At 75.3% G+C, this 57,671-nt stretch carries 40 protein-coding genes (2 of these 40 cut by a window edge); 11 read left to right on the top strand and 29 right to left on the bottom strand.

The features are described 5' to 3' along the window. Positions 1-827, bottom strand: the 5' end (the start) of a protein-coding gene (locus tag ACIBAD_RS27570; RefSeq protein WP_398909173.1) for a BTAD domain-containing putative transcriptional regulator. It extends 2,362 nt beyond the left edge of the window; the window shows 827 of its 3,189 coding nt (coding positions 1-827); it begins with the start codon at positions 825-827; its stop codon lies off the left edge, out of view. Between the two features lie 351 nt (positions 828-1,178). Between ACIBAD_RS27570 and ACIBAD_RS27565 the strand changes: the two genes are divergently transcribed. The 4 genes from ACIBAD_RS27565 (at position 1,179) to ACIBAD_RS27550 (ending at position 5,482) form a co-directional block, all read left to right on the top strand. Then, positions 1,179-1,415 (top strand): MbtH family NRPS accessory protein, encoded by a 237-nt coding sequence (locus tag ACIBAD_RS27565; RefSeq protein ID WP_053694625.1) that lies wholly within the window; start codon positions 1,179-1,181, stop codon positions 1,413-1,415. After that, entirely contained in the window at positions 1,412-4,198 is a 2,787-nt protein-coding gene (locus ACIBAD_RS27560; protein WP_398909171.1) for a LuxR C-terminal-related transcriptional regulator, read from the top strand. Before ACIBAD_RS27565 ends, ACIBAD_RS27560 begins: the two co-directional genes overlap by 4 nt. 61 nt (positions 4,199-4,259) lie before the next feature. After that, the gene (locus ACIBAD_RS27555) at positions 4,260-4,634 is read left to right on the top strand and encodes a VOC family protein (RefSeq protein WP_134076201.1); all 375 of its coding nucleotides are present in this window, start codon (positions 4,260-4,262) and stop codon (positions 4,632-4,634) included. Next, a complete protein-coding gene (locus tag ACIBAD_RS27550; protein WP_398909168.1) occupies positions 4,631-5,482 on the top strand; it encodes a thioesterase II family protein in 852 nt (283 codons plus the stop codon). The genes ACIBAD_RS27555 and ACIBAD_RS27550 overlap by 4 nt, the downstream gene beginning before the upstream one ends. Here ACIBAD_RS27550 and ACIBAD_RS27545 read toward each other — a convergent pair. From ACIBAD_RS27545 to ACIBAD_RS27530, 4 genes are read right to left on the bottom strand one after another with little or no spacing between them, the layout of a single operon-like run. Then, complete coding sequence (locus ACIBAD_RS27545; RefSeq protein WP_398909166.1) at positions 5,463-6,758, bottom strand: sulfate adenylyltransferase subunit 1; 1,296 nt, start codon at positions 6,756-6,758, stop codon at positions 5,463-5,465. The two genes, ACIBAD_RS27550 and ACIBAD_RS27545, sit on opposite strands and share 20 nt — an antisense overlap. 2 nt (positions 6,759-6,760) lie before the next feature. After that, on the bottom strand, positions 6,761-7,696 hold the full coding sequence (cysD, locus tag ACIBAD_RS27540) for a sulfate adenylyltransferase subunit CysD (protein WP_398909164.1): 936 nt from the start codon (positions 7,694-7,696) through the stop codon (positions 6,761-6,763). Continuing rightward, positions 7,693-8,307 carry an adenylyl-sulfate kinase gene (gene cysC, locus ACIBAD_RS27535; RefSeq protein WP_134076187.1) on the bottom strand — a complete coding sequence of 205 codons (615 nt, stop codon included), beginning with the start codon at positions 8,305-8,307 and terminating at the stop codon, positions 7,693-7,695. Before cysC ends, cysD begins: the two co-directional genes overlap by 4 nt. 8 nt (positions 8,308-8,315) lie before the next feature. Further along, positions 8,316-11,021, bottom strand: coding sequence for a penicillin acylase family protein (locus tag ACIBAD_RS27530; RefSeq protein ID WP_398909162.1), 2,706 nt, complete (start codon positions 11,019-11,021; stop codon positions 8,316-8,318). A gap of 259 nt (positions 11,022-11,280) precedes the next feature. On the opposite strand from ACIBAD_RS27530, the gene ACIBAD_RS27525 reads away from it, so the two are divergent. Further along, the gene (locus tag ACIBAD_RS27525; protein ID WP_398909160.1) at positions 11,281-12,012 is read left to right on the top strand and encodes a sulfotransferase family protein; all 732 of its coding nucleotides are present in this window, start codon (positions 11,281-11,283) and stop codon (positions 12,010-12,012) included. 55 nt (positions 12,013-12,067) lie between these two features. On the opposite strand, the gene ACIBAD_RS27520 is transcribed toward ACIBAD_RS27525, so the two are convergent. From ACIBAD_RS27520 to ACIBAD_RS27510, 3 genes are read right to left on the bottom strand one after another with little or no spacing between them, the layout of a single operon-like run. Next, entirely contained in the window at positions 12,068-13,564 is a 1,497-nt protein-coding gene (locus tag ACIBAD_RS27520) for an amino acid adenylation domain-containing protein (RefSeq protein ID WP_134076181.1), read from the bottom strand. After that, positions 13,561-16,857, bottom strand: a complete 3,297-nt coding sequence (locus ACIBAD_RS27515; protein WP_398909158.1) for an amino acid adenylation domain-containing protein — start codon at positions 16,855-16,857, stop codon at positions 13,561-13,563. The genes ACIBAD_RS27520 and ACIBAD_RS27515 overlap by 4 nt, the downstream gene beginning before the upstream one ends. Positions 16,858-16,874: 17 nt before the next feature. Further along, positions 16,875-22,388, bottom strand: coding sequence for an amino acid adenylation domain-containing protein (locus ACIBAD_RS27510; RefSeq protein WP_398909156.1), 5,514 nt, complete (start codon positions 22,386-22,388; stop codon positions 16,875-16,877). Between the two features lie 255 nt (positions 22,389-22,643). On the opposite strand from ACIBAD_RS27510, the gene ACIBAD_RS27505 reads away from it, so the two are divergent. Beyond that, the gene (locus tag ACIBAD_RS27505; protein WP_398909154.1) at positions 22,644-23,960 is read left to right on the top strand and encodes an MFS transporter; all 1,317 of its coding nucleotides are present in this window, start codon (positions 22,644-22,646) and stop codon (positions 23,958-23,960) included. Here ACIBAD_RS27505 and ACIBAD_RS27500 read toward each other — a convergent pair. The 13 genes from ACIBAD_RS27500 to ACIBAD_RS27440 all read right to left on the bottom strand — a co-directional run bounded on the left by ACIBAD_RS27500 (position 23,930) and on the right by ACIBAD_RS27440 (position 42,350). Beyond that, positions 23,930-25,174 (bottom strand): tryptophan 2,3-dioxygenase family protein, encoded by a 1,245-nt coding sequence (locus ACIBAD_RS27500; protein ID WP_398909152.1) that lies wholly within the window; start codon positions 25,172-25,174, stop codon positions 23,930-23,932. The two genes, ACIBAD_RS27505 and ACIBAD_RS27500, sit on opposite strands and share 31 nt — an antisense overlap. After that, on the bottom strand, positions 25,171-25,992 hold the full coding sequence (locus tag ACIBAD_RS27495; protein WP_398909151.1) for a tryptophan 2,3-dioxygenase family protein: 822 nt from the start codon (positions 25,990-25,992) through the stop codon (positions 25,171-25,173). The genes ACIBAD_RS27500 and ACIBAD_RS27495 overlap by 4 nt, the downstream gene beginning before the upstream one ends. A gap of 13 nt (positions 25,993-26,005) precedes the next feature. Next, the gene (locus tag ACIBAD_RS27490; RefSeq protein ID WP_398909149.1) at positions 26,006-27,745 is read right to left on the bottom strand and encodes a condensation domain-containing protein; all 1,740 of its coding nucleotides are present in this window, start codon (positions 27,743-27,745) and stop codon (positions 26,006-26,008) included. Between the two features lie 8 nt (positions 27,746-27,753). Next, the gene (locus ACIBAD_RS27485) at positions 27,754-31,110 is read right to left on the bottom strand and encodes an amino acid adenylation domain-containing protein (protein WP_398909147.1); all 3,357 of its coding nucleotides are present in this window, start codon (positions 31,108-31,110) and stop codon (positions 27,754-27,756) included. A 35-nt stretch (positions 31,111-31,145) separates the two neighbouring features. Further along, on the bottom strand, positions 31,146-32,525 hold the full coding sequence (locus ACIBAD_RS27480; protein WP_398909145.1) for a M20/M25/M40 family metallo-hydrolase: 1,380 nt from the start codon (positions 32,523-32,525) through the stop codon (positions 31,146-31,148). A 16-nt stretch (positions 32,526-32,541) separates the two neighbouring features. Further along, entirely contained in the window at positions 32,542-33,645 is a 1,104-nt protein-coding gene (locus ACIBAD_RS27475; RefSeq protein WP_398909143.1) for an acyl-CoA dehydrogenase family protein, read from the bottom strand. Beyond that, on the bottom strand, positions 33,642-34,808 hold the full coding sequence (locus ACIBAD_RS27470) for an acyl-CoA dehydrogenase family protein (protein ID WP_398909141.1): 1,167 nt from the start codon (positions 34,806-34,808) through the stop codon (positions 33,642-33,644). Before ACIBAD_RS27470 ends, ACIBAD_RS27475 begins: the two co-directional genes overlap by 4 nt. Continuing rightward, positions 34,805-38,245, bottom strand: a complete 3,441-nt coding sequence (locus ACIBAD_RS27465; RefSeq protein ID WP_398909139.1) for an amino acid adenylation domain-containing protein — start codon at positions 38,243-38,245, stop codon at positions 34,805-34,807. Before ACIBAD_RS27465 ends, ACIBAD_RS27470 begins: the two co-directional genes overlap by 4 nt. A 5-nt stretch (positions 38,246-38,250) precedes the next feature. After that, the gene (locus ACIBAD_RS27460) at positions 38,251-39,120 is read right to left on the bottom strand and encodes a [LysW]-aminoadipate kinase (protein WP_134076160.1); all 870 of its coding nucleotides are present in this window, start codon (positions 39,118-39,120) and stop codon (positions 38,251-38,253) included. Between the two features lie 130 nt (positions 39,121-39,250). Beyond that, positions 39,251-40,276, bottom strand: a complete 1,026-nt coding sequence (argC, locus tag ACIBAD_RS27455) for an N-acetyl-gamma-glutamyl-phosphate reductase (RefSeq protein ID WP_398909137.1) — start codon at positions 40,274-40,276, stop codon at positions 39,251-39,253. A 174-nt stretch (positions 40,277-40,450) separates the two neighbouring features. Next, complete coding sequence (locus ACIBAD_RS27450) at positions 40,451-40,621, bottom strand: lysine biosynthesis protein LysW (protein ID WP_229335785.1); 171 nt, start codon at positions 40,619-40,621, stop codon at positions 40,451-40,453. Positions 40,622-40,726: 105 nt separating this feature from the next. After that, positions 40,727-41,779 carry a BtrH N-terminal domain-containing protein gene (locus ACIBAD_RS27445; protein ID WP_398909134.1) on the bottom strand — a complete coding sequence of 351 codons (1,053 nt, stop codon included), beginning with the start codon at positions 41,777-41,779 and terminating at the stop codon, positions 40,727-40,729. Further along, complete coding sequence (locus tag ACIBAD_RS27440; protein WP_134076155.1) at positions 41,769-42,350, bottom strand: hypothetical protein; 582 nt, start codon at positions 42,348-42,350, stop codon at positions 41,769-41,771. Before ACIBAD_RS27440 ends, ACIBAD_RS27445 begins: the two co-directional genes overlap by 11 nt. Before the next feature lie 21 nt (positions 42,351-42,371). On the opposite strand from ACIBAD_RS27440, the gene ACIBAD_RS27435 reads away from it, so the two are divergent. Further along, positions 42,372-43,232, top strand: a complete 861-nt coding sequence (locus ACIBAD_RS27435; RefSeq protein ID WP_398909132.1) for a GNAT family N-acetyltransferase — start codon at positions 42,372-42,374, stop codon at positions 43,230-43,232. Positions 43,233-43,293: 61 nt separating this feature from the next. Here the strand turns inward: ACIBAD_RS27435 and ACIBAD_RS27430 are convergent, their stop codons facing one another. The 7 genes from ACIBAD_RS27430 to ACIBAD_RS27400 are packed head-to-tail and all read right to left on the bottom strand — an operon-like array spanning position 43,294 to position 49,673. Further along, positions 43,294-44,316, bottom strand: a complete 1,023-nt coding sequence (locus ACIBAD_RS27430; RefSeq protein ID WP_398909130.1) for a transketolase family protein — start codon at positions 44,314-44,316, stop codon at positions 43,294-43,296. Further along, on the bottom strand, positions 44,313-45,212 hold the full coding sequence (locus ACIBAD_RS27425) for a transketolase (protein WP_398909128.1): 900 nt from the start codon (positions 45,210-45,212) through the stop codon (positions 44,313-44,315). The genes ACIBAD_RS27430 and ACIBAD_RS27425 overlap by 4 nt, the downstream gene beginning before the upstream one ends. Then, complete coding sequence (locus tag ACIBAD_RS27420) at positions 45,209-46,564, bottom strand: DegT/DnrJ/EryC1/StrS family aminotransferase (RefSeq protein WP_134076151.1); 1,356 nt, start codon at positions 46,562-46,564, stop codon at positions 45,209-45,211. The genes ACIBAD_RS27425 and ACIBAD_RS27420 overlap by 4 nt, the downstream gene beginning before the upstream one ends. Continuing rightward, the gene (locus ACIBAD_RS27415; RefSeq protein WP_398909126.1) at positions 46,561-46,920 is read right to left on the bottom strand and encodes a hypothetical protein; all 360 of its coding nucleotides are present in this window, start codon (positions 46,918-46,920) and stop codon (positions 46,561-46,563) included. The genes ACIBAD_RS27420 and ACIBAD_RS27415 overlap by 4 nt, the downstream gene beginning before the upstream one ends. Then, positions 46,917-47,789 carry a lysine biosynthesis protein LysX gene (gene lysX / locus ACIBAD_RS27410; RefSeq protein WP_398909124.1) on the bottom strand — a complete coding sequence of 291 codons (873 nt, stop codon included), beginning with the start codon at positions 47,787-47,789 and terminating at the stop codon, positions 46,917-46,919. The genes ACIBAD_RS27415 and lysX overlap by 4 nt, the downstream gene beginning before the upstream one ends. Further along, the gene (locus tag ACIBAD_RS27405) at positions 47,786-48,886 is read right to left on the bottom strand and encodes a M20/M25/M40 family metallo-hydrolase (protein WP_398909225.1); all 1,101 of its coding nucleotides are present in this window, start codon (positions 48,884-48,886) and stop codon (positions 47,786-47,788) included. The genes lysX and ACIBAD_RS27405 overlap by 4 nt, the downstream gene beginning before the upstream one ends. A gap of 16 nt (positions 48,887-48,902) precedes the next feature. Then, positions 48,903-49,673, bottom strand: a complete 771-nt coding sequence (locus tag ACIBAD_RS27400) for a 2OG-Fe dioxygenase family protein (RefSeq protein WP_166682206.1) — start codon at positions 49,671-49,673, stop codon at positions 48,903-48,905. Positions 49,674-49,823: 150 nt separating this feature from the next. On the opposite strand from ACIBAD_RS27400, the gene ACIBAD_RS27395 reads away from it, so the two are divergent. Both ACIBAD_RS27395 and ACIBAD_RS27390 read left to right on the top strand, forming a co-directional pair. After that, on the top strand, positions 49,824-55,082 hold the full coding sequence (locus ACIBAD_RS27395) for a MupA/Atu3671 family FMN-dependent luciferase-like monooxygenase (protein ID WP_398909122.1): 5,259 nt from the start codon (positions 49,824-49,826) through the stop codon (positions 55,080-55,082). Further along, entirely contained in the window at positions 55,079-55,600 is a 522-nt protein-coding gene (locus ACIBAD_RS27390; protein ID WP_398909120.1) for a flavin reductase family protein, read from the top strand. The genes ACIBAD_RS27395 and ACIBAD_RS27390 overlap by 4 nt, the downstream gene beginning before the upstream one ends. 96 nt (positions 55,601-55,696) lie before the next feature. Here ACIBAD_RS27390 and ACIBAD_RS27385 read toward each other — a convergent pair whose 3' ends face one another. Continuing rightward, positions 55,697-56,701, bottom strand: coding sequence for a LuxR C-terminal-related transcriptional regulator (locus tag ACIBAD_RS27385; RefSeq protein WP_398909117.1), 1,005 nt, complete (start codon positions 56,699-56,701; stop codon positions 55,697-55,699). A gap of 315 nt (positions 56,702-57,016) precedes the next feature. On the opposite strand from ACIBAD_RS27385, the gene ACIBAD_RS27380 reads away from it, so the two are divergent. Next, positions 57,017-57,226 carry a hypothetical protein gene (locus ACIBAD_RS27380; protein WP_147420151.1) on the top strand — a complete coding sequence of 70 codons (210 nt, stop codon included), beginning with the start codon at positions 57,017-57,019 and terminating at the stop codon, positions 57,224-57,226. 46 nt (positions 57,227-57,272) lie between these two features. Further along, a protein-coding gene (locus ACIBAD_RS27375; RefSeq protein ID WP_134076135.1) for a LysR family transcriptional regulator crosses the window boundary here: on the top strand, positions 57,273-57,671 show its 5' portion. It continues 525 nt past the right edge of the window; 399 of the gene's 924 nt are visible here — the first part of the coding sequence; the start codon lies at positions 57,273-57,275; its stop codon lies off the right edge, out of view.

Below are 57,671 nucleotides of genomic sequence, written 5' to 3'. Positions count from 1 at the left end.
ACGGGGCCTGCGGCCGAAGCCGGTGCGGGCTGCGCCACGGCCCGGCCCCCCGACGGGCCGACCGGGGCGGCCGCGGCCTCGTCGAGGGAGGGGTCCCGGTTCAGGACGGCCGCCTCCAGGTCCTGCAGGGCGCGGCCCGGCTCGATTCCCAGCTCCGCGGAGAACACGGCACGCAGCCTGCGGTACACCTCCAGGGCCTCCGCCTGCCGTCCCGACCGGTACAGCGCCAGCATGAGGCTCGCGTGCAGCCCCTCGCGCAGCGGCTCTGCCGCGGCCAGGGCGAACAGCTCGCCCGTCATCTCGGCGTGCCGGCCCAGTGCCAGGTCCAACCGGGCCAGTTCCTCCAGGGCCGTCAGCCGCTGCTCGTCGAGCAGGGTCGCGCCCCGGCGCACCGGATCGCTGTCCAGGCCCAGCAGGGCAGGGCCCCGCCACAGGGCGAGCGCCTCGCGCTGGTGCCGCGCCGCCTCGGCGGGGTCGCCGGCTGCGGCGTACGAGCGGGCGCGCGCGAGCAGCCGGGCGAACCGGTGCGCGTCCAGTTCCTCGTCCGCCACCCGCAGCCGGTAGCCGGCCGCGGTCGTCTCGATCGCGTCGGGGCGCCCGGCCCGGGCACAGATCTTGCGCAGAGCGGAGACCGCCGACTGGACCTGGGTCCGCGCCGTTTCCGGCGGGGACTCGCCCCAGATGGCGTCGACGAGCAGTTCCTGCGGGGCGACCTGGTTCGCGTGGAGGGCCAGCGCCGCGAGGACGATCTGCTGGCGGGGTCCGCCGAGGGGGCGCGGCACGCCGTCCCGTGTGAGCTCCAGCGGACCCAGTAGGCCGATGTTCATCTGCGAATCCCCCATTCCCGGCAGCCCGTTGGGCAGGGGCGGCCGCGGGCAGGCTACGGGCCGCCGGCCGGCCCCTGCCAGGGGTCGCGGTGCGGGGTTCGCGATGCGTGGGATCGGCCGCGGCGATGGGGTGCGGCCCTCGGCTGCGGCCGGGTCGTGGCCTGGCCTGACCGGTGGTGCGACCGGATGCGGCGATCGGCTGCGCCCGGGGCCCTGACCGGGTGCGATCGGGTTCTCCGATGGGAGGGTTCGCCACCCTCCATCGGCCGTCCGTTGTGGCGTCGGGACCCGCTGAACCAGTCTGGTCGGGCATTTGTCAACGCAATCAGCGCGATCATCGGAGGTTGGGCCGTGTTCCAGGACGACGACGAGGGCCGGTACGACGTCGTGATCAACGACGAGGAGCAGTACTCGATCTGGCCGCAGATCCGCGAGATCCCGGCGGGCTGGCGCGCCACCGGGTTCAGCGGGTCGAAGGAGGCGTGCGTCGCGCACGTGGACGAGGTGTGGACGGACATGCGGCCGCTCAGCCTGCGTCAGGCCATGGCGCAGGACGCCGGCGCCGCCGCCGGAGCGGGGCCTCGGTGACCACAGGCTCGATACGCCCGCTGATCGGCCGTGGGGAGGAGCTCGCGGCCGTCCGCCGGCGGTTCGCCGCCCTCGGCGACGGCCCGGCCCTCGTCGGTATCGCGGGGGATCCGGGCCTGGGCACCACGCGGCTCCTCGCCGAGATCGCCGCGTGGGCCGCCCGCGCGGGCGCCCACGTGTGCAGCACGACCCCGGAGGCCCTCCCACAGGCCCTCGCGGCCCTGCCCTCCCCGGCCGCTCCCACCGCTCCGGCCGCTCGCACCGCCCCGACTGCTCCCTCTGCCCCGACCGCCCCCGTCGTCCTGATCGTCGACGACGTGCACCGGTGCGGGGAGGAGGCGCGGCAGGCGCTGACCGGATTGCTGGAGACACCGCGGGACGGGGTGCTGCTCGTACTCGGCTACCGGCCGCGGCAGTGCCCGCCCGGGCTGCTCGCCGCGCTGACCGCGCCGCACCCCGGCCGGTACGCCGAACACCTCGACCTCGCCCCGCTGGACCGGGCCGGCGCCGAGGAGTTCGCGGGCGCCGGGCCGTGCGCCCGCCACCGGGCCGCCCTGCACCAGGACAGCGGCGGCAACCCCCGCCTGCTCGCCCTGCTCACCGCCTCCTGCGAGGGCCCCGGTGCCTGCCCCGGGGACGCCCCCGGAGCGGGCCCCTTCGCCGCCCGCGCCGCGGCCCCGCTGCTCGCCGAGGTGGCCGCCCTCGGCCCGCACGCCCGCCTGGTCGCGCACGCCGCCGCCGTGCTCGGCGAGCCCGCCGAGCCCGACGCCCTCGCCGAGGTCGCCGAACTCGACCGCGCCGCCGTCCTCGCCGCCGTCGACGAACTCCTCGCCGCGGACGTGCTGCGCACCTGCGCCGCCGTCCCCGGCCACGTCGAGTTCCGCCACCCCCTGCTGGCCCGGCTCGTGCACGGCGCCGTGCCCGGCGGCTGGCGGCTCGGCGCGCACCGCCGCGCCCGTACGCACCACCGGAGCCACGGCCGCCCGGCGGTCCGCCGCGCCCGCCACGCCGAGCAGGCCTGCCGGCCCGGAGACGAGTCAGGTGCGACCGAACTCGTCGCCGCCGCCGAAGAGATGCTCGCCTCGGCCCCCGCCACGGCATGCGCCTGGTACACCGCCGCCGCCCGGCTGCTGCCCGCCACCCCCGCGCACCGGGCCCGCCGCCGGGAGCTGCTCGCCGCCGCGGCCGCCGCCGCCGTCCGCAGCGGCCGCAGCGACCTGGCCCGCGCCGCCCTCGCCACCCGCGAGGAACTCCTCGACGGGCGCGAGCAGGCCCCCGGGGGAGCGGACGCCGCCGAACCGCGCGCCCGGCTCGCAGAACTGGCCGGGGACCTCGCGCAGGCCCGCGCGATCCGCCGCGCCGCGCTCGCCGAGCTCGCCGCGGCCCCCGCCGGCGCCGACCCGCACCGCGCCGCAGCCCTGTGGACCGCCCTCGCGGCCACGGCCGGCGCCGACCGCCCCGCGGAGGCCGAAGCCTGGGCCGACGAGGCCGTACGGGCCGCCGCCGCGCACGGCGCCGACGAGGCGCTCCACGCCCACGCCCTCGCCGCCCGCGGCGCCGTGCACCTGGCCGCCGGGGAGGCCTCCGCCGCCCTGGGCGATGCCCGCGCCGCGGCCCGGATCGCCGACACCCTGACCGACCGCACCCTCGCCCTGCGCCTCGGCGCCCTGGACTGCCTGGCCCGTCTGGAGACCGAACTGGAGCAGTACGGCTCCGCCGTACGGCACTTCACCCGCGGCCTCGACACCGCCCGCTCCACCGGCCAGTGGCCGGCCGCCACCGCGCTCGCCGCCGGCCTGGCCGCCCTGCTGCTGCGCCAGGGCCGCTTTCCGCAGGCCGCCGCCCGCGCCGAAGAGGCCGTACGCTGCTCCGAACTGGCGGGCGGTCAGGAACCGCGCGCGCTGGCGCTGTGCGTGCGCGCCCAGGTAGCCCTGGAGGCCCACACCCCCGAGACGGCCGTCGCGGTGGCCCGGGCCGCCTGCGCCCTGGCCGCCGCCGACGGCGCCTGGTGGCACCGCTCCCGGCTGGTGCTGGCCGCCGCAGAACTGGCCGCCGGGGACGCCCTCGGCAGCCTGGAGACCCTCGCCGGCGCCGAACTGGCCGACCCGCACGCCGCGCCCCTGCCCGCCGCGGAGCGGCTCGCGCTCGCCGAGACCCTGTGTGGGGCCCGGCTCGCGGTGGGCCGCCCCGACGCGGCGAGGGCCGCCGCCGACCAGGCCCGCGAACTCGCCGCGCGGACCGGCCTCGCGGGGCTGCGCGTCCAGGCGCTGCTGCTGGCCGCGGCCGTCGCCGACGGCCCCGCCGAGGCGCTCGCCCCGGCCGAGGAGGCCCTGGCCGCGGCAGCCGCCTGCGGGCACGCCGCCGACGAGGGCTGGGCCCGCGTCGCCCTCGCCCGGGCCCGGACGCGGCTCGGCGAGCCGGAACAGGCCGACCGCCACCTGACCGCCGCCGCGTACACGGCCACCGCCTGCTCGGCGGCCCGGCTCGGCCGGGAGGTCGCCGCCGCCACCGCCGAGGCCGCCGTACCCGCCGCCCCCGCGCAGGAGGCGTACATGCTCAGCCAGCGCGAGTACGAGATCTCCCAGCTGGTCAGCCGGGGCTGCACCAACCGGCAGATCGCCCGCACCCTCGGGGTCAGCCACAAGACGGTGGAGACCCACCTGGGCCGGATCTTCGCGAAGCTGGAGGTCTCCTCACGCGCGGAGATCGCCAACATGATCGGCCGCAACACCGTGGTCGCCCGTCCCCGAGCCCGCGCCAAGTCCCTCGCCGGGGCATCCTGAGATCATCCGGGTGATCGGCCGGCCGGCCGATCCCACCCCCAACTGCCCACGGAGAACCACGATGTACCCGAGCATCCGCACGATCACCTTCGACTGCACCGGCGACCCGTACGACCTCGGCCTGTTCTGGAGCGGCCTGCTGGGCCGCCCCCTGGCCGACGACGACAAGCCGGGCGACCCCGAGGCGGTCATCGAGGACCCGGAGGGCGGCCCCACCCTGCTGTTCGTACGGGTTCCCGAGGGCAAGGCGGCCAAGAACCGCATCCACCTCGACCTCAAGCCGCACGGCCGCACCCGCGCGGACGAGGTGGCCCGGGTGCAGGCCCTCGGCGCCCGCCTGGTCGCCGACCGGACCCGCCCCGACGGCAGCGGCTGGGTCACCCTCGCGGACCCCGAGGGCAACGAGTTCTGCGTGGAGCGCGGGGAACTCGGGTGACGGCGCACGCCACTTCGGCTGGCGGCGCCGACGGATCGCGCTGGCTCAAGCGCCTCACCGTCCCCGGGGCCCCGGCCCCGCAGCCCGCCCGCGCCCGCATCGTCTGCCTGCCGCACGCCGGCGGCGGCGCGAGCACCTACCAGGGCTGGGCCCGCCACCTCCCGGCCGCGGTCGAACTGCTCGCCGTGCAGTACCCCGGCCGCCAGGACCGGCTGGCCGAGCCCTGCAGCGAGACGATGGAGGAGAGCGCGGGCGCCGCCGCCGCGGCCCTCGCCGCGCTGCCCGTACTGCCCACCGTCGTCTTCGGGCACAGCATGGGCGCGCTCGTGGCGTACGAGACCGTGCTCCGGCTCGGCCGGACCGCGCCGCACGCCGCCCCCGTGCACCTGTTCGTCTCGGGGACGGCCGCCCCGCACCGCGACCGCGAGAACCTGCCCGCGCTGGACGACGACTCGCTGGTCGCGTACACCCGCCGGCAGGGCGGCGCCGAGCCCGAGGTGTACGAGATACCCGAGCTGCGGGAGCTGCTCCTGCCGTCGCTGCGCGCCGACTTCCGGCTGCTGACCGACTACCTGCCGGTGCGCGAGCCCGCGCGCACCGGTGTCCCGGTCACCGCGTTCGGCGGCGACCGGGACACAGGCTGCCCGCCCGGGGAGCTGGCGACCTGGGGCGAGCTGACCACGGCGGGGTTCGGCACCCGGGTGTTCCCCGGCGGCCACTTCTACCTCCAGGGGCGCGAGGAGCAGCTGGTCGCCCTGGTGGCCGGCGCCCTTGGCGCAGGGGCAAGCGGGGTCAGCGGGATCGGTGGGATCGGCGGGGCAGGCGGGGTCAGCAGGCCGGCTCCGTAGCCATGCACGCCGTCAGCGTGGTGCCGTCGTCCGGGTCGATCAGCAGGAACGACCCGGTACGGCGGGACCGCGCGTACGCGTCGAGGGCGAGCGGCTCGGCCGCGCGGACCACGACCTGGCCGATGTCGTTGGCCCGCAGCTCCTCGACCGCCGTGCGGCGGGCCGGGTCGTCCAGGGCCAGCCGGGACGGGATCGCCTTCACGACCGCCTTGACCGTACGGGTGGTGTGCTTGACCAGCACCCGGTCGCCGACCCGCAGCGGCCGGTCCGCGACGTGGCAGACGGTGGCCGTGAGGTCGCGGGTGACCGGCGGGGCGCCGTCGGCCGGGGCGATCATGTCCCCCCGGGAGACGTCGATGTCGTCCGCCAGCCGCACCGTGACCGACTGCGGGGCCCACGCCGCCTCGGCGGGGCCGCCGAGCGTGTCGATGGCCTCGATGGTGGTGGTGAGCCGCGACGGCAGGACGGTCACCGGGGCTCCGACGCGCAGCACGCCGGAGGCGATCTGGCCCGCGTAGCCGCGGTAGTCGGGGTGCTCGGCGGTCTGCGGGCGGATCACGTACTGCACCGGGAGCCGGGCCGGCGCTCCCTGCGGGTCGTGGTCCACGGGGACCGTCTCCAGGTGCTCCAGGATGGTGGGGCCGCCGTACCAGTCCATGTGCGGGGAGGGCTCGACCACGTTGTCCCCGGCCAGCGCGGAGACCGGGATGGCGGTGACCTCGGGGACGCCGAGCCCGCGGGCGTAGTCGGCGAACTCCGCGGCGACGGCGGCGAAGACGGACTCGTCGTAGCCGACCAGGTCCATCTTGTTCACCGCGAGCACCAGGTGCGGGACCCGCAGGAGGGCCGCGACCGCCGTGTGCCGGCGGGTCTGCTCGACCACCCCGTTGCGGGCGTCGACGAGCACGACGGCGAGCTCCGCCGTGGACGCCCCGGTGACCATGTTGCGGGTGTACTGCACGTGGCCGGGGGTGTCGGCGAGGATGAACCGGCGCCGGGCGGTGGCGAAGTAGCGGTAGGCGACGTCGATGGTGATGCCCTGCTCGCGCTCGGCGCGCAGGCCGTCGGTGAGCAGCGCCAGGTCGGGGGCGTCCTGGCCGCGGCCGCGCGAGGCCTGCTCGACCGCCTCCAGCTGGTCGGCGAGGACCGACTTGGAGTCGTAGAGCAGCCGCCCGACCAGGGTGGACTTGCCGTCGTCCACGGAGCCCGCGGTCGCGAAGCGCAGCAGCGAGGTGCCGGCGATGCCGCCGAGAGCGGTGTTCGTGGTGGGGGTCATGGCTAGAAGTACCCTTCGCGCTTGCGGTCTTCCATCGCGGCCTCGGACATCTTGTCGTCGGCGCGGGTCGCGCCCCGCTCGGTGAGCCGGGAGGCTGCGATCTCGGTGATGACCTGGTCGATGGTGGCGGCGTCGGAGTCGACGGCGCCGGTGCAGGACATGTCGCCCACGGTGCGGTAGCGGACGAGGCGCCGCCGGGTGCTCTCGCCGTCCTTCGGGCCGCCCCAGTCGCCGGCGGTCAGCCACATGCCGTTGCGCTGGAACACCTCGCGCTCGTGGGCGAAGTAGATCTGCGGCAGTTCGATGTCCTCGCGGGCGATGTACTGCCACACGTCCAGCTCGGTCCAGTTGGAGAGCGGGAAGACGCGGACGTGCTCGCCGGGTGCGTGGCGGCCGTTGTAGAGCTGCCACAGCTCCGGGCGCTGGCGGCGCGGGTCCCACTGGGAGAACTCGTCGCGCAGGGAGAACACGCGCTCCTTGGCGCGGGCCTTCTCCTCGTCGCGGCGCCCGCCGCCGAACACGGCGTCGAACTTCAGCTGCTGGATGGCCTCCGTCAGGGGGACGGTCTGGAGCGGGTTGCGGACCCCGTCCGGGCGCTCGCGCAGCTTGCCGGCGTCGATGTACTCCTGGACGGAGGCGACGTGCAGGCGGAGGTGGTGCTTGGCCACCGCGCGGTCGCGGTAGTCGAGGACCTCGGGGAAGTTGTGCCCGGTGTCGACGTGCAGCAGCGTGAAGGGCACCGGCGCGGGCGCGAAGGCCTTGAGCGCCAGGTGCAGCATGACGATGGAGTCCTTGCCGCCGGAGAAGAGGATCACCGGCTTCTCGAACTCGCCCGCCACCTCGCGGAAGATGTGCACGGCCTCGGATTCGAGGGCGTCGAGATGGCTCAGCGTGAAGAGCGAGCCGGCCGCTTCCGCGGCCCGGACGGTGGCCGTCATGCCAGACCCCTTTCGGTGAGCAGTGCGTGCAGGGCCGAAGCCGACTCCCGGACGGTCTGGGTGTGGGACTCGATGCGCAGGTCCGGGGAGTCCGGAGCCTCGTACGGGTCGTCGACGCCGGTCAGACCGGAGATCTCGCCCGCCGCCTGCTTGGCGTACAGGCCCTTCACGTCGCGTACGGAGCACACCTCGACGGGAGTGGCCACGTGCACCTCCAGGTAGGGCGTCGCGGTCGCGCGGTGCCGGGCCCGGACCGCCTCGCGGCTGTCGGTGAACGGCGCGATCACCGGGACCAGGACGAGCACCCCGTTGCGGGCCAGCACCTCGGCGACCATGCCGATCCGCTGGACGTTGGTGTTGCGGTCGTCCCGGGAGAAACCGAGGTCGGCGGAGAGGAACTTGCGGATCTGGTCCCCGTCGAGGACCTCCACCCGCCGGTGCTCCCGGCGCAGCCGTCCGGCCAGCTCCTCGGCGATCGTCGTCTTGCCGGCGCTCGGCAGTCCGGTGAGCCACACGGTGGCCCCCGGCCAGCAGGTGCACAGCCGGGCCTCGGGTTGCGGCAGGGCGCCGGGTTGCGGCGGGGCCGCGGGGAGGGTCGTCACGAGTGTCATCGGTCTGCTCACGCTCCTTCGGGGCGGAGGGTCAGGCGGTCCTTCGTCGCGGCGGTGACCGCGGACCGGCTGGAGGGCCACGGGAGGGTCTCGCCCCTGCGCCACAGCTCCGTCTGGTCGTCGTAGTGGTCGTTGAAGGCGTGTCCGGAGGCGCCGGTCAGGTTGATCCAGCGCGAGGCGTCGAAGTCGGCGAAGTCCACGACCATCCGCATCGAGGGCACCCAGTTCACCTCGTATCCCTTGGAGGCGTCCCAGCCGGTCGCGTCGACCGTCGCCGAGCCGCCGCCGACCTCCACCGGCTCGTGGTTCAGCAGCCACTGCACCGGGGCGGGCCCGCCGGTGCCCAGGGTGTCGTTGCGCAGGGTCAGGGTGTGCAGGGCGCCCCACCGCCACTTCGCCGGGTCGGCGCCGAGCCGGCCGGACAGCTCCTTCGCGGCGTCGTCCAGGGCTGCCCGCAGCACGTCGTCGCGGGTGCGCAGGCCGCGCGGGTCCTTGGCGCTGCGCCACCAGGGGTCGTCCGGCGAGGACAGCAGCTTGCGGACGACGTCGTACCAGAGGCCGCCGCCGTCGACGTGCAGCTGGGCCTTGTTGCCGTCGAGCTCGTCGTAGAACGTCAGCTTCAGCAGGTTGCTCCACACCGCGTTGAAGTACGCGGCCGGAGCCGAGTCCGCGCCCTGCCCGAAGTCCCAGCCGCGCAGCAGGTCCTGGGCGGCGCGGGCGTCCTTGCCGGGGGTGACCGCCAGCAGGTACGGGGTCAGGGCGGCCGCGTTCTCGTTGTGGTCGTCGAGCTGGATGCGCTGCATGGCGGCGGCGTCCAGCTTGCCCGCCTTCTCGATCAGCTGCGCGATCCGCTCGCTGCGGTAGCCGTCGCCCCAGTTGCGGGTCAGGTCGTACGGGTACTGCGGGCCGGCCGCCGCGTTGTTCGCGGTGACGATGTAGCCCGACGCCGGGTCGAAGGAGCGCGGCAGCGCGTCGAAGGGAACGAAGCCCTGCCAGTCGTACTCCCCGGTCCAGCCGGGCACCGGCCAGCGGCCCTCCCCCTTGCCGCGCACCGGGATCCGGCCGGGCGCCTGGTAGCCGATGTGGCCCTGCCGGTCGGCGTAGACCAGGTTCTGCGCGGGGGAGGAGAACAGCGCCGCCGCGGCCCGGAAGGAGTCCCAGTCCTTGGCGGTGTCCAGCTGGAACACCGCGTCCATGGTCCGGCCCGGGTCCAGGGCGCTCCACCGCATCGCGACCGCGTACTCGGCGCCCCCGCCGCTGTCGCGCTCCACGCCGGGGATGCGGCCCTCGGCGGCGAGCGTCTTCGCCTTGGGGAAGGCGTCGGAGATGACGGGGCCGTGGACGGTGGAGCGGACGGTGATGGTGCGGTCCGGTCCGCCGGCGACCTTCAGCACCTCCTGCCGGGACTCCAGCGGCCGCTGCCCGCCCTTGTAGGCGTACGTGCCGCCGGTGATGCGCTCCACGAACAGGTCGGTGTCGGCGGGGGCCAGGTTGGTCACGCCCCAGCCGATGTCGCCGTTGTGGCCGACGATCACCCCGGGCATCCCGGCGAAGCCGAAGCCGGACACGTCGTACGGGCAGGCCGGGCCGGTCGTGGTGCAGTGCAGGCCGCCCTGGTACCAGACGCCCGGCATGGACGGGGACAGGTGCGGGTCGTTCGCGAGCAGCGGCTTGCCGCTCGTCGTGCGGCTGCCGGCCACCACCCACGAGTTGGAGCCGATGCCCGAACCGCGCGGCCCGAGCACCTTGTCGACTCCGGCGAGGGCGTCGGAGGCACCCGCCATCGGCCCGTACGCGGCCGTCGCGGTGGCCGTCGCCGTCGCGCTGGCGGCCGCGGACGCGGCGGGACCGGCCGGCGCCTCGGGCACGGTGCCCTGGCTGTCGCCGGGGGAGACGATGGGCCGCCAGCGGGAGAAGTCGTACGTGGGGAAGAGGGAGTCGACCTGTGCGTCGGTCAGGGTCGCGGCCAGCAGCGCGTGCCGCACCTGGTCCGAGAGGGTCGCGTTGAGGTTCCAGGCCATGGCCTTGAGCCAGGACACCGAGTCCGCGGGCGTCCAGGGCGCCGGGCTGTAGTCCAGGCCGCCCAGCTTCAGCAGCGGGTACTCCACCCCCAGGTCCGCGCCGCCGTGGCCGGCGAGGTAGGAGTTCACCCCGGCCGCGTACGCGTCGAGGTTGGCCCGCGACTGCGGGTCCAGCAGGGCGACCTCCTGCTCGGCCACCCGCCGCCAGCCCATCGTCCGGATCAGGGAGTCGGTCTCCACCTGGCTCTCGCCGAACAGCTCGGCGAGGCTGCCGGAGGTGATGTGCCGGCGGACGTCCATCTCCCAGAACCGGTCCTGGGCGTGCACGAACCCCTGTGCGAGGAACAGGTCGTGCGGGTCGCCCGCGTAGATCTGGGGGACGCCCGAGGCGTCCCGGGCCACCGTCACCGGCCCGTGCAGGCCCGCCACCGCCAGCTCGCCCGACACCTGCGGGTACGAGGCCCGCACCATCCGGGTCGCCGCGAGGCCGGCCACGCAGGCCACCGTCACCAGCAGCACCGCCAGGCACCACGCGGTCACCCGCAGCCTGCGCCACCAGCGCGAGCCCCGCCGCGGCGCGGCCCGCACCTCCTGCGGCCCGCCGTCCGGCGGCCCGTCCCCCCGAGGGGTGCCACCCGGGTCCTCCCCACCCGGCGCGCCGGGCCGGGTCAGCGGATCCATCACATCGCTCATGTCGTCCGATCCCATGCTCGGCGGAACTCTGCGCTCCCGACGGTGGCAGTCGCACCGCCCGGGCATAAGCCGGGGAATCTCCCGACAGTCGTTCCGCTATTCGTTCGCTATTGGCCGGCCGTCGGCCGGGAGAGCGGCCCGGCAGCGGGCCGATAGCGGGCCGGGAGCGGCCCGCGGTTGAGTGGGGCACCCGGGGACGCCGCAGCGGCGGAACCGGTGCACTTCACCCTTGGTCATTTCCGGACACGAAGGCGGGGACATGCCGGCGACAGCGCTCTGGGCGGCACCACGATCACGTTCGACCGCGTTCTTCCGGTCGATGCTCCAGCACGGCGACATCACCGCCCTGCACGAGCCGTTCTGCAACGTCGCGGACTTCGGGGAGACCGAGATCGAGGGCGCCGTGGTGCGCTCCGAACGGGAGCTGATCAACGCGATCGGCGAACTCGCCCGCCACCGGCCGGTGTTCTTCAAGGACACCACCGACCACCACTACGCCGAGGTCCTCGCGGACACGGAGTTCCTCGCCGGGACCCGGCACACCTTCCTGCTGCGCCGCCCGGAGGAGATCGTCTCCTCCTTCTACGCCCTCCAGCCCGACATGGAGCTCTCGGACGTCGGCATCGAGGGCCTGCACGAGATGTACCTGGCCGTCCTCGGCGCCGGCGGTGAGCCGCCCGTGGTCGTCGACTCCGACGACCTGGTGGAGCGGCCCGCCGCGACGATGGCCGCCTACTGCGCCGCCGTCGGCATCCCCTTCCGGCCCGAGACGCTCAGCTGGGACGCCACCGCCCGCGGCGAATGGCAGCGCACCGACCGCTGGCACGTCGCCGTCAGCAACAGCACCGGCTTCTCCAAGAGCCGCACCGCCTACCGGCACACCCCGGAGAACAACCCGAAGCTCGCGCAGTTCGCCGCGCACCACCGCCCGTTCTACGAGTTTCTCTGGGACGCCCGGCTGAGGGTCGGCCAGGAGGCCCCCGCTCTGTGACCGCCCCGCACCCGAGGGGGCCCGGCCCGCGCACCGCGGGCCGGGCCCCCTCGCGTCAGAGCGCCGCGGCCAGCGCCCGCCGGTCCACCTTGGCGTTGGGGGTCAGCGGGATCTCGTCCAGCACGACCACCCGCCCCGGCAGCATGTACACGGGCAGCACCGTGCGCAGGTGCGCGTGGACCTCCGCGAGCGAAGGGGTGTCCGTACCGGTGACGAAGGCCGTCAGCACGCCCTCGCCGCCTTCCTGCGGCCGCACCAGGTCCACCACCGCGTCCTTGACCCGAGGATGCGTCAGCAGGACCTCCTCGATCTCGCCGGGCTCGATGCGGTGCCCGTGCAGCTTGATCTGGGTGTCGATCCGCCCCGCGAACTCCAGGCCGTCGCCCCCCTCCGTCCAGCGCACCAGGTCGCCCGTCCGGTACAGCCGGGCGCCGTGCCCGCCGAACGGGTCCGGTACGAACTTCAGCGCCGTCAGCCCCGGCCGGTCCAGGTAGCCCCGCGCCAGGCACACGCCGCCGATCAGTAGCTCGCCGAACCCGCCCGGCGGCTGCTCCGACCCGTCCGGGCCCACCACGTGCGCCTCCAGGTTCGGCATCGCCTCGCCGATCAGCGGCTTGGGCCGGCCCAGCCGCGGATCGTGCCGCTGCTCGGTGCAGGCCACGGTCGCCTCGGTGGGCCCGTACTGGTTGTTGACGATCCGCGTCGCCGAGGACCACCGGTCCGCCTGGAAGCGGCTCAGCTGCTCCCCGCCCACGTTGACCACCCGCAGCTCGGGCAGCTGCTCCGGGTCCAGCAGCGGCAGGATCGCCGTGGTGAACACCCCGATCGTGACGCCCTCGTCGCGCATCAGGGCGCCCAGCGCCCGCGGGTCGAGCAGGGTCAGCGCAGAGCCCTGGACCAGGCAGGAGCCCGTGGTCAGCGCCCCGAAGATCTCCAGGACGCTCACGTCGAAGCAGGGCGTGGTCAGCTGGAGCCAGCGGTCGCCCGGCCCGATCGTGAACTGCCGCGCCATGTGCGAGGTCAGGTTGGCCACGCCCCGGTGCGGCAGCAGGGTCCCCTTGGGGCGGCCCGTCGATCCCGAGGTGTAGATGACGTACGCCAGCTGGTCCGGGTGCGCCGGCAGCTCCGCGTCGGCCGCGGACAGCCCGGTCAGCATGTCCGCCGTGAACGGGTCGTCGACGCAGACCGCCGCCGCCTCCTCGGGGACCTGCCCTGCCAGGGCGGTCGTGGTGACGACCAGCTCGCAGCCCGCGTCCCCCATCAGGTAACCCAGCCGGTCCACGGGCTGCGCCGGGTCCATCGGCAGGTACGCCCCGCCCGCCTTGAGGATCGCGAGCATCGCCAGCGGCAGCTGCGGGCCGCGCTCCATGAGCACGCCCACGACGGACTCCCGGCCCACGCCCATCCGGCGCAGGTGCGCCGCCAGCCGGTTGGCCCGCCCGTTCAGCTCCCCGTAACTCCACTGCTCGCCCTCGAAGCGCAGCGCGGGCGCCTCGGGGATCCGCCGCGCCCAGTCCTGCACGAGCTCGTGCAGGCATGCCTGTCCGTTCATTCCCGACCGCCTCCAGCGTCCGTGTCCGCCGGCCCGGATCCGTCCCGGCCGGCCAGCAGTTCCTCCACCTCGTCCTCGCTGAGCTCGCCGATCTCCAGGGCCAGGCGCGCGATCGCCGCGACGTCCACGCCCTGGTCCCGGCCGGCCGCCTCCACGAGGGCCGCCTGGCTCTCCACGTCGGTGGCCGCGAAGACCTCCCGCAGCGGGATCTCCACCCCGAACACCTCCGCGGTCAGCGCGGCGATCCGGGTCGCGGCCAGCGAGTAGCCGCCCAGCTCGAAGAAGTCGTCCCGCACGCCGACCCCGTCGACGTGGAGCACGCTGCCCCACACCTCGGCGAGCAGCTTCTCCACCGGGGTACGGGGGGCCAGCCGCCCGGTGTCCAGGGCCGGCCGGGCGCTGCCGACGGGCGGCAGGGCCCCCCGGTCGGCCTTGCCGCTGACCGCGAGCGGCAGCCGCTCCAGCGCCACGAAGTGCGCGGGCACCATGTGTTCGGGCAGGGTCCGGCGCAGCTGCTCCCGCAACCCGCCCACCGGCAGTTCCCCGCCGCCCTCCGGTACGTAGTAGGCGGCGAGGGTGGTGTCGCCGGTCTCCCGCACCGCCTTGACGACCGCCTCCCGGATCCCGGGCAGGGACGCCAGGGCCGCCTCCACCTCGCCGAGCTCGATGCGGAACCCGCGCACCTTGACCTGGTCGTCGATGCGGCCGAGGTAGTCCAGGCCGCCGCCGGCCGTCCAGCGGGCCAGGTCCCCGGTGCGGTACATCCGCTGCCCGGGCCCCTCGAAGGGATCGGGCAGGAACGCGGACGCGGTCAGCGCGGGCCGCCCGTGGTAGCCGCGGGCCAGCCCGGCGCCCGCCACGTACAGCTCGCCCGCCACCCCGACCGGCACCGGCCGCAGCGCGCGGTCCAGTACGTACGCGCGGGAGTTGGCCATGGGCCGGCCGATCGGGACCGGACCCGGGGCGAGCACCTCGCCGGGGCCCACCCGCAGGGCCACGCAGCCCACGGTGGCCTCGGTGGGCCCGTACTCGTTGGTGACCACCGCGCCGGGGAAGCGCGCCCGCCACTGGTCGAGGACCTCGGAGGTCAGCATCTCGCCGCCGATGACCAGGTCCCCGGTGGGCGAGTACGCCTCCGGCAGCCCAAGCAGGATCGGCAGGTGGCTCGGCGTGACCTTCAGCAGGGACAGCCGGCCCTCCCCGCCCGGCAGTTCGTCCGTGCGGCCGTCCAGCCCGCCCAGCACGATCCGGCCGCCCGCGGTCAGCGGCCCCAGCAGGGTGGTCACCGACAGGTCGACGGAGACCGGCGAGTGCAGCAGCGCCGACCCCGCCAGACCCGGGTAGTCCCGGCGGCAGGCGGCCAGGTAGTCGGCGAGCGCGCGGTGGCTGATCAGGACGCCCTTCGGCTTTCCGGTCGAGCCGGAGGTGTAGATGGCGTACGCCAGGTGGTCGGGGCGCAGCGGGGCCCGCCGGTCGGCGTCGGTGACGTCTGCGGCGGCGCAGCGGGCCAGCGCGGCCCGGGTGGCGGGCGCGTCCAGGTCGAGGCGCTCGGCCGTGCCCGTCGCCGCCGCGGCGACGCCCGTGGTGGTGACCACGGCCGACGGCGCCGCGTCGGAGAGCAGGTACGCGATCCGGTCGGGCGGCAGCACCGGGTCCACCGGGACGTAGGCGGCGCCGGACTTCAGGACGGCCAGCACGGCCGTCACCGTCTCGGCCGAGCGCGGCAGCATCAGCGCCACCGTCCGCTCGGGGCCGGCGCCGCGCTCGATCAGCAGCCGGGCCAGCCGGTTGGCGGCCTCGTTCAGCTCGCCGTACGTGAGGGTGCCCGCGTCGCCGACCACGGCCGGGGCGTGCGGGTGGGCGGCCGCGCGGGCCTCGACCAGGGCCGGGGTGAGGTCCGCGGGGACCTCGGCGGCGGTCCGGTTCCACTCGGTGATCAGGGTGTGCTCGTCCTCGGGGCGCAGCAGCGGCAGTTCCCCGATCCGGTCCCCGGGGCGGGCCGCGGCCGCCGCGAGGAGGGTCTCGTACTGGGTCCACATACGGGCGACGGTGGCCTCGTCGAAGAGGTCGGTGCTGTAGTCGACGACCCCCTCGAAGCACTCCCCGGAGTCCCACAGCTGCACGTTGAGGTCCAGGTGGGTGGCCTTGCGGCGGACCGGGACGGTCGACAGCTCCAGGCCGTCCAGCGCCACGTCCGGCAGCGGCGCGCTCTGCAGCAGGAACATCACCTGCGCCAGCGGCTGGTGGCTCAGGTCCCGCTTGGGCGCGAGTTCCTCCACCAGCCGGTCGAAGGGCAGGTCCTGGTGCTGCAGGCCGTCCAGCACGGTCTCGCCCACCTGCGCGGCCAGTTCGGCGAAGCGAAGGTCGCCGGCCGGCGAGGCCCGCAGCAGCAGCACGTTGATGAAGCAGCCGATGACCTGCTCCACCTGCGGGGTGCGGTGGGCGACCCCGCTGCTGACGGTGACGTCCTCGCTGCCGGTCCAGCGGCCCACCGCCGCCTGGAAGGCGGCCAGCAGGGCGGTGAACGGGGTGACCCCGAGGGCGCGGGCCGCCTGCCGGACGGCGGCCGAGGTCCGCGGGGACAGCCGCACCGGCAGGGTCGCCCCGCGGAAGGACTGCACGGGCGGCCGAGGGCGGTCGGCGGGCAGCTCCAGCACCGGCTGCATCCCGGCCAGCCGCTCGCGCCAGTAGCCGAGCAGTTCCTCGGTCCGCTCCCCGTCGAGCTGCTCGCGGTGCCAGGCCGCGTAGTCGACGTACTGCACCTCCGGCTCGGGCAGCCGCGGCCGGCCGCCGGCCCGCAGCACCGGGTAGGCGGCGGCCAGTTCGCCGACGAAGATCCCGCAGGACCAGCTGTCGGAGACCAGGTGGTGCATGGTGACGGCCAGGACGTGGTCCTCGGCGGCCAGCCGCAGCAGCTCGACGCGCAGCAGCCGTCCCGTGAGGTCGAAGGGGCGGGCCGCCGCCTCGGCCACCAGGGCGGCCAGCGCCTCGGGGTCGGCCGCGGCCGCGTGGCCGGCCAGGTCCCGTACCGGCACCTCGACGAGGTGGTCCTCCTCGACGATCTGGCCGAGGACCCCGTCGACCGTGCGGAAGACGGTGCGCAGCGACTCGTGGCGGCGCACCACCTCCCGGACTGCGCCGGTCAGGGCGGCGGTGTCGAGCGGTCCGCGCAGCCGCACCGCGAAGGGCACGTGATAGGCGGAGCCGCCCGGGTACAGCTGCTCGATGATCATGATCCGCTGCTGGGCGTGCGTCGCCGGGAACATGATCTGCTCGGGGTGCATCAGGGACATCGGATTCTCCACGTACGTCATGAGCCGCTTTGGCTGCCGATCCGGCGTGCGGCCCGCAGGGCCCGCAGCGCGTCCTTGCCCCCGCCCGGCGCCGCTCCCGGCGCGACGAGGCTGACCTGTCGGGTGCGGTCGATCCGGGTGATCCGGCCCGCCCCGCCGCCCGGCTGCGGCGGCGCGCCCGCCGCGGCGAGGGTGTCCACGGCCGCCGCCAGGTGCTCCAGCGTCGGCGTCTCGAACATCACCCGCAGCGGCAGCTGCGCCCCCAGCGACTCCCGCACCCGCACCGCGAAGCGGGACATCAGCAGGGAGTGGGCGCCGTGGTCGAAGAGGTTGTCGGTGCGGCCGATCGCCCCGGTGCCGAGCAGCTCGGCGAGGATCCCCGCCAGCTCCCGCTCGGTCGCCGTGGCCGGTTCGTCGCGGGGCGCGTCCTGCTCCGGCGCGGGCGGCTTGAGCGCCGCCCGGTCCACCTTGCCGCTGGTGCCCAGCGGGAAGCCGTCCACCCACACGAACCGGGCGGGCACCATGTAGGCGGGCAGCACCCGCGCCAGCTCCTCGCGCAGGGCGCGGGTGGCGGCGTGTTCGTCGAAGTCCCCGCCGACCGCGCCGCCCCCGTCGTGGCCCGGGCGGACGTACGCGACCAGCACCGCCGGGGCGTCCGGCGCGGGCCGGTGCACCACGGCCACGCCCTGGCTCAGCGCCGGCAGCCGGCTCAACGCGGCGTCCACCTCGCCCAGTTCGATCCGGTGGCCGTTGACCTTGACCTGGTTGTCGACCCGCCCCAGCAGCTCGGTCCGGCCGTCCGCGGTGGTCCGGGCCAGGTCCCCGGTCCGGTACAGGCGGGCGCCGGGGGTGTCCCCGTACGGGTCCGGTACGAACGCCGCCGCCGTCAGGCCCGGCCGGCCCAGATAGCCGCGGGCCAGCCCGGCGCCGCCGATCAGCAGCTCGCCGGCCGCACCGGCGGGTACCGGCTCCAGCGCCGCGTCGAGTACGTACACCTGCGTGTTGGCGACGGGCGCGCCCAGCGGGGTGGCGGCCCCCGGCACGGCGGTGACCTGCGTGCCGGTCGACCACACGGTGGTCTCGGTCGGCCCGTACAGGTTCCACAGGGTGCCCGTACCGAAGGACAGCAGCGTGCGCGCCAGCCCGGGGGAGAGGGCCTCGCCGCCGCTGGCCATCGCCAGGCCCGGGGTGCCGGTCCAGCCCGCCTCGCACAGCAGCCGCCAGGTCGCGGGGGTGGCCTGCATCATCGAGAAGGCGCCGGACTCCAGCCGCACCCGCAGCTGATCACCGGCGGCCGCGATCCGGCGCGGCACGATGTGGGAGCAGCCGCCGGTGATCAGCGGGAGGTAGGCCTCCAGGGCGGAGATGTCGAAGGAGAAGGTGGTCACGGCCAGCAGCCGGCCGCCTTCGGCGGGCCCCAGCAGCCGGACCATGGCGGCGAGGAAGTTGGCCAGGGCTCCGTGCGGGACCTGCACCCCCTTGGGGCGGCCGGTCGAGCCGGAGGTGTAGAGCACGTAGGCCGCCTGGTCGGGGCGTACGCGAACGCCGGGCGAGGAGGCGGGCAGCGCGGCGAGTTCCCCGGCCAGCGCGTCGAGGACGAGTCGGACCGGGCCGGACGCGGCCCCGTCGGCCGCGCCGGCCGCACCGGCCCCGTCGGCCGCGCCGGCCGCACCGGCCCCGTCGGCCGCACCGGCCGCGCCGGCCGTGGCGCGCGTACCGGCCCGGTCCGCGGACGAGTCGGTGAGCACGATCCGGGCACCGCTGTCGGCCAGCAGGTACGCGATCCGCTCGGCCGGCAGGTGCGGGTCGACCGGCAGGTAGCTGCCGCCCGCCCGCAGCACCGCGAGCATCGCCACGACCATCGTCTCGTCGTGCGGCAGCCGCACGGCCACGGTCTCCTCGGCCCGCAGCCCCCGCGCGAGCAGCAGCCGGGCGAGCCGGTTCACGGCCGCGTCCAGCTCCCGGTAGCTCAGCGTCCGGGTGCCGCGCACCCGGTCCGCGTCCGGGGCGGCCCCCGCCGGGCCGAGCGCGTACTCGGTGTCGTCGAAGGCAAGGGCGGGAGCATCGGGCGTCCGGGCGGCCTGCGCGGCCACCAGCTCGTGCACCGGGACCTCCGAAGTCCCCGGCACGGCCGTGTCGTTGCGGCCCCGCAGGACGGCGGCCCGCTCGGCGGCGGGCATCAGCGGCAGCAGGGCGGCGGGGCGCTCCGGGTCCGCGGCGACGGCGTCCAGCAGGGCGCACAGCCCGGCGGCCATCCGCTCGGCCGTGGCGTCCTCGAACAGGGCGCGGTCGAACTGGAGCAGCCCGCTGAGCGTGCCGTCCACCTCGGCGAAGGTCAGCTGGAGGTCCATCTGGGCGTGCGGCTGGTCCAGCGGCACCGGCCGCATCTCCAGCCCGCCCAGGTCGAACCGGGAGGCCGGATCGCCCAGGACGAACGCCGCCAGGGGGCCCGACTGGAGCGTGAACAGCGCCTGCACCAGCGGTGTGCGGCTCGTGTCGCGCGCCACCCGGCTCCGCTCGACCAGCAGCGACAGCGGCATCGCGCTGTGCCGCAGGGCGGCCGGTACGCTCCGCGCGGCCCGCCGCAGCAGGGCGGTGAACGACTCGCCCGGCACCAGGTCGGCGCGCAGCACCGCGGTGTTGAGGAACGGCCCGACCACCTCCGCCGTGTCGGCGTGCTCCCGGCCGTGTACGGGGGAGCCCACGAGCAGGCTCGCCTGCCCGGCCGTGCGGCCGAGCATCAGCTGGTACGCGCTCAGCAGGACGGTGTACAGGGTGGTCCCCTCGGCGTGGGCGAGTGCGCCCAGCGCGGCTGCGGTCCCCGGCTGCAGCCGGAAGCGCCGCATCCCGGCCGGCGCCCGCCGGCGGGCCGGGCGGACGTGGTCGGACGGCAGTTCCAGTACGGTCGGGGCGCCCGCCAGCTCGCGCTGCCAGAACTCCCACAGCCGCTCGCCCTCCGCCCCCGCGAGCCGTTCGGCCTGGCGGCGTACGGCCGCGCCGAACCCGGGCACGGCCCGCGCGTCGGGGGCGGGCCCGCCGGTCTCGGCCCGGTAGTGCGCGCCGAGCTCCCGCAGCAGGACCTCCAGGGACCACAGGTCGCAGACCAGGTGGTGCAGGGAGACGACCAGCCGGTGCCGGCCGGGCCCGCAGCGCAGCAGGGCCACCCGCAGCAGCGGGCCGGCCTCCACGTCGAAGGGCCGGTAGGCGAGCGCGGTCAGCTCCGCCCGCATCCGCTCCGCGGGCCACGCGCTCGCATCGGTTTCGGAGAACTCCGGCTCCAGTACGGCGTGGACGCGCTGTACGGGGCCGTCGCCGACCTCGGGGAAGGTGGTGCGCAGGGCCGCGTGGCGGCGTACGACGGCGGCCAGTGCGCGGCGCAGCGCGGCCGCGTCCACCTCGCCGGACAGCTCGGCGGCGGCGGCGAGGTGGTAGGCGGAGCTGTCGGGGTCCATCCGGTGCAGGAACCACATGGCCCGCTGCCCGTGCGAGAGTTCGCCGTCCCCGGGCGGGGCGTCGGCGAGCGCCGCGGGACCCGTGCCCGATGCGGCGGCGGCGGCGTCGGCGGCGGCGATGGCGTCGGCCAGTTCGGCCAGGGTCAGCGAGAAGGCCTCCTCCGGGCCGAGCTCCAGCCCGAACTCCCGCTGGAGCCGGTGCAGGAGCCGTACGGAGTCCAGCGAGTCCAGGCCCAGGGCCGCCGGGGAGGCGTCCGCGGGCACCTCCTCGGGCCGGGTCCGCAGCAGCACGGCCGCGGCCCGCCGCAGGTGGGCGAGGACCGCCTCGCGATCGCCGGCGTCCGGTACGGGCAGTTCCGCGACCGCGTCCCCGGCCGCGGCGGCCGGCTGCTCCGCGTCGGCGTGGACGGCGGTCACCAGCAGTTCGCCCGCCAGGTAGGCGGCGCGGCAGGCGTGCCGGGCCACCTTGCCGCTGGAGGTCCGCGGCAGCGAGGCCGTACGGATCAGGACCACGGCGTGCGGGCGCACCTCGTGCTGCTCGGCGACCTCGGCCTGCACGGTGCGGGCCAGCTCCGCCGGATCCGCCAGCCCGTGGCCGTGGATCAGCTCCTGGACGACGACCAGCTGCTCGGCGCCGTCGGCGCCGGTGACGGAGAAGGCGGCGCCGCCGTTGCCGCGCAGCGCGGGCGAGCAGCGCTCGGCGGTCAGCTCGATGTCCTGCGGGTAGTGGTTGCGGCCGCGGACGATGATCAGGTCCTTGCGGCGGCCGGTCACGTACAGCTCGCGTGTGCCGCCGTCGCCGGAGAGGAAGCCGAGGTCGCCGGTGCGCAGGAAGCCGGTGCCGTCACCGCCCTCGACGAGCGCGCCGAAGGTGTCGGCGACGGCGTCGGTGCGGTTGAAGTAGCCGCGCGCCACGCTCGGGCCGGCCACCCACACCTCGCCGATCTCCCCGTCGGCCACGGGCAGCCGGGTCTGCGGGTCGACGATCTCCAGCCGCTGCTCGGGCGGCAGTACCCCGGAGGCGACCAGTTCGCCGGCCGCGCCGGAGCCGGCGGGCGGCTCGCAGGTGCGGAAGCCGGTGCCCGCGGGCCCGCCCGTCACCAGCAGGGATCCCTCGGCCAGCCCGTAGCACGGCAGGAAGGCCTCGGCGCGGAAGCCGGAGACGGCGAAGGCCTCGGCGAAGCGGTGCAGCGAGGCCGGGCGGACAGGCTCCGCCCCGTTGTACGCCACCTGCCAGGACGACAGGTCCAGGGCGGCCCGCTGCTCCTCGGTGGTGCGCTCGACGGCCAGGTCGTAGGCGAAGTTGGGGCCGCCGGTGACGGTCGCCCGTTCCTCGGCGACCACGCCCAGCCAGCGCAGCGGGTCGCGGGCGAAGGTGCTCGGCGCCATCAGCGACATCGTGCCGCCCGCGCGGACGGTCCCCATGACCGAGCCGATCAGGCCCATGTCGTGGTACATCGGCAGCCACGACACCCCGCGCATCCCGGTGTCCAGCCCGAACACCCGGCCGATCATCGCGGTGTTGTGCAGCAGGTTGCCGTGGCTGAGGACGACGCCGCGGGGCGTCGAGGTGGAGCCGGAGGTGTACTGGAGGAAGGCCGTGGCGTCCTCGCCGATCCGCGGGGCCCGCCAGGCCGGGGCGTCCTCGGCGCCCATCGCGTCGGTCGCCAGCAGCCGCAGCGGCGGCACCCCGTCGGCGGAGGCCAGGCGCGGGGCGAGCCGGTCGCGGATCACCGCGGTCGTCAGCGCCACCTCCGCGCCGCTGTCGCGCACGATCGCGGCGAGCCGCTCGGTGGAACGGGCATTGCGGCTCGGCGGGTACGCGGGCACCGCGACGACCCCCGCGTACAGGCAGCCGAAGAAGGCGGCCACGTAGTCCAGTCCGGCGGGGAACAGCAGGACGGCACAGCGCCCGGCCAGCCCGAGGTCCGCCAGGTGCGCCGCGACGGCCCGCGCCCGGGAGTCCAGCCCGGCCCAGTCGAGCACCTCGGGCTCGCCCGGCTCCTCGGCGTGGAAGCGGAAGGCCGTCGCGTGCGGGCGCTCCTGTGCCGTACCGGAAAGTACGTCTCGCCAGTTCATGTAACGACCTCACCTCGATCACACCGTGGTCAACGGTGCACACCTTGGCCCAGCCGCCGGTCCCGCCTCGATCGGGACTTTCCCCGACTGCCGCGTGCGCGTAAGGGCTGTGAGAGTCCGTCAGGGTGCCCGGCCCCCGGTCTCCCGCAGTCCGCCGTCAACGGCGTCCCGTAGCCATGGCGTTAACGGCGTTAACGGCGTTAACGCTCAACGCCTTCACCGCGGCGGCCGCCGAGAACCCCTGGAAAGGTCACCATGACGAGCACCGAGCCACGCACCGATCCCGGCCCCGTGGCGGCCCGGCCCCGCCACCCGCTGCGCACCACCCGCGACTACCGGGCCCTGTGGGCGGGAGACGCCGTCTCCCAGTTCGGCTCCAAGATCACGGAGTTCGTGCTGCCGCTGCTGATGGTCACCGGCCTGCATGCGAGCGGCACCCAGGTCGGCCTGCTCCAGACCCTCTACATGGCGCCGTTCTTCCTGCTGCCGCTGTTCGCCGGGGTCTGGCTGGACCGGCGCCCCGCCCGCCCCGTGATGATCGCAGCCGACCTCGCCCGCTTCGCCCTCGTCCTGGCCGTCCCCGTGCTCGCCCTGCAGGGCGTCCTCGCCCTGTGGCACGTATGGCTGATCGCCCTGCTCGGCGGCTCGCTCAGCGCGGTGTACGACATCGCCGCCACCGCCTACCTGCCGCGGCTGCTGCCCGCCGCCCAGCTCCCCGCCGCCAACAGCCTGGTGACGGCCAACCAGGCCGTCGGCGGCACCGCCGGGCCCGGCCTCGCCGGCTGGCTCGCCGCGCTCTTCGGCCCCGCCGCCACCCTCGTCTTCGACGCCCTGTCCTACCTGGCCTCCGCCAGCGCCCTGATGCTCGTACGCCACCGGGAGAAGACCGTCCGCTCCGCCGCCCCGCGCGACCTGCGCCGGGAACTGGGGGAGGGGCTGCGCTCGGTCCTGGACAACCCGCCCCTGCGCGCCGTCGCCGTCCACGCCGGCATCTACAACGCGGGCATCGCCCTGCTGAACCTGGCGTTCCTCATGCGCTTCGTCCGCGAACTCGGCCACGACAGCGCCGACTTCGGGCTCGTCATGGTCGCCGGCGGGCTCGGCGCCGTGGCCGGGGCGCTCACCGCCCCGCCGCTGCTGCGCCGCCTCGGCTTGGGACCGGCCTTCCTGACCGTCCTGGCCTTCTCCACCACGCCCTACCTGCTGCTGCTCACCGCCGACGGCGGCGGCGCCGACCTGCCCGTGAGCGCACTCGCCTACATGCTGGGCACCGGAGGGGCCTCCGCGGGCAGCGTGATCGCGGTGACCATGCGGCAGCGGCTGACCGCCCCGCACCTGTACGCCCGGATGACCGCCACCTACCGGCTCATCAGCTTCGGGATGCTCACGCTGGGCACCACCTGCGCCGGGTTGCTCACCCAGTACGCGGGGGCCCGTACCGCCCTCGCCGCCGCACCGGTCCTGCTGCTGCTCTCGATCGCGCCGATCGCCGGCCGATCCGTACGCACGCTGCGCGCCATACCGGAGCCGGAGGCCGCGGATCAGGCCGCGGAGGAGGCCTCCGCCTCCTGAGCGCAGTGCACGGAGTCGAACACGGGGATCTTCCGCACCTCGCCGAGGTAGGGGGTCCCCTCCGTGTATCCGGTGCCGCTGCGGCTGCCCAGCATCCGTACGGCGAGCCGGTAGTGGGTCTGGCGCCAGCGGCGCATCGCGGAGGCGAACTCCTCCATCGCGGCGGCCGCCGGGAGCACGCAGCCGCGGCCGGCGCGCGGCCCGGCCAGGGCGTCCGCGTACGCGTCGTCCAGGCTCCGCTGACCGGCCAGCACCTGTTCGCGGACCTCGGGCACCGAGCGGTAGGCGTGCGAGTGGAGGCGCTCGGCGTCCGGGGTCCGGCACAGGGACTCCACCAGCTTGTACGAGCGCGACTGGATGGCGCTCGCCCCCTCGGTGAACTCCCGGAACACCCGGAAGGCCTCGGCCTGCATGGTGGCGAGCAGCGAGAACAGCGGCGCGGACTCCGTCAGGGCGGCCGCCGCGCGGCGCAGCCGGTCCGCGGCGGCCGGCCCGCGGCCCGCGTCGAGGGCCTCGATCGCCGCCCGCAGCTCGGCCGCCAGCAGGGTGAAGGTGGCCTCGAAGGCCTGGAGCACGCGGATGAACAGGTACTCGTCGTGGGTGACGTGCACCGGCAGCATGCTCAGGTCCAGCACCAGCCGCTCCCGCGCGGTCATCGACGCGTCGGCCGTCTCCCACAGCCGGCGCGCGGCCTTTTCGGGCTCCTCGCCCGGTACGGGGCCAAGAAGCCCGAGGCGGGCCAGCGCCGGGGCGGCCACCCGCAGCGCCAGCCGGTGGCGCTTGCCGACCAGCAGCGGGGACGGGCGCAGCTGCGGCAGGAGCGCGGTCTCCCCGGCCACGGCTTCCAGTTCGAAGCGGGCGAGGTCGCCGAGGAGGTGCACGACGAGCCGGTCGCGGTGCCCGCGCATCTCCTCGGGGCCGGCCCCGGCGGGCGGGGCCAGCAGGGACAGCGCGGTGTACGTGGGGTAGTCGTAGCGGCCGTCGTACTTGTCGAGGGCGGTGTCCAGGAACCGCTCCAGCACCTCGCGCGCGGCCTCCTGGCCGGCCCCGACCGGGGCGGGCGCGGCGGTCAGCTCCCCGCGCGCCCGGTCCAGCAGGGCCAGCAGGGACCCGGGGACGAAGTGCTTGCCGCCCTCCCGGTAGGCGGCGACCACGCCGGCGTAGGGGAAACGGTCCGGCTCGGGCGCTGCGAGCCAGTCGGTGAGCGCTTTCATTTGCGGTCTTTCTCCTCGGGAAGGGGGGCCGCCGGGCAGGGAGCCGCCGGGGGCGGGGTCGGAGTGGCCGGGGCGGCGTCGCCCATCGGGCCGGTGCGGGTGAGCTCGGTGCGCACGAGCCACAGGCGGGGGAAGAACTGGTGGCCGATCAGCTTGGTCAGCACGCCGATCGGGATGCCCTTGGTGCCCAGGACGTCCTCGCCCAGCAGGCGGAGCGCCATCTTGCAGTGCTCCACGCGCCACAGGGAGATCCCCTCGTCCCAGCCGATCAGGGCCTCGGCGAGGCGGTGGACGGGCGTGTCGGGCTGCGTGCGGTAGACCTCGGCGAGGTCGGTCCCCTGCTCCTCGACGGCGCGGTCGAAAGCCTCGCCGAGCAGCGCGGTGGCGCGGCGGGCGGCCGCCCAGCCGGGGGACTCGAAGCCGGAGCCGTGGCCCAGGACGGTGCGGATGGTCTGGAAGTCCCAGGGCGAGAGCCGGCGCATCATCTCCAGCTGGTCGGTGGCCAGCCGGACGCCGAGCCGGGCCCGCTCCAGCAGCCTGACGGCCGTGTCGAAGGAGCCCTCGCCGATCAGCCGGGTGCTGTCGGTGAGTTCCTGGCAGGCGAGCTTGAGCCACAGCTCGGTGGACTGGTGCACCACCTGGAAGAGCAGCTCGTCGCGGTGGATGACCTCCTCCGGGCGGCGCTGGAGGGACAGCAGGGTGTCGGTCCGCATGTAGCGGGCGTAGTCCGTGTCCCCCGTGCCGGGCAGCACCGGTACGGAGTAGTCCTTGCCGGCGGGCGCGGTGTGCGCCTCGGGTGCGGTGGTCTGGGTGGTCACGGGGTTTCTCCTGTCAGGCGGCCGCGGCAGCGGCGGTGGTGCGGTGCCCGGCCGCCGCGGCGGCGGCCTCGGTGTGGGCGATGACCTCGCGGATGGTGTGCTGGCCGAGCATCCGGTCCAGGGGAAGTTCCAACCCCTGCTCCCGGGCGGCGGTCACGATCCGCACGGCCCGCATCGAGTTCCCGCCCAGGGCGTAGAACTCGTCGTGGACACCCACCTCGGAGACCTCCAGCACCTCGCGCCACAGCGCGACCAGCAGGTGCTCGCCGGGGGTCTGCGGCATCCCGCCGTCCGCCGGGAGGTCCCGCGGGGGCTCCTCGTACGCCTCGTCGGGCGCGGCGGCCTGCGGGGTGCCCGCGGCCGCGCGGGCGTCGGCCACCGGGCAGGGCAGCGCCGACAAGGCGGTGCCGGGAGCCGCCGAGGCGGCCCGCAGCACCGCGGACAGCGAGCGCGCCACCAGGTCGGCGGTCCCGGCGGTGAACAGGTCGGCCGACAGGGACACGTGCCCGGTCACCGCGTCGCCCTGCTCCACCAGGTCCGCGACCGCGTCGAACTGCAGTGCGGTGTCGGGGAGTTCGACGGGCTCCAGCGTCACGCCGGTGATCGCTGCCAGGCCCAGCGGTACGGACTGCTGCACGTTCAGCAGCGTCTGCGCGAGCGGCAGCCGGCCGGCCCGCCGGTCCGGGTGCGCCCGCTCGACCATCAGCTCGAACGGCACGTCGGCCCGGGAGTACGCCTCCACGCACCGGTCCCGGACCTGGGCCAGCAGCTCGCCGAAGGACGGGTCCCCGGACAGGTCGACGCGGATCGGAAGGGTGTTGACGAAGAAACCGACCAGCGGTTCGAGGTCCACCTCGGGCCGCCCGGCCACGGGCAGGCCCACCACCAGGTCGCTCTGCCCGCTCCACCGCGACAGCACCACCGCGTACGCGGCCAGGGCGACCATGGAGGCGGTCACCCCGCCGCCGGGGGCGGTCAGCCGCAGCTGCCGCACCACCGGGGCCGCCGCCCTCACCGGCGCCGACACCGCCGACCACGCCCGCACCGCGGGGCGCGGCAGGTCCGCGGGCAGCCGCAGCTCGCGCACCCCGGCGAGCCGCTCGCCCCAGTAGGCCAGCTGCTCCTCCAGGGCGCCGGAGGCCACCTGCTCGCGCAGCCACACGGCGTAGTCCGCGTACTGGAGCGGCAGTTCCTCCAGCGGGTGCGCGGTGCCGTGCAGGCAGGGCTCGTACAGGGCCGTCAGCTCGCGCAGCAGCACGCCGAGCGACATGCCGTCGCAGACGCTGTGGTGGACCAGAGCCAGCAGTACGTGGTCTTCGTCGGCCAGCCGCAGCAGCGTGCAGCGCAGCAGCGGGCCGGCGGCCAGGTCGAAGGGCTCCCGGCTGAGCTCCGCGGCCAGGGCCACGGCCGCGTCCGGGCCGCCGGGCACGTCCACGACGGGCAGGGCCACCGGGCCGGGGGCCCGCACCACCTGCGCGATGTCGTTGCCGTCCAGCCGCAGCACGCTCCGCAGCACCTCGTGCCGGGCGACCACCTCGGTCAGGGCCCGCTCCAGTGCCCCGTGGTCCAGCGGGCCCCGCAGCCGCAGGGCGGCCCGCATCGTGTAGAGGGCGGTCCCGCTGCCCGCCTGCTCCAGCAGCCACATCCGCTTCTGCCCGAACGAGGCGGGCAGGGCGAACAGCTCCTCGGACATCGCGGCCTCGGTCGTCTCGGCCTCGGCCGTCTCGGGCGCGGTCGTCTCGGTCTGGGTCATCTCAGGACTCACTCCGCAATCGAAGGGGCGGGTACGCGGTAGGCGGACCGGTCGATGCGCCGCAGGGCCGGTGCGGACGCCGGACGGCGCCCGGCCGCGGCCAGGGCCTCGGCCGTCGCGCGCACCGTCGGCGCCGCGAACAGCCGGCCCAGCGGCAGCTCCACCCCGTACCGCGCCCGTACCCGGGCGAGCAGCTGGGTGGCGAGCAGCGAATGCCCGCCGAGGTCGAAGAAGTTGTCGGTGGCACCGACGGCGGGCACGCCGAGCACCTGCGCCCAGATCGCGCACAGCTCGCTCTCCACGGGCGTCGCGGGCGCGACCCGGCCGGCCTCGGGGGCGGCGGGCTCCGGGTCGGGCAGCCGGCGCCGGTCGAGCTTGCCGTTCGGGCCGAGCGGCCACTCGGCGACGGCGGCGAAGGCCGTCGGCACCATGTGGGCCGGCAGCAGCTCCCGCAGGTGCGCCCGCAGTGCGGCGGCCAGTCCGCCGACGGCGGGCGCGTCCGGGCCCTCGGCGGGGCGGACGTGCGCCACCAGCACCGGGGTTCCGGAGCTGCCGGTGCGCACCGAGACCACCGCCGAGTCCACGCCGGGGTGGGTGCGCAGCGCCTCCTCGATCTCGCCCGGCTCGATGCGCATCCCGCGCAGCTTGACCTGGTGGTCGATCCGGCCCAGGTACTGCAGGGTGCCGTCCGCCCGCCACCGGCACAGGTCGCCGGTGCGGTAGAGCCGGGCCCCGGGCGCGCCGAAGGGGTCCGGTACGAACCGCTGCGCGGTCAGCCCGGGCCGGCGCCAGTAGCCGCGGCCCACGGCCGGGCCGCCCAGGAGCAGTTCGCCCGGCACGCCGACGGGGACGGGCCGGCCCGCGCCGTCGACGACGTACACGTGCGCGCCGTCGATCGGGCGGCCGATCGGCACCCGGCTGCCGTACCCCTCGGCGCAGGGGTACCACGTCACGTCGACGGCGGCCTCGGTGGGCCCGTACAGGTTGAACACCCCGGTGTCCGGCAGCAGTGCGGCGCATTCGGTGACCAGCGCGGCGGGCAGCTCCTCCCCGCTGCACACGATGCGGCGCAGGGTGCCGCGTACGGCGGGCAGCCGGCCGGCGGTGGTGAACGCGGCCAGCATCGAGGGCACGAAGTGCACGGTGGTGATCGCGGCCGAGGCGATCAGGTCGCACAGGTACTCGGGGTCCTGGTGGCCGCCGGGCCGGGCGAGCACGCAGCGGCCGCCCACCATCAGCGGCCAGAACAGCTCCCACACCGAGACGTCGAAGCCGATGGGCGTCTTCTGGAGCACGCCCTCGCCCTCGGCGAGCCCGAACGCCCGGTGCATCCACAGCAGCCGGTTGACGACGGCGCCGTGTTCGTTCATGGCGCCCTTCGGCCGTCCCGTGGACCCCGAGGTGAAGATCACGTACGCGAGGTCGCGGACCCCGGCGCCGGACTGCGGGCGGTGCCCCGGACGGGCGGCGACCGCGGCGGCGTCCCGCCGCAGGCACAGCACCTGCGCGCCCGCGGCCGCGGCCGCGGCCGTCAGCTCCGCGGGTGCGGCGGCCGTGTCGGCGACGACGACCCGGGCCCCGGCGTCCTCCAGCATCATCTCGATCCGGGCCGCCGGGTAGCCGGCGTCCAGCGGCAGGTAGGCGCCGCCGGACTTGAGGACCGCGAGCAGCGCCACCATCAGGTCCAGGCCGCGCGGCAGCGCCACCCCGACCAGCGCCCCCGGGCCGACGCCCCGCGCCCGCAGCTCCCACGCCAGCCGGTTGGCCCGCTCGTCCAGTTCGGCGTAGCTCAGCCGCTCCTCGCCGTACTGGACGGCGGTGGCCCGCGGCGTGCGGTCGGCCTGGGCCTCGATGTGCCCGTGCACGGTGGCGGTGTCCGTCGCCGAGGCGGGCACGCCCGCCCCGCTCCACCGCTCCAGCAGCCCGGCGCGGTCGGACTCCGTCATGACCGGCAGCTCCGACAGGGCGGCGGAGGCCCGCGCGGGCCCGGCTTCCTCCAGCACCAGCCGCAGCGCGGTCGCGATCCGCTCCACGGTGGCCGGGTCGAACAGCTCGGTGCTGTACTCGACGAGCCCGTCGAAGCCTCCGTCGGCGCGCGGAGCGAGGTCCACGGCCAGGTCGAACTTGGCGGTGCCGGTGTCCAGCCGGACCGGCAGCATCTCCAGGCCGCCCACGACGACCGGCTCCCGGGCCTGTTCGTCGGACTGGAACAGGTAGCGCACCAGCGGGGTGCGGCCGCCCGCGTCCCGCTGCGGGCGCAGCTCCTCGACCAGGTGGTCGAAGGGCACGTCGGCGTTGGCCCGCGCGTCCAGCACCTCGCCGTGCATCCGCCCGACGAGCTCCTCCAGCGAGGGGTCGCCCGACAGGTCGACGCGCACCGGGAGGGTGTTGACGAAGAACCCGGCCAGCGCGGCCGTCTCGGCCCGGCCGCGGCCCGCCACCGGCGTGCCCACCACGAGGTCGTCCTGGCCGGTGAAGCGGGCGAGGACCGCGGCGAACGCAGCCATGGCCACGGTGAAGGGGGTGGTGCGCAGCCGGTCGGCGAGCGCGCCGATCCGGGCTCCGGCCGCCGCGCCCACCTCGAAGCGGGCGTGCGCCCCGGAGAAGTCGGAACGGGCCGGTCGGGGCCGGTCCGTGGCCAGGTCGGCGAGGACGGCCCCGTCGAGCCGAGCCCGCCAGTGCTCCAGCTGCGCGGCCGCCGCCGGGGAGGACAGCCACTGCGACTGCCACAGCGCGTAGTCCGCGTACTGGACCGGCAGTTCGGGCAGCCGCGGCTCGCGCCCCTCGGCCTGCGCCCCGTGCAGCTCGACCAGTTCGCGGATCAGCACGTGGAGCGACCAGCCGTCGGACACGGCGTGGTGCATGGCCAGGACGAGGAGCCGGGCCTCGCCGTCGCCCTGCAGCAGGGTGCAGCGCAGCAGCGGTCCGGCGGCGAGGTCGAAGGGCTCCGCCGCGATCCGCCCGGCCCGCCGGACGAGCTCCTCCCCGGCCTCGCCGGGGGCCTGCACCGTGCGGACGGCGACGGGCGCGGCGGGCAGGGCCACCGCCCGCACGCCCCCTTCGCCGTCGGCGCGCAGGACGCTGCGCAGTACCTCGTGCCGTTCGGTGATGCGGGTCAGCGCCCGCTCCAGCGCCGGCTGGTCGAGGCGGCCGCGCAGCCACACGCCGCAGGCGATGGTGTACGCGGCGCTGCCCGGCTGGAGCTGGTCGAAGAACCAGAGCCGGCGCTGCCCGGAGGACGGTGCGGCGGGGGCGGCCGGGTCGGGCCGGCGCGTGATGCCGCCGGGCGCGGAGCCGAGGCCGCGCCCGCGGCGCAGCTGCGCGAGCAGCGCGGCGCGCTGCGGGGAGAGGAACTCGGAGGACATGGCGTCACTGGCCTTCGTCGTCAGGGGACCGGCGTTCAGGGGTAGGTGCGCAGCAGTTCGGTCAGGCAGCGGGTGCCGAACTCCAGGGCGGTTACGGGGATCCGCTCGTCGGCGCAGTGCAGCAGTCGGCGGTGCGGGGCCCCGGCGGGGAGCAGGAGCGGCAGCCAGCCGTAGCAGCGGATGCCCAGGCGGGCGAAGACGGTGGCGTCGGTGGTGGCCGGGCTCATCACCGGCAGCGGCACGGCCTCGGGGTCCGCCTCGCGCAGGATCGCCTCCAGCCGGTCGTAGAACGGCCCGAACTCGGGCTCCGCGATCAGCTCGGGCCGGACCCGGGGGTCCTCGTGCAGCAGCTCGATGCCGATCACCTCGGCGTCTTCGCCGTCCCCGCCGCCGGTGCCGTCCCCGCCGATCAGGGCGCGTATCTCGGCGACCAGGTCGGCCACCTCGAACTCCCCGGGCAGGATCCGCCCGTCGACGTCGACGGTGATCTCCGCCGGCATCATGTTGATCTTGTGCCCGGTGCGCACCACCGTCGGGTTGACGGTGTGCCGCAGCACCGAGTCCAGCTGGAGCGCCTCGTTCAGCGGCAGTCCCGCCGGCGGCGCGTCGCCCTCGCGGTCCTCCCGCAGCCGGTTCACCGCCTCGGCCAGCGGCGCCGGCAGCGCCCCGGCCAGCGCGGCCAGCATCCGGTCGGCGGCCGGCATCTGATGGCGCGGCAGCCGGGCCCCGCTCAGCGCGGTCAGCACCGCGCCCAGGCGGGCCGTCGGATTGCCCGGCGCGGCCAGCCGCGAGGCGTGCCCGCCGGGCCCGCGCAGGGTCAGCCGCAGCCAGCCCGGCCGCTTCTCGGCCACCACCACCGGGTGGAAGCGGATCCCGGCCAGCTCGATGCCGGCGCCGCCCTCCTCGCCGATGGCGTACCGCACCCCCTCGAACAGCTCGGGGTACTGCTCGACGAGGAACGCGGCGCCCGCCCCGCTGCCGTCCTCCTCGTCGGCGACGACCGCGAGGACCACGTCCCCGGCGGGCCGCTCCCCGGCCGCGCGCAGCCGGAAGAGCGCGGACAGCATCATCGCGAGGCCGCCCTTCATGTCGATCGCGCCGCGGCCCCACACCTCCCCGTCCACGAGGCGCCCCTCGAACGGCGGGTGCGTCCACTCCTGGCCCGTCACCGGCACCACGTCGGAGTGCGCGTGCAGCAGCAGCGGCGGGGCCTCGCCCCGGCCGGGAAAGCGCACCACCAGGTTGGTGCGCTCCGCACTGGGACCGACCACCTTGTAGTCCGTGATCCCCTCGGCGATCAGCAGCCGTTCGAGGTGGGCGACGAGGCGGCCCTCGTCGCCGGGCGGGTTGACGGTCTCGATCCGGATCAGGTCCCGCAGCAGCGGCACCGGGTCCAGCAGGGGGGAGTCGTGCATGGCGCGGCCTTTCGGATCAGCTCGGGTTCGGGGTGGGAGCGGGCAGCGCCGCCGCCTCGCGCAGCAGCTCGGTGCCCGTGCCCAGCCACTGGGAGTCCACGGCGGCGCGGCGCAGGAACAGCTGGGCGTCGCAGGCCTCCGTCATGCCGTACGCGCCGTGCAGGTGCACCGACTCGGCGGCCGCCCGCCGGGCCAGATCGCCCGCCAGGTACAGCGCCTGCGCGCCGGTGCGCAGTACGTCCTCCCCGCGGTCGGCGGCCGCGGCCCCCGAGCGGGCGAAGGCCAGTACGGTCGCCGCCTCCGCGGCCAGCGCCGCCAGCCGGTGGGCGGGGGCCTGCTGCCGGGCCAGCGGCTGCCCGAAGGCCTGCCGGGACCTCAGCCGCTCCGCGGCCAGCTCCACCGCGGCCCGCGCGGCTCCGGCCAGCGCGGCGGCCTGCCGGATCCGGGCCGCGGCCAGCACGGCAGGCCAGGACGCGCCCACCGGGTGGACCGCCCCGGACACCGCGGCCCGGTCCAGCTCCACCGCGTACAGGTCGCCGCGGCCGATGTCGTCGCGGCGCGCCAGGCGCACCCCGGGCTGCTCGCGCGGCACGAGGGCCAGTACGGGCTCACCGTCGGGCCCGGCTGCGACCACCGCCAGATGACCGCAGTCGGCCGCGAAGGCGGTGAAGGGCCGGCTGCCGGTGACCGTGTAGCCGTCCGCCTCCCGGTGCACGGTGAGCGGACCGGGCCGGGCGGGCCCGGTCAGCCCGTCCCCGCGGACCGCGAGGGCGAGACGCTCCGCGCCGAGGGCGACCCGGTCGAGCAGCGGTCCGTACGCCGGATCCCCGGCGGCGGCCAGCAGCGCGGCCGCCGTCACGGTGTCCGCGTACGGGCTCTGGTACAGGGCCGCGCCCATCAGCTCGGCGATGGCGGCCCGTTCGTGCCCGGTGCGCGGCCCGAAGGCGCCCAGTTCGGCCAGGGTCGCCCACACGGCGTCCCTGGTGCCCGCGTCCTCCTCGCCGAGCCGGGCCGCCGGCCCGTCCGCGGCGCCGCGCGGCCGCTCACCGAGCCGGCGCAGCACCGGCGCCAGCTCCTGCCCGAACAGTTCCCTCAGCTCGTCGAGCACGGCCGTCGTCACAGCAGCCCCAAACCGTTGGTGGCGATCAGAGTGAGCATGACCTCGGAGGTCCCCGAGGCCAGCCGGTGCGAGGGGCCCATCCGCAGCCCCGCCTCCAGTACCCCGCCGTCGGGCGCGGCGCCGTCCCAGGCGGTGAGGACCGCCTCCAGCCCGCAGACCTCCAGGGCGAGGTCGAGCACCGGCCGGATCTGCTCGGTGGCGTACCACTTGGCCATCGCCGAGCCGACCGGGTCCGGGCGGCCCGCGCCGAGGTTGCGCACCTGCTGCCAGGCCATGGCGTGCCCGGCGCGCAGCCGGGCGTCGAGCGCGGCCAGCGGCAGCGCGTACGCCGGGTCCGCCAGCCGGCCAGTCGCCGCGGCCCGCTCGGCCACCAGGTCCAGCAGGCGGCGGGCCTTGGCGTGGAAGTCGACCCCGGTCCGCTCCAGTTGGAGCAGGTCGTTCATCAGGGCCCAGCCGTTGTCGACCTCGCCGAGGACATCGGCCTCCGTGAGGCGCACCCCGTCGATGACGACCAGGTTGAACCGGTCGTTGCACAGCGTCGCCACCGGCTCCACGTGGACGCCGGGGGAGCGCAGGGGCAGCAGGAAAAGGGTGATGCCGTGCATCGCCACCGGTGACTCGGTGGTGCGGGCCGCGCACAGCGCCACTTCGCCGTACTGCGACTTCATGTTGTAGATCTTCTGTCCGTACAGCCGCCAGCCGTCGCCGTCGCGGCGCGCGGTGGTGCGCAGCCCCGACAGGTCGGATCCGGCGTCCGGCTCGGTGAAGAGCACGGTGGCGATCTCCTCGCCGGCGGCCAGTGCGGGCAGGTGCCGCTTCTTCTGCTCCTCGGTGCCGACCTCCAGCAGGAACCGCCCGACGATGTCGATGCTGAGGACGTGCACGTCGTCGGGGATCCCGGCGAGGGTCATCTCCTCGGTGACGATCGCCGCCTCCGCGGCGCCGAGGCCCGCCCCGCCGTACTCGTGCGGCCAGTTCGGGGCCAGCCAGCCCCGCTCGCCCAGCCAGCGGTGCACCGGCAGGTGCGTCGCCTCGGTGCCCGGCGGGTACGCGGCGATCCCGGCGGCCAGGGCGCGTACGCGCTCCTCGGCCAGCAGGGCCCGCACCTGCCCGCGGAACTCCTCCTCGGCGGGGCTGAGGGCGCCCGGGTGTCCGCCGGTCACAGCGCACCGTCCCGTCCGGCCTCGGCCGTCTCGGCGGCTTCGGCGCGCTCCAGCAGGGCCAGCAGCTCGGCGTCGTCGGCCGAGGCCAGCTCCCGCTCCTCGACCAGGTCGGCGAGCTGCCCCAGGGTGCTGTTGACGAACAGGTCGCGCAGTTCCAGCTCCACCCCGAAGCGCTCCCGGACCCGGGCCGCGAACTGGGTGATCTTGAGCGAGTTGCCGCCGACGGCGAAGAAGCCGTCGTGGGTGCTGAAGCCGCCCCGGCCCAGGATCTCCTCCCAGATGCCGGCCAGCGCGAGCTGCGTGGGCGTCGAGGGGGCCTCGAACTCCACGGCGGCCGCGGCCTGCTCGGGCTCCGGCAGCCGGGCCCGGTCGAGCTTTCCGCTCGCCGCCCGCGGCAGCTCGGCGAGCACCGCGAAGAGCGCGGGCACCAAGTGCGCGGGCAGCCGGCCGCCCAGGCGGCGGCGCAGCTCCCCCTCGTCCGGAGCCGCCGTCCCCGCGGCGGGGACCACGTACGCCACCAGCCGGGCGTCGGCGCCCGCGCCGTGGGCGACGACGACCGCCTCGGCGATCTCCGGCTCCGCGGTCAGCGCCTGCTCGATCTCGCCGGGCTCGATGCGCAGCCCGCGGATCTTGACCTGCTGGTCGACGCGGCCGCGGAACTCCAGGTTCCCGTCGGCCCGGCGCACCACGAGGTCGCCGGTGCGGTAGAGCCGCCCGCGGTCCCCGCCGCCGGTGCCTCCGTCCCCGTACGGGTCGGGTACGAACTTCTCGTCGGTCAGCTCCGGGCTGTTCAGGTAGCCGCGGGCCACTCCGGCGCCGCCGACGAGCAGCTCGCCCGGCACTCCGACGGGCACCAGGGCCCCGAACCGGTCCACCACGTGGGCCCGGTAGTTGGCGAGCGGGGTGCCGATGGGCGGCATCGCGTCGTGCACCGTCCGCGGGCACTTGTAGTCGATGCAGGCGACCGTGGCCTCGGTGGGCCCGTAGCCGTTGTGGAACTCACGCCCGCCGGTGTTCCAGCGGTTGACCAGCTCGCCGGGGAACGCCTCCAGGCCGACGAAGAGCATCCTCAGCTCCGGCAGCGCCGCCGGGTCGAGCGACCCGAGCACCGCCGGCGGCAGGTCGGCCACGGTGACGTGCTCGTCCTGCATCAGCGAGGTCAGCCGGGCGGGGTCCAGCAGGGTCTCGCGCGGCGCCTGCACCAGGGCGGCGCCGCTGGTCAGCGCGGAGAAGAAGTCGAACAGGCTGACGTCGTAGGACGGGTTGGCGAACTGCAGCACCCGGTCCCCGGGGCCCATCCGGAACAGCTCCGTGATGGCCCGCGCGAAGTTGACGATCGAGCGGTGCTCCACCTGCACGCCCTTGGGGCGCCCGGTCGAGCCCGAGGTGAAGATCACGTACGCGAGGTTCTCCGGCCCCGCGGAGGCCGGCAGCCGGCCGGGCGCGGGCCCCTCCGCGAGCGCCGGGTCGTCGGCGAGCACGGCGGTGACCGAGGCCGGCAGCTCCCCGGCCAGGTCGGCCGTGGTGACGGCGGTACGGGCGCCGGCCTCCTCCAGCAGCAGCTCCCAGCGGGCGGCCGGGTGGTCCGGGTCGAGCGGCAGGTAGCCACCGCCCGCCTTGTGCACGGCGAGGAAGGCCACCGGCAGCGCCGGGCCGCGCCGCGCGAGCACGCCCACCACCGACTCGGGCCCGACCCCCTGGGCGCGCAGCGCGCGGGCGAGCCGGTCGGCCCGCTCGTCGAGCTCCCGGTAGGTCAGTGCCGTCCCCTCGTGGACCACGGCCACCGCGTCCGGGTGGGCGTCGGCGACGGACTCGACGAGCTGGTGCAGGCACAGCCCCTCCGTGCCGTACGTGCGCGCGGTGTCGTTCCAGCCGCGGACCAGCTGCCGGTGCTCCGCGTCCGTCAGCAGCGGCAGCTCGCTCAGGCGCAGTTCCGGGTTCTCCGTGACGGCCCGCAGCAGCCGCGCGTAGTGCCCGAACAACCGCTCGATACGGTCCGTGTCGAACAGCTCGGTGGAGTACTCGGCCCACAGCCGCAGGCCCTGCCCGGGCACCTCGGTCAGCTGCACGGCCAGGTCGAAGCGGGCGGTGCCCGGGTCGGCCGGGTACGGCTCGGCGGACAGCCCGCCCGCCTCGGCCTCGGCGGCCGCCGCGTGCTGGAGCGTGAAGCAGGTCTGGAAGAGCGGGTTGCGGCTCGGGTCGCGCTCGGGGGCCAGCTCGTCCACCAGCGTGCCGAAGGGCAGGTCCTGGTGGAAGTGGGCGCCCATCACGGTCTCGCCCGTGCGCCGCAGCAGCTCGCGGAAGGTCGGGTCGCCCTCCGTGGAGGTGCGCAGGACCAGCGTGTTGGAGAAGAAGCCGATGAGGTTCTCGATCTCCGGCCGGGTGCGGCCCGAGAACACCGAGCCGAGGACGATGTCGTCCTGGCCGGTGTAGCGGGACATCAGCGCGGTGAACGCGGCGAGCACCACCGTCAGCAGGGTGGCCCGCTCGGCCAGGGCCGTGCGGTGCAGTCCGCGCAGCAGCTCGTCCGGCAGCATCCGCGTCAGCGTGGCGCCGTCGCGGGTGGGGTCCGCGGGCCGGGGCCGGTCGGCCGGGAAGTCGAGGGTCGCCGCCCCCGCCAGCCGCTCCCGCCAGTACGCGAGCTGCTTGTCCAGCACCTCGCCGGTCAGGTGGCCGCGCTGCCACACCGCGAAGTCGGCGTACTGGACGGGCAGTTCGGGCAGCTCGGGAGCGGACCCGGCCGCCTCGGCGCGGTAGAGGGCGACGAGTTCGCGGGTCAGGATGTCCGTGGACCAGCCGTCGGTGGCGATGTGGTGCATGGCCAGGACCAGGACGTGCTCCTGCGGCCCGAGGCGGACCAGCGACACCCGCAGCGCGTGCTCGGCGGCCAGGTCGAAGGAGTGCCGGATCTCCTCCCGCACGTGGGCCTCGACCGCGGCCTCCTGCTCCGCGCCGGCGAGCGCGCCGAGGTCGGTGACGGGCAGCGCGACCTCGGCGGGGGCCGGGTCGACATGCTGGTAGGCCACACCGTTCAGCTCCGGGTAGCGGGTGCGCAGGATCTCGTGCCGCCCCACCAGGGCGGTCAGCGCCCGCCGGAACGCCGGCAGGTCCAGCGGCGCCCGCAGGCGCAGCACGGACGGCGCGTTGTAGACCGGCCTGCCCTGGGACCACTGGTTCAGGAACCACAGCCGCTGCTGGGTGAACGACAGCGGCAGGGCCCGGTCCCGGGCCGCCGGGGCGATGGAGGTGCTCGTCGCCCGCACCGTGGTGCGCTGGCGCTCGCGCAGCGCCAGCAGGGCCTTGCGGGTGTCGGCGAGGCTGCGCGCGCCCGCGCCCGCGCCGGCACCCGCGCTGGCGCCCGCGCCGGTACCCGCAGCGGCAGCCGCTCCGGCCGCCGTTCCCGCCCCGGCCGTCGTTCCGGTCCTCGTCTCGGCCATCCCCGTCAGCTCCCCGTCGTCGTCAGCGGCGCGGCGCCGCCCGTCTCGTGTACGGCGGCCAGCCGTACGGTGGTCCCCGCGCCGCCGAGCGCGCCGGAGACCGGGTCCTTCACGCGGCCGTCGGCCACCACCACCTCGGCCACGGAGCCCAGCAGGGCCTCCCGGGCCGCCTGCAGCTTGGCCTTCATGCCGCCCACGGCCGCGTCCCCGACGGGCCCCTCGGCCGGCACCCGGTACTCGGGCAGCAGCGAGGACTCGTCGCGGTGGTCGGCCAGTACGCCCGGCGCACCCGTCAGCAGCACCAGCCGCTCGGCCCCCAGGGCCGCGGCGACCGCGGCGGCGGTGCGGTCGGCGTCCACGTTCACCGCGGTGCCGTCCTCGGCGAGGGCCGGCGGCGAGAGCACGGGCACGATGCCCTGCTCCAGCAGCAGGGCCAGCAGGGCCGGATCCACGCTCCGGATCCGGCCGTTGTGGTCGTCGCGGATCATGACGGTGCGACCGTCGAGCACCGCGCGGTGCGCGGCGGTCCGCCGGGCCCTGACCGTGGCACCGTCCAGGCCGGTCAGCCCGACGGCGCGGGCGCCGCGCCGGCCCAGGGCCGCCACCAGGGCGGGCTTGACCTTGCCGGCGAGCGCCAGCTGGAGGACCTCCAGGGTGGCGGGGTCGGTGTAGCGGCTGGAGGAGCCGCTGGGCGTGGTCAGCCGGCGCTGCGGGACACCGAGCCGCTCCGCCAGCAGGTCGACCTCGGCGGCCCCGCCGTGCACCAGCACGACACGGCGGCCCGCGGCGGCCAGGGAGGCGATGTCGGCGCACATCGCCTCCCGGTCGATCGCCGGGCTGCCACCGCATTTGACGACGGTGACGGGGTGAATCATGTGTCGCTGCCTCTCGGATCGGAACGGCGCCCTCGACGGGGCACGGGGCCCGGCGCCGCCGGGGGATGCCCGCCGGCGCCGGTGCGGGCGTACAGGGCCCGGGACTGGGCCCGGCAGGGGCCCGGCACGGTCAGATCGGGTGCAGGCCCGGGAAGCCCAGGGCGGTCCGCTCGTCCCAGCCCATGCGGATGTTCATGCTCTGCACGGCGTTGCCCGCCCCGCCCTTGACGAGGTTGTCCAGCGCCCCGATCACCAGCAGCTGGCGGCTCGGCGCGTCGTAGGCGAAGCCGACGTCGCAGTAGTTGGAGCCGAGCAGCAGCTTCGGCTCCGGGAACCGGTAGTTGCCGCGCTTCTGCGCGACGACGCGGACGAAGGGCTCCCCCGCGTACGCCGTGCGGTAGGCGGCACGGATCGCCGCCTCCGTGACCCCCGGCTGCGCGGTCGCCCGGATGACGACCTGCACACCGCGGACGGCGTCCACACCGGTGGCCGTCATCAGCGCGTCCAGGCCGGTGGCCTGGCTGATCTCTGCCTGGTGGCGGTGGTTCAGCGGGGCGAACACCCGCAGCACGTTGCTGCGCTCGGAGTGCAGGTTCATCTCGCCCGCCGAGGCGCCCGAACCGCTGGAGCCCACCCGGCCGTCGACGGTGACCCGGGACTCGATCAGGCCCGCAGCGGCGAGCGGGTTCAGTGCCAGGATCGACGCGCTCGCCATGCAGCCGGGCACGCTCACCAGGTCGGCGGTGCGCAGGCTCTCCCGGTGCAGCTCGGGCAGGCCGCTCACGGCGTCGGCGAGCAGCTCCGGCACCGGGTGCTCCCGGCCGTAGTGCCTGCGGTACAGCGCGGGGTCCTTCAGCCGCAGATCGGCACTGAGGTCGAAGACCACCTTGCCGCGGGCGGCGAGCTCGGCCCGCCCGGCGGGGTCGTCCAAGCTGGACGCGGTGAAGAAGAGGACGTCGCACTCGGGCAGTTGCTCCGGTGCGACGTAGCCGAGGTCGGTCAGGCCCCGGAGGTTGGGGTGGCTGCCGTCGACCCGCCTGCCGGACAGGCGGGTCGAGGTGGCGGCCACGACCTCGACCTCGGGGTGGCCGAGCAGCATCCGGAGCAGTTCGCCCCCGATGTACCCGGCCCCGCCGACGATCCCGGCGCGGATCACCGGAGTTCTCCTTCGAGGCGCACAGGCGCGGAGCGCCGGTGTTCTCTGCACATCTGGCCTGACCTGCACCTTCTCTGATTGTCAGTGAGGACTGTCGCGTTGCGGCCATGACGGCGACGCCGATGGCCGAGGGTGCTGGGGTTGCCCCCGTCCTTCAGGGCGGGGAGGTTTCACCTACTCACCCCAGTCCTCTTCGGCCTCGGGGGCCAGGGCCATGATGAGCGGCTCGCGCGAAACGATTTCGAGTTCCGCCATGCATTCCGCGCACTCGACGATTTCGTTGAGTTCCACCTCGGGTGCGACGGAGACGTCTCCGGTGCATTCCGGGCATGCTTCCTTGAGCAAGACAGCATTCCTTTCCATGCGGTATTCGGCATGTTTTCCGCGGGTGTTTCCACCGCAGGTCGAGCCTGCCGGGCGGGGCCCCGAGCAGTCAGTCGGGGATAACCCCTACGCACCCTGAGGGGCGTGCCCGCGGGCTTCCAGACGGCTCTGGAGTCCCTCCAGGGCCCGGTCGTACGCATCGAGCAAAGCGGCGGTGCGGCGCAGCAGACCCGGCACCGCCCCGGCCCGGTCCGGGCCCGCCGTGGCCACCGCGATGCGCAGCGCGGACCAGTGGTGGGCCACCCGGTCCACCTCGCGGGCCAGTTCGGCGAGCCGCAGCTCGCCGAAGCGCCGCCCGGCCTCGCGCAGGAACTCGGCGTGCAGCCCGGTCACCGCGAGGACGGGGCCGATGACGACGAAGACCTCGTCGCCCACGGCAGCGTCCCCGGGCAGCCTGTCGAAGGCCTCCGTCAGGAAGGTGCGCAGCCCCGCGAGCCCGCGCAGGTGCCCCGCGGCGGTGTCGGCGGCGGCCGGCTCCGCCCGCAGCGCGCGCAGGTTCGCGGCGGTCACCCGGTCCACGAACTCCGGGTCGAAGGCCGGCTGCCGCTCACCGATGCGCACCTCCAGCCAGCGGTTGCCGATCGGGTTCGCGGTGAAGAACAGGTCCCGGTCGTGGTGGACCGGGTTGCCGGAGTCACGGGCGGCGCCCAGCGCGGCCAGCGGGATGGTCCCCTGGAATGCGGGCGGCACCGGGTCGGCCACGAACACGTCGCCGGTGGTGTCGTCGAAGCCGTACAGCACCATCAGGTGGTTGGTGTGCACGTCGCGGTAGGCCGGCCGGAACGGCAGGTGGAAGTTGTCGGCGGCCACCGCCACCGGCGTGCCCGCCGCCAGCGCGGCCCGCACCTGCTCCCAGCCCTCGCGGGCGCCGGCCGGCTCGTGCCAGCGCGAGTGCACGTCGTGGAAGGGGGCGAGGCCGCCGAAGAGGTCCTCGGCCGCGCCCGGGAAGTAGTACTCCTCGCGGCGGATGTCGCCCGCCGGGTAGTCGAAGCCCCAGCCGGCGCCCAGCGCCTGCACCGGGTCCAGGCCGTGGAAGCCCAGCAGGACCCCCGCCGTCGTGTGCAGGCAGTGCGACAGCTCGTGCCGCCAGTAGCCGACGGGTCCCAGTTCAACTCGCAAGACGGCTCTCCTCGTCCGCTGTGACGGTCATCGCGAAGACGTGCATCGCCGGGTTGTCCGGCAGCCGCACCGCGGCCAGCGGGGCGGGCACGCGCACCGGCACCCGCTGCTGCCAGATCGACGGCGCGTGGTGCAGGTGGGTGTGGCGGGGGTAGCGCATGCTGCCGGTGGCGAAGGCCCTCGGCTCGCCGAAGTACGCGGCGGTCTGCGGCCAGAAGTCGCTCATCCGCAGCCACTCCCGGCGCACGGTGCCGTCCGCGTAGTGCAGTTCGACCTCGTCCTCGGTGCGCCGCTCGGCCGCGCCGACCAGGCCGATCCAGTCCCAGCGGCCGCCCGGCAGTTCCACCAGCTGGCCGCGGCAGCGGACGTTGTCCCCGGCGGCGCTCGCGCGGGCCGGGAACTCGAAGACGGCCCCCACGAGGTCCACCAGGGAGCCGGGCTCCGGCAGTTCCTCCGCCGGAAACGTATTGCGCCAGATATTGAACCCGTAGTCGCCGGGGGTGTCCGGCGGCTGTATTCCGCGATTGTTGAAATGCGCGGACAGATTGACGACGGTGTTTCCCAATCCCATCACATCCACTATGTTGCGGCTGTGCTCACCACAGAAAAGGCGGCCACTGCCGTCGATATCCAGTTCCGATTCCTTGACTCTGTTCCCGCCGCCCCGGAAGGCCTCTGCGGGCAGGTGGCGGCGGTCACCGCGGCCGCGTACGCCGCGGGCGACCTCGTCCCGGGCCTCCCCGTCGCCGACGGCGCCCGCGAACGGGCCGAGGACGTACGGGAGGACCTCGCCGCGGGCCGCGGACTGTGGGTCGCCTCCCTCGGCGGTGAGACCGCCGGATCGGTGCGGGCCGTGGTCCGTCCCGACGGGGACTGGGAGGTCCGCCGGCTGGCCGTCTCCCCCCGGGTGCGCCACGCCGGGCTCGGCCGGCTGCTGCTGCGCCGCCTCGAAGCGGCGGCCGCGGCCGCGGGCGCCCGGCAGGTGGTGCTCGACGCCGTGGTGGAGCGGGGCAACCCGGCCTTCTACGCCCGGGTCGGCTTCCGTACGGTCCGTCACTTCGGCGCTGCGGACAAGCCGCTCTCCGAGGTGCACATGGTGCGCGATCCGCGCGCGCCGCAGGCGCCCGGACTGCCCTACGCCCCCGGCGGGGACGGCTGGGCGGTGTCCTGGTGGGCCGGTCCGGACGGCACCCGCTGCCGCACCGGGGCGCCGCTGCCCGCCGCCCCGGAGGAGGCACTGCTCGGCATCGACTTCCTCCCCGGCGCCAACGGGGCCCAACAGGCGGCCCTGGAAGCGGTGTTGGCGGACGCCGCGGACCGGCGCACCGGGGACGGGCTGTTCTTCGCCCGTCCCGCCGCGCGGATCGCGGCGTTCACCCAGCCCCGGCTGATCCACACCAGCCTGCTGGCCTGGTGGCGCAGCCCGGCCGCCCGCGCGCCGCGCGCCGCCTGAACGGCGGCCCGACGGTTCACGGCGGGGCCGCTCGCCGCGGGGCCGTCCGTCGCGGGGCCGCTCATCGCGGGGCGGCGGCCAGTCGGGCGGCCGCCGCGGCGATCTCCGCCGGGCTGATGCCGGCCAGCTCCAGCAACTGCCGCTCGTCGGCGACGTGGTCGAAGAACCGGTCCGGCACGCCGATCCGGTGCACCCGGCACGGCGCCTCCTGCGTCACCACCTCGCAGACCGCGGCCCCCAGGCCGCCCGCCACCAGGTGGTCCTCCACCGTGACGATCCCGCCGGTCTCCCGCGCCGCCGCGAGCACGGCCTCCCGGTCCAGCGGCTTGATCGTGTGCATGTTGAGCACCCGGGCGAAGACGCCCCGCCCGGCCAGCTCCCGCGCCGCCTCCAGCGCCATCGACACCGGGTACGGGCCCGTCGCCACGATGGTGACGTCCGTACCCGCGCGCAGCTCGCGCGCCTTGCCGACCGTGAACTCGTACGGCTCCGCGTGCACCAGCGGCGTGGCCGCCCGGCCCAGCCGCAGGAACAGCGGCCCCGGCAGGTCCGCCGTGGCGCGCACCGCGTACTCGGCCTCCACCGCGTCCGCCGGCACCACCACGGTCAGGTTCGGCAGCGTCCGCAGGATCGCCAGGTCCTCCACCGCGTGGTGGGTGGGCCCGTAGTGCCCGGCCGACAGCCCGGCGTGGGTCGCCACGATCCGCACCGGCAGGTTGTTCCCGGCGACGTCGATCTTCACCTGCTCGCAGGCGCGGGCCGCCGCGAACCCCGACAGGGTGTTCGCGTACGGCAGCAGCCCGGTCGCCGCCAGCCCCGCCGAGACCCCCATCAGGTTGGCCTCGGCGATGCCGACGTTGACGTACTGCCGCGGCAGCTCCTCGCCGAACAGCGTCTCCAGGCCGCCCATGTCGGAGTCCACGCAGATGATCCGCGGGTCCGTGCGGGCCAGCTCCAGCAGCGTGCGGCGGTACACCTCGCGCGCGGGGACCGCGTACCGCTCCTCCCAGGAGGGCTCGGCGGGCTCGGCGGGCTCGGCGGCTTCCGCCGGCTTCGCGGCCCTCTCCGGCATCGTGGCGGTCATCGTGCCCTCCTCGCGTTCAGGCCGGTCAGGGCCCGCTGGAACAGCCGAGGCGTCAGCTGCACCGAATGGGACTTCTTCTTGCCCTCGAACAGCGGCACGCCGCGGCCCTTGACCGTCCGCGCCAGCACCACCGTCGGCCGTCCGGCGGTGTCCGGCAGGGCCGCGAACACCTCCCGCAGCGCGCCCAGGTCGTGGCCGTCCACCTCCGCCACCGCCCAGCCGAAGCTGCGCCAGCGGTCGCCCAGCGGCTCCAGGCTCACGCACTCCTCCGTGGAGCCGGAGATCTGCAGCCCGTTGCGGTCGACGACCGCGACCAGGTTGTCGAGCCCGTGGTGGCCCGCGTTCATCGCGGCCTCCCACACCGAGCCCTCCTGGAGCTCGCCGTCGCCCAGCAGGGCGAAGGCCCGCCCCGCCCGGCCCTGGCGGCGAAGGCCCAGCGCGACCCCCGAGGCCAGCGACAGGCCGTGGCCGAGCGATCCGGTCGGGAACTCCACCCCGGGCAGCCGGCGCAGCGGGTGCCCGGCGAGCCGGCTCCCCGGCGCACCGTACGTCGCCAGCTCGGCCCGGTCGATGAAACCGCGCTGGGCCAGCACCGCGTACAGGGCGGCACTCGCGTGCCCCTTGCTGAGCACGAACCAGTCCCGGTCGGCCCAGTCGGGCTGCTCCGGCCGCAGCCGCAGCACCTCGTGGTACAGGACGGTCAGGACGTCGGCCGCGGAGAGGCTGCCGCCGACGTGGGTGCCGTGCGCGGTGGTGCCCATCCGCAGGACGAGCTCGCGCACCTCGTGCGCCAGGTCCGCCAGACCGGCAGGGGCCGAAGGGGCCGAAGGGGCCGAAGCAGGGTCCGCGGCAGCGGGTCCGACGGCCGCCGCGGGCGGGTCGAGCAGGGTGCTCACGCGCTCTCCTCAGGGGTGTTCACCGCGGCGTGCCACGGCGGGCGGTACTCCATGGCCCGCGCCAGCGGCAGCAGGTCCTCGATCCGGTCCCAGACCTTCTCGAAGGCCTGCGCGCACCGGTCGAGGACGGGGCCCGCCGCCGGGTTGAGGTGGATCCGCTGGATCGTCAGCGAGTCCTCGATCACGGCCAGCGAGACCGGGAACTCGGAAATGTCGTGGCGCGGCCGCGCCGCCCCCTCGATCCGCCACGGGTAGCCGCCGAAGCCGGACAGCTCCCGGAACGCCCGCTGCCCCGGCAGCGGCACCACCTGGTACGGGGCCACCGGCACGCCCTCCGCCTTCAGCGCCCGCTGGAGCACCGCGCGCAGCGCCCCGTCGGAGACCTCGGGGTGGCCCAGGCCCGCCGCCGAGAACCGCAGCCGCAGGATGTGCCAGGCGTGCGTGCGGTCGGCGGGGACCTGCGGGGCGAGCAGCCCCGGCAGCCGGCCGATCCGGTCCAGGAAGGACTCCACGTTCTTGGCGCGCAGCGCGTGGTACTCGTCGAGCCGGGCCAACTGGCGCCGGGTGAAGGCGGCCTGCACCGCGCTCAGCTTCTCGTTGCCGGCCAGCACCCGCGAGATGTAGTCGCGGTCCTTGCCGGCCCGCAGGTCCTCGCCGAACTGGCGGCGCAGCACGATCCGCTCGTACAGCTCCTCGTCGTCGGTGGTGATCAGCCCGCCCTCGCCGCAGGTCGGCAGGTTCTTCACCACGTTGAGGCTGGTGGCGTTCACGTCGCCGATCGAGCCGGCCCGGCGGCCCTGGTACTCGGCGCCCTGGGCCTGCGCGGCGTCCTCGATCAGCTTCAGCCCGCGGCTGTCGGCGAGCTCCCGCAGCGCCCTCATGTCGGCGGGCAGGCCGTGCAGGTGCACCACGACGATCGCCCGGGTCCGCTCGGTGACCGCCGCGGCGGCGGCCTGCGGGTCCATCGTGAAGGTGACCGGGTCCACGTCGACGAAGACGGGCACCAGCAGCCGCTGCACCACCGGGATCGCGGTCCCGATGAAGGTCAGCGCCGGCACCAGCACCTCGGAGCCCGGCTCCAGGTCGAGCGCGGCCAGGGCCAGCTCCAGCGCGGCCGTCCCGTTGGAGACGGCCGCGCAGTAGCGGGTGCCGGTGTACGCGGCCCAGTCGCGCTGGAGTGCGGACACCTCGCCGCGCCCCGCGTCGTTGGAGGTGAACAGGCCGCCGTCCAGCACCCCGCGGACCGCGGCGTGCTCCTCCTCGGTGATCACCGGCCAGCCGGTGAGCTCCTTGCCCATGTCCTGCCGGCGCAGCGACTTGGCGCCGCCGAACATCGCCAGTGTGCCGCTCATGTCGTCACCAGACCGCTCTCGTGGGGATCGGGCAGGCCGGCGGGCGCCGGCGCCACCGTGGTCAGCGCGAGGAGTACGAGCCCCTCCTGCTCGGGCAGCCGTACGCGCTCCAGCTCGTCGCGGCGGGTCACCGGCACCCGCAGCCGTACGGCCGCACCCGCCGGGACCTCGGCGGTCTCCGGGTCCGTGCCCCCGGCGAAGTGCAGCCACAGCGTCGCCCCGGCCGGGGCGGCGGCGCGCACCTGGAGGTGCAGCCAGTCGTAGCGTCCGCGGGGCACCTCCAGCACCCGTCCGTCGAACGGCACCGGGCCGCCCAGCGGTACGGCGGCCAGGCGGCCCGGCGCGGCGGCGCTCACTCGGCGTCCCAGGCGGCGAGCCGGGTCAGGACGTAGTCCACGTACGCGCCCACCAGGTCGGTGCCCAGGACCTCGATCGCCCCGTGGAACTCGGGGGTGTGGTTGACCTCGTTGACGACCATCCGGCCGTCCTTGTGCTCGATCACGTCGACGCCGAGGACGCCCTCGCCGATCGCCTCGGCGGTCGCCGTCAGCAGCTTGACGAGGTCGTCGGTGAGCGGGCACACCTCGGTGCGGCCGCCGAGCGCCGTGTTGGTGCGCCAGTTCTCGGAGATCTTGTAGATCGCGCCGACCACCTCGCCGCCGAAGACGTACGCCTTGATGTCGCGGCCGGGCTTGTCGATGTACTCCTGGACGTAGGTGATCTGGTGGTGCGGCCCGGGCAGCGCCGCACGGTGCTCGAAGATCGCCTCGGCGCCCTCGTGGTCGTGCAGCCGGGCGCCCATCCGGCCCCAGGAGCCGGTCAGCGGCTTGACCACCGCGGGGTAGCCGAAGGCGTCCAGGGCGTCCAGCGCCGCGTCCGGGACCAGCCCGACCATCGCGCGCGGGGTGGGCAGTCCGCCCTCCCGCAGGGCAAGCGTGGTCAGCAGCTTGTCCCCGCAGAGGTTGATGATCCGCGAGCTGTTGAGCACCGGCACGCCCAGGTGCTCCAGCAGCCGGCTCGCATACGCGTTGCGGGTGTGCGAGATCTCCCGGCTGAGGGCGCCCCGGTAGGGCAGCGCGCCCGGGCCGTCGAGCTGGAACGTCAGGCGCCGGGTGTCGAGCTGTTCGAACTCGATGTCCCGCTTGCGCAGTTCGGCCAGGAGCAGGCGCTCCTCCAGCCGCACGCGCGAGGTCAGTACCGCCAGCGGTCGTCGTGCTGTGTTCACGGCGTGCCGCCTCCCATTCCGTTGAGGGCACCGGTCGTGGTGCCGAGGGCCACCGACCGCGCCAGCCGCGGCAGCGCCGCCGTCAGGACGTCGATGGCAGTGAGGTATTCCGGCAGAGCGATGTGCTCGTCCTCGGTGTGGCAGTAGCGGGAGTCGCCGGGGCCGTACGCGGCCGTCGGCACCCCCCAGACCGGACCCACCACGTTCCAGTCGGCGGTGCCCAGCTTCAGCTTCGGCACCGGCCGGGCGCCCGTCTGCCGGATGGCGGCCGACAGCGCCTTGACCACCGGGTCGGTGCGCGAGGACCGCACCGCCTCGACGTGTTCGACGACGGTGATCCGCCGTCCGCCCGCCAGTCCGCCCAGCGCCGCCCGGAAGGCCGCCGCGTCGAAGTGCACCGGCACCCGGCACGACACCTCGATCCAGGCCTCCTCCAGGCCGCCGCCCATGGCGACCACCGAGGGCAGCGCCTGGTCGAACAGGGCGCTCGCGGTCCCGGGTCCGTACCGCTGCAGCAGCCACTCCCGTACCCCGAACCAGAAGTCCGCGACGATCTCCGCGGCCGTCGCCTCGGGCGAACTGGTGTGCGCGGCGGGCTGCTCGGCCGTCATCCGGAACCGGAAGACGCCCTTGTAGCCGATGCCCACGCAGGTGGCCCCGCTCGGCTCGCCGATGACGACGGCGTCCGGGCGCATCAGGCCGGCCAGGTGGCGGGCGCCGGCCGAGGTCCGCTCCTCGTCCACCGCGCCGACCACCGTGATCCGCGCCGCGGAGGTGTCCGCGAGGCGGGCCGCCGCGCAGACCATCGCGGCCAGCGGCCCCTTCGCGTCCACCGTGCCCCGCCCGTACAGGACGTCGCCCGACAGCCGGATCGGCACCTCGCCCGGCACGGTGTCCATGTGGCCCAGCAGCAGCAGGTGCGGCCCGTCCGCCGGGCCGACCGAGCCGTGTACGTTCCCGGCCGCGTCGACGTGGGTGTCGAAGCCGAGCCGGTCCATCGCCCCGGCCAGGAAGGACGCGACCGCGGCCTCGGTGCCCGAGACGGAGGGGATGTCGACGAGCGAGCGCAGCAGCGCGGTCTCGCCCCTACGGTCCATGGCGCTCACGCCCGCGTCACCCGCCGGCCGGGACGGCCGGATTGAGGTCCACCAGCAGCATGTCGCGCACCGCCGTACCGTCCAGCGGGCTGATCGGGGACACCTCGTGCGTCACCCGGGCGTCGTCGACGAACATCGAGTCCAGCGGGTCGAGCAGGGTCAGCCGGACCGGACCGCCGCCCTCCGGGTGCACCGTCGAGAGCCCGCCGCCGCACCGGTCCCGGCGCAGCAGGTGCATCCCGACGTACGCGTGCCCGTCGCGGTGGCGGCCCTCCGGGGTCGGCTCGCCCTCGCCGCCCGGCTCGGCCAGGATGCGGATCAGGTGGACGCCGACCTCCCAGGAGGTGGTGCCGCTCAGCTGCGCGGCGGCCCGGGCGTCCAGTCCCACGAGCGCGAGCATGCCCTCGTGCAGCAGCACCTCGGGGGCGATCGGCGCGAACACCCGGTCCTGCCCCCGCCACATGTGGATCACGTCCTGGCGGAACGAGGCGTGCGGCAGCGGAGCGAACGAGGCCGTGCCGTCCGCCTCCACCTCCACCCGCAGCCGCCCGTAGCGCCGCAGCCGGAACAGCTTCCCGCCGGGGATGCCGGTGTCCAGCTCCAGGTCCTCCCAGGCCGCGCGGAAGTCCTCCAGGGCGTCCGCCGGCAGCAGGTGCCGGATCCGGTCGCGGCGCAGGCAGGTGAAACCGGCCCGGGCCGTCTCCCGGGCCAGGCCGTCGGCGCACTCGCCGGCCGGCGGTCGGGTCCGGACTGCGTTGTCCGGCGCGGTCACTCCCGTACTTGTCACGATCGCCCCTTCAGCAATGATGCGTATGACCGGCGATCACGCTGCCGGTCCGGGCCGCGCCGAAGGAGTCCGGATTAACCCCGACTCCACTCGCGCGCCCGCCCCGGAGAGGCTTCGGACCAGACACACACGTCGACGAGGAGCCCCGGCATGCCGCGAAACGTCAACGACCGACTGGCACAGCTCACCCCGCAGCAGCGCGCCGCGCTGTTGCGGGAGCTGCGCGCCAACCGTGAGCCGCGGCAGGACAGCGACCGCATCGCCGCCGCAGGCCGGGGCGTACCCCTGCCGCTGTCCTCCGTACAGCAGAGCCTGTGGTTCCTCGACCAGTGGTCCGACGGGCTGGCCTTCTACAACACCCCGCTCGCGCTGCGCCTGCGCGGTCCCCTCGACGTCCCGCTGCTGCGCTCCGCCCTGAGCACCGTCGTCGCCCGGCACGAGACCCTGCGCACCCGCTACCTCGCCACCCCCGACGGCCCCCGCCAGATCGTCGACCCGCCCGCGCCCGCCACCCTGGAGCTGCTCGACCTCTCCGCGCTGCCCGCCGCCGAACGCGAGGCGCGCACCCGCGAGACCGCCTCCCGCGAGGCCCGCCGCCGCATCGACCTGTCGGCCGGGCCGATGCTGCGGGCCACCCTCGCGAAGCAGGGCCCCGACGAGCACGTCCTGGTGCTGTCCATGCACCACATCGCCACCGACGGCTGGTCCACCACCCGCATGGTGCAGGAGCTCACCGAGTGCTACCTGGCCGGGCGGGCCGGCCGCGCCCCCGTCCTGCCCGAACTGCCCATCCAGTACGCCGACTACGCCGTCTGGCAGCGCGACCGGCTGGCCGGCGAGGCCGGCGCCCGCTCCCTGGCGTACTGGCGCGAGCGCCTCGACGGGCTGCCCGCCCTCCAGTTCCCCGCCGACCGGCCGCGCCCCGCCGACCCGAAGTGGACCGGCGCCGAGGTGAGCGCGTACCTGGAACCCGCGCTCCACCGCGACCTGGAGGCCCTCGCCCGCAGCGAGCGGACCCGGCTGCTGCCGGTGGCCGTCGCCGGGCTCGCCGCCCTGATGTCCCGCTACACCGGCCAGGACGACATCGCCCTCGGCTCCGTCTTCTCCGGCCGCACCCGCACCGAGTTCGAGCCGCTCATCGGCTACTTCGCCAACACCGTCGTCCTGCGCACCTCCACCGCGGGCGACCCCACCTTCCGCGAGCTGCTGGCCCGTACGGGCGACGCCGTTTCCGACGCGCACAAGCACCAGGAGCTCCCCTTCGACCAGCTCGTCGGCGAACTGCGGCCCGACCGCGACCAGAGCCGCAACCCCCTCTTCCAGCACGCGATCTACCAGCTGGGCACCCCGGTGGAGACCGTCCGCATGGGCGACATCGAACTCACCGGCCTGCCGCTGCACATGGGCACCACCAAGTTCGACTGGACGATCGGCCTCTCCGAGCGCTCCACCGGCGGCGTCGACCTGATGACCGAGTACGCCACCGAACTCCACGACGGCGACCGCATCGAGCGGATGCTCGGCCACTACCGCCGGGTCCTGGAGAGCGCCGTCTCCCGCCCCGACGCCCGCCTCTCCGAGCTCGCCGTCCTCACCCCCGCCGAGCACGAGCGGATCCTGGTCCGCTGGAACGACACGGCCGTCCCGGTCGAGACCGCCGGCGGAGTCCCCGCCGCCTTCGCCGCCCAGGTCGCCCGCACCCCCGAAGCCACGGCGGTCGTCCACCGGGGCGCCGCCCTGGACTACGCGGCCCTGGACCGGCGCGCCAACCGGATCGCGCACCGCCTGCGCGCCCTCGGCGCCGGCCCCGGCACCCTGGTCGGCGTCTGCCTCTCCCGGGGCCTCGACATGCCGGCCGGCCTCCTCGGCGTCCTCAAGTCCGGCGCCGCCTTCGTCCCCCTGGACCCCGACTACCCGGCGGCCCGCCTCGGCCACGTCCTCGGCGACGCCCGTCCCGCCGCCGTCCTCGTCGACGCGGACAGCGCCGCCCGGCTGACCGCCGCGGCCGCCCTCGCCGAGGGCGCCGAGCCGGTCCTGCTCGACCTGTCCGCCGACGCCCTCGACGACGCCCCCGACACCGACCCCGGCGTCACCGTCGCCCCGCACGACCTCGCGTACGTCACGTACACCTCCGGCTCCACCGGAAAGCCCAAGGGCGTCATGGTCGAGCACGCCCAGCTCCTCAACCTCTTCCGCGGGCTCGACGACCGGGTCGGCGAGCACTCGCCGGGCACCTGGCTCGCGATCAGCAGCATCTCCTTCGACATGTCCGAGGTCGAGATGTTCTGGACGCTGACCCGCGGCTTCAAGGTGGTCGTGGCCTCCGGACGCCCGCACGAGCTGCTGCGCTCGGCTCCCGCCCGGCGCACCCGCCCCATGGAGTTCGGCCTCTTCTACTTCGCCAGCGACGCCGGCGACGACGCCCCCGGCGGCAACCGCTACCGGCTCCTGCTGGAGGGCGCCAAGTTCGCCGACCGGCACGGCTTCTCCGCCGTGTGGACCCCCGAACGCCACTTCCACGCCTTCGGCGGCCTCTACCCGGCCCCCTCCGTCACCGCCGCCGCCCTCGCCATGGTCACCGAGAACATCGCGATCCGCTCCGGCAGCGTGGTCATGCCGCTGCACCACCCGGTGCGGGTCGCCGAGGAGTGGTCCGTCGTCGACAACCTCTCCGGCGGCCGCGTCGGCATGGCCTTCGCCTCCGGCTGGCTCCACGACGACTTCGTCTTCGCCCCCGAGAACTACGAGGACCGCAAGCAGGTCATGATCGACGGCGTGCAGACCGTACGGTCGCTGTGGCGCGGCGAGCCGGCCACGCTGACCGCCGGCAACGGCAAGGACGTCGAGGTCCGCATCCGGCCCCGGCCCGTCCAGGCCGAACTGCCCGTCTGGCTCTCCTCCGGCGGCACCCCCGCCACCTTCAAGGCCGCCGCCGAACAGGGCGCCAACATCCTCACCCACCTGCTCGGCCAGGACCTCGACCAGCTCGCCGAATCCATCCGGCTCTACCACGACACCTGGCGGGAGAAGTTCGGCACCGAGGGCGGCAAGGTCACCCTCATGCTGCACACCTTCCTCGACGAGGACCGCGACCGGGCCCTGGCCCTGGTCCGGGAACCGTTCATCGACTACCTGCGCACCTCCCTGGACCTGGTCCGGGTGCTCGGCCAGCGCATGGGCGTGGACGTCGACCCCCGCAACATCGGCGAGGACGACCTCGACGCCCTCCTCGGCCACGCCTTCGACCGGTACGTGCACACCAGCGGCCTGTTCGGCACCCCCGAGGACTGCCTGGAGCTGATCGACAAGCTCTCCGCCATCGGCGTGGACGAACTCGCCTGCCTCGTCGACTTCGGCATCGACGCCGACGACGTACTGGGCGGCCTGGAACACCTCGACCGGCTGCGCGTCCTCGCGGGCGCCCCGCTGGGGCAGGCCCGGCGGGAGGCGGACCCCGGCCACAACGCCTCCCTCGCCGAGCTGATCGCCGAGCACGGCGTCACCCACCTCCAGTGCACGCCCTCCCTCGCCCAGCTGATGCTCGACGACCCCTCCGGAGCGGCCCGCGAGGCCCTCGGCGGCCTCGACGTCCTGCTGGTCGGCGGCGAGGCCGTGCCCACCGCGCTGGCCCTGCGGCTGCGCGAGGCCACCGGCGCCAGCTTCCACAACATGTACGGGCCCACCGAGACCACCGTCTGGTCCACCGCGGCGGCGATCGACGGCTCCGACACCGAAGCCCCCACCGTCCCCGTCGGCACCCCCATCGCCAACACCGCGGTCTACGTCCTCGACGCGCACGGCGCCCCGCTGCCCGTCGGTGTCCCCGGCGAGCTCCACATCGGCGGCGACGGCGTCTCCCGCGGCTACCACAACCTGCCGGAGCTGACCCGCGAGCGGTTCCTGCCCGACCCCTTCCGCCAGGACCGGACCGGCGGCGCCCGCATGTACCGCACCGGCGACCTCGCCAAGTGGCTGCCCGACGGCCGCCTGGAGTTCCTCGGCCGGGGCGACGACCAGGTCAAGGTCCGCGGCTACCGCGTCGAACTCGGCGAGGTCGAGACGGCCCTGCGCGACCACCCCGGCATCGGCTCCTGTGTGGTGGCCGCCCGCGGCCCGGCCGGAGCCCAGTACCTGGCGGCCTACCTGGTGGCCGCTCCCGGCCGGGGCGCCCCCGGCGCCGACGCGCTCCGCGCCCACCTGCGCGAGCGGCTGCCCGAGTTCATGGTGCCCGCCCGCTACACCGTGCTGGACGCGCTCCCGCTCAACGCCAACGGCAAGGTGGACCGGTTCAAGCTGCCCGACCCGACCGCCGCGGCCACCGGCGGCCCCGCCCAGGCCCCCGCCACCCCCACCCAGAGGATCCTCGCCGAGGTGTGGCAGCAGCTCCTGGAGGTCCCCTCGGTCGGCATCCACGACAACTTCTTCGACCTCGGCGGACACTCCATCACCGTCATCCGGGCCGTGGACTTCGCCAACAAGCGGGGCGTGCGCATCACCGCCCGCCAGCTCTTCCAGCACCAGACCGTGGCCGAACTGGCCGCCGTCGCCGACCAGGAGGCCGCCTCGGCGTCCACGGCCGGCGCCGTGCCCGCACCGGGCGGCACCCTCACCCTCCTGAAGTCCGGCTCCGGGCAGCTGCCCCCGCTGTTCTGCGTCCACTCCAGCACCGGAACCTCCGCCTCCTATTTCCCGCTGGCCCAGCACCTCGAAGAGGACCGGACCGTCTACGGCATCGACGCCGCGCCCATCGTCCCCGGCGCCCCCGAGGAGTCCCTCGACGAGCTCGCGCAGCGCTACCGGGACGCGATCCGCGAGGTCCGGCCCGAGGGCCCGTACCACCTGCTCGGCTGGTCCCTCGGCGGCGGCATCGCCTGGGCGCTGGCCTCGCTGCTCCAGGCCGAGGGCGCCGAGGTGGCGCTGCTGGCCCTGGTGGACACCCAGCCGCCGGCGCAGCTGCCCGAGCCGCTCGGGCACGCCGAGTCGGTGTGCGCCTTCGCCGACAGCTTCGCCCTCTCCATGGGCCGGCCCCCGCTGCACACCGCCCCGGACACCGTCCGCGCCCTGCCGCCGGAGGCCGCGTACGAGGCGGTGCTCGCCCGGCTCGCCGAGGCGGGCCTGGTCCGCGACGGGGAGGACGCGGAGGTACTGGCCCGGGCCCGGATGTTCACCGCCATGACCCGGGCGGCCTCCACCTGGCGGGCCACCCCGTACCGCGGGCCCGTGGAACTGCTCGTCGCCGACGACCCGGGCGATCTGGAGTGGTTCCGCCGGGGCTGGGAGCGGCACGCGGACGGACCGGTCCGCACCCGGCTCGTGCCCGGCACCCACTTCACCGTCATGCAGGGCACCGGCGCCAAGGACATCGCCGCCGCGCTCGGCGAACTGCTCCCGGAAAGCAGCCTCGGATGACCGTCATGGAGACGCCGCGGACCGCGCGGCCCGCACTCGACACCCTGCTGCGGTCGGTCTTCCGCCAGCACGCCGCCGGGGTCGCGGTGATCACCGCCCGCGGGGCGGACGGCCGTCCCCACGGGTTCACCGCGACCTCGCTGATCTCGGTCTCCGCCGACCCGCCGGCCCTGGCCTTCGCGATCTCCGACGGAGCCTCCAGCTGGCCGGCGGTCGCCACCGCCGATCACCTCGCGGTGCACCTGCTGGGCGAGGACCAGTCCGCGCTGGCCGCGGTCTTCGCCCGCAGCGGGGCCGACCGGTTCGCCGCGGCCGACTGGTCGACGGGTCCCTGCGGGACCCCGGTGCTCCGCGGGGTCCTCGCCTGGCTGGTGTGCCGGGTGACCGCCCGGGTCCCGGCGGGCGACCACCGCATCGTGGTGGCCGAACTGGTCACGGGGGACCCGGGCCCCGCGGACCGCCTCCCCCTGCTCTACCGCGCGGGCGCCTTCACGGCACTGCGCCCCACCGCCCCCTGACCGCCACCCGGCCCGGGGCGGCGGCTGCCGGCCCCGACCGGGGGCCGGGGCCTCCCCTGGCCGGTTTCCGGCCCGACCGGGGCGGCCCCCGGCGGCCTACGGCTCGTACGGGAGCCAGCCGCAGCGGACCGCGCGGACGCCGGCCTCGAACCGGCTCCGCGCGCCGAGGCGCTCCATCAGGACCGTCGCGATCCGGCGGGCGGTACGGTGCGAGACGCCCAGCCGCTTGGCGATCCCCTCGTCCGTGTGCCCCTCGGCCAGCAGCCGCAGCACGGCGGCCTCCTGCCGGCTCAGGGCCTCGTCGGCCCCGCGGGGCGAGGCGGCCTCGCCGAACGGCTGCGCCTGGTCCCACACGCTCTCGAAGAGCGTGCACAGCGCGGTCAGCGTCCCGTGGCCGGTCAGCACCACCGCCCCCGCCAGACTGTCCTCGCTGTCGAGGGGGATGATCGCGGTCTTGCGGTCCAGGATCGTCATCCGGGTCGGGAGGACGGCCACCGTACGCACCTGGCCGCCCTGGCTGGTCAGCCAGTTCACGTGCTCCACCGTCGGCGGGCTGTTGCGGACCGCGTCGACGTAGATCGTGCGCATCACCACCCCGCGCTTGAGCAGGCGCTCGTTCAACGGCCGGGCGGCGGCCATGTTCTCCTCGCTCTGCCCGCCGTCGGGCACGAAGGCCATCACCTCCTGTTCCACCTCGTTGGTGAACCGGGCCAGCCGGGCCCGTATCTGCTCCACCCCGTTGAGGTGCTCCACTCCCGTGTGCGCGGCGGCCGGCTGCAGACCGGCGTACTCCGAGATGAGCTGGGAGGCGGCCGCCCGCGAGGCGGCGATGCGCTGCCGGTGCGCGGCGAACTCCGCCTGCTGGCGGGCCAGCAGGTGCTCCAGCCCCAGCTCGGGGCTGACCGCGCGCGGATCGTCCGGGAAGTCGGCCCGGTCGTGGACCACCAGGCACAGCTCGGCCAGCCGCCCCCAGGCGCGGCGGATGTCCTCTTCGGTCCAGCCCAGCCGTTTCGCCAACGCGGTCGCGTCGTCCCCCGGATGGGCGAGCATGGTGCGGTAGACGGATTCTGTGGGCCCGTCCAACCCCAATGACTCAAGCATTGGATCCCCCTGCTGAACAGAGCGGCGGGCTGGTCGCTCCGCCCTGATCATGCCAAACGGCAAGCTGCCGATCGAGGGGATGAAACCACCCAGCGCGGCCCCGCGCCACCGGGATCCCCCCAGTGGACTGAAAGGGCCAGGGCCCAATCAGGCCAGCCGGTTTCCCTTCACCTGCACCCACCGCTCGAAGGATGCTTGAGGCACGGCGGAAAACAGCCGCCGCACAACTCGGCACAAGCCCCCCGAACCACGTCAACCGCGGGACGTGAAAGGGGAGTTCGAGAACCTCACCCCGACTCCTGGATGGGATCGCCCATGCTCCGCGCCCGCTTCGCCCCGATCGCCGCCAAGACCGCCGCTCTCGCCCTCGCCGCCCTGTTCGTCCTGCCGGCCGGCGGCGCCGCGACCGCCACGGTCCTGGCCGACGGGCCCATCGCCCCGGCCGCGACCCAGCCGGCCCCCGGCACGGGCACCGGCGGCACCGGCACCGGCAGCGGCACGGGCGACGACATGGGCTGGGGCTGACCGGACCGCACACCGGGGGACCGGCCTCGAACCCGCGGGAGACCACGTGGACATCCGACAGCTGACGACTTTCCACCGGGTGGCGACACTGCTCAGCTTCACGCGGGCGGCCACCGAGCTCAAGTACGCCCAGTCCAGCGTCACCGCGCAGATCAAGGGACTGGAGATCTCCCTCGGCGTCGAGCTCTTCGAACGCCTCCGGGGCAAGATCCAGCTCACCCCGGCCGGTGAGCGCCTGATGCCGTACGCGGAGCAGATCCTCTCCCTCGCCGACGAGGCGCGGGGCGTGACGGCCGGCCTGGGAGACCCCTCCGGGGTCCTGACCATCGGCACGATGGAGAGCCTGATCTCCTACCGGATGCCGCCGGTCCTGGAGTACTTCCACCACCGCTACCCGCTGCTCCAGCTGGTGCTCCGCCCCAGCCTGTGCGCCGAGACCTGCCAC

The sequence above is a fragment of the Streptomyces sp. NPDC051109 genome, from assembly GCF_044455885.1.
Lineage (GTDB): Bacteria > Actinomycetota > Actinomycetes > Streptomycetales > Streptomycetaceae > Streptomyces.
Note: the sequence above shows the minus strand (reverse complement) of the source record. Positions and strands in the feature narration are given on the sequence as shown.

Bases quoted from the DNA above. Each gene is read 5' to 3' on its own strand.
- ACIBAD_RS27555 (WP_134076201.1), top strand. From the start codon at position 4,260: ATGTACCCGAGCATCCGCACGATCACCTTCGACTGCACCGGCGACCCG.
- ACIBAD_RS27545 (WP_398909166.1), bottom strand. From the start codon at position 6,758: ATGACCCCCACCACGAACACCGCTCTCGGCGGCATCGCCGGCACCTCG.
- cysD (WP_398909164.1), bottom strand. From the start codon at position 7,696: ATGACGGCCACCGTCCGGGCCGCGGAAGCGGCCGGCTCGCTCTTCACG.
- cysC (WP_134076187.1), bottom strand. From the start codon at position 8,307: ATGACACTCGTGACGACCCTCCCCGCGGCCCCGCCGCAACCCGGCGCC.
- ACIBAD_RS27530 (WP_398909162.1), bottom strand. From the start codon at position 11,021: ATGAGCGATGTGATGGATCCGCTGACCCGGCCCGGCGCGCCGGGTGGG.
- ACIBAD_RS27525 (WP_398909160.1), top strand. From the start codon at position 11,281: ATGCCGGCGACAGCGCTCTGGGCGGCACCACGATCACGTTCGACCGCG.
- ACIBAD_RS27520 (WP_134076181.1), bottom strand. From the start codon at position 13,564: ATGAACGGACAGGCATGCCTGCACGAGCTCGTGCAGGACTGGGCGCGG.
- ACIBAD_RS27515 (WP_398909158.1), bottom strand. From the start codon at position 16,857: ATGTCCCTGATGCACCCCGAGCAGATCATGTTCCCGGCGACGCACGCC.
- ACIBAD_RS27510 (WP_398909156.1), bottom strand. From the start codon at position 22,388: ATGAACTGGCGAGACGTACTTTCCGGTACGGCACAGGAGCGCCCGCAC.
- ACIBAD_RS27505 (WP_398909154.1), top strand. From the start codon at position 22,644: ATGACGAGCACCGAGCCACGCACCGATCCCGGCCCCGTGGCGGCCCGG.
- ACIBAD_RS27500 (WP_398909152.1), bottom strand. From the start codon at position 25,174: ATGAAAGCGCTCACCGACTGGCTCGCAGCGCCCGAGCCGGACCGTTTC.
- ACIBAD_RS27490 (WP_398909149.1), bottom strand. From the start codon at position 27,745: ATGACCCAGACCGAGACGACCGCGCCCGAGACGGCCGAGGCCGAGACG.
- ACIBAD_RS27485 (WP_398909147.1), bottom strand. From the start codon at position 31,110: ATGTCCTCCGAGTTCCTCTCCCCGCAGCGCGCCGCGCTGCTCGCGCAG.
- ACIBAD_RS27480 (WP_398909145.1), bottom strand. From the start codon at position 32,525: ATGCACGACTCCCCCCTGCTGGACCCGGTGCCGCTGCTGCGGGACCTG.
- ACIBAD_RS27465 (WP_398909139.1), bottom strand. From the start codon at position 38,245: ATGGCCGAGACGAGGACCGGAACGACGGCCGGGGCGGGAACGGCGGCC.
- ACIBAD_RS27460 (WP_134076160.1), bottom strand. From the start codon at position 39,120: ATGATTCACCCCGTCACCGTCGTCAAATGCGGTGGCAGCCCGGCGATC.
- ACIBAD_RS27440 (WP_134076155.1), bottom strand. From the start codon at position 42,350: ATGGGATTGGGAAACACCGTCGTCAATCTGTCCGCGCATTTCAACAAT.
- ACIBAD_RS27430 (WP_398909130.1), bottom strand. From the start codon at position 44,316: ATGACCGCCACGATGCCGGAGAGGGCCGCGAAGCCGGCGGAAGCCGCC.
- ACIBAD_RS27420 (WP_134076151.1), bottom strand. From the start codon at position 46,564: ATGAGCGGCACACTGGCGATGTTCGGCGGCGCCAAGTCGCTGCGCCGG.
- ACIBAD_RS27405 (WP_398909225.1), bottom strand. From the start codon at position 48,886: ATGGACCGTAGGGGCGAGACCGCGCTGCTGCGCTCGCTCGTCGACATC.
- ACIBAD_RS27395 (WP_398909122.1), top strand. From the start codon at position 49,824: ATGCCGCGAAACGTCAACGACCGACTGGCACAGCTCACCCCGCAGCAG.
- ACIBAD_RS27390 (WP_398909120.1), top strand. From the start codon at position 55,079: ATGACCGTCATGGAGACGCCGCGGACCGCGCGGCCCGCACTCGACACC.
- ACIBAD_RS27385 (WP_398909117.1), bottom strand. From the start codon at position 56,701: ATGCTTGAGTCATTGGGGTTGGACGGGCCCACAGAATCCGTCTACCGC.
- ACIBAD_RS27380 (WP_147420151.1), top strand. From the start codon at position 57,017: ATGCTCCGCGCCCGCTTCGCCCCGATCGCCGCCAAGACCGCCGCTCTC.